The sequence below is a fragment of the Rhizorhabdus argentea genome, from assembly GCF_037861105.1.
Taxonomy (GTDB): Bacteria; Pseudomonadota; Alphaproteobacteria; order Sphingomonadales; family Sphingomonadaceae; genus Rhizorhabdus; species Rhizorhabdus argentea.
In genome coordinates this window covers 113245-169034 of sequence record NZ_JBANFK010000005.1, presented here as the reverse complement: position 1 = coordinate 169034, position 55790 = coordinate 113245, and the positions used below count along the sequence as shown (strand labels likewise).

Genomic DNA, 55790 nt, shown 5'->3' with positions numbered 1-55790 from the left:
TCGCGGGTGCGGGCGCACCCTGCGGTCAGGCCCAATATGGCGAGCGCGCCGAGCAGAGCGGCCGTTCGCGACAGGGTCCGGGGCATCAACTTCTCCTTGAAACACGCAGTGGCGGCGCCGACCCTTGCGGCGCGCCCGATCCGCCTCAATATGCGCGGGAGCTACCCAGTGGCAAGATGGGCTCGCGCAAGATAGAGGGCGGGGCTTGATGCCCGCTGAACAGGCCGAGGAACAAGACGTGAATTTCCTGAAGACATTGTTCGGTATCGGAGCGGACCCCCGCGAGGGGCTGATCCCGCTCTACAACTCCGTTGTCGCCGAGGCGCGCCAGCCGGTCTGGTATGCCGAGATGGGCGTGCCCGATACGCTGGACGGCCGCTTCGACATGGTGTCGGCGATATTGTCGCTGGTGCTGCTACGGATCGAGGCCGAGGGCGACGCCGGCCGCGGCGCGAGCGCGCGGCTTACCGAAGTGTTCATCGACGATATGGACGGGCAGCTGCGTGAGATCGGTATCGGTGACGTCATCGTCGGCAAGCATGTCGGCAAGATGATGGCAGCCATGGGCGGACGGCTTTCGGCCTATCGGGAGGCGATCGGCGATCAGGCGGCGCTTGAGGCGGCGCTCGTCCGCAACCTGTGGCGCGGCGAGCCGGGCGCGGACGCGAAGCCGGCGCTGGTCGCCGCACGGATGCGGGCGATCGCCGGGCGGCTGGCGGCGCTGCGCTGGGACGATCTCCTCGCGAATGGTCTGCCGGGATGACGCCCGAATTCTCACGGCCGGTGCGGATCGACACGCTCGGCGAAGGCGGCCGGACGCTGACCGTGGAAGCCGATTCCGCCGAGCGCGAGGCACTGGCACGGCGCTTCGGGCTGATCTCGCTCGGCTCACTGTCGGCGGATGCGGCGCTGCGCCGCGAGGCGGACAGCATCTTCGTCGAGGGTCGCATCCGCGCCGCGGTGGAGCAGGCGTGCGTCGCGACCGGTGCGGCGGTCCCGGCGACGGTCGACGAACCGTTCAGCCTGCGCTTCGTGCCTGCAGGACAGGCGGCAGGCGAGGAGATCGAACTCGATGCGGAGGATGTCGACACGATCGACTATGATGGCGCCGCGGTCGACCTGGGCGAGGCTGTGGCGGAGACGCTGGCGCTGAGTCTCGATCCGTTTCCCCGCGCGCCGGGTGCCGATGCGGTGCTGAGGGAAGCCGGCGTGTTGTCGGAGGATGAAGTGGTGACGGGCCCATTCGCTGCGCTGCAGGCGCTGAAGGACAAGCTCAAATAGCAGTCAGCGTTTCCCCACCCACCGCAACAGGCCATAGCCGCAGACCGCGGACAGCAGCGAACCGCCCAGCACACCGATCCTGACCTCGTCGCCCAGCAGTGGATCGTCGAAGGCGAGCCCGCCGATGAACAGGCTCATCGTGAAGCCGATGCCGCAGAGCAGGGCGACGCCGTAGATCTGCACCCAGCTTGCACCCTCGGGCGGCGCAGCCAGCCCCAGCGCTGCGGCCAGCCGGACGCTGCCGAAGATGCCGATCTGCTTGCCGACGAACAGCCCGGCCGCGATGCCCATCGGCAGTGGCGCGAGCAGGTCTTCCAGGCCGATGCCGCGCAGCGACACGCCGGCGTTGGCAAAGCCGAACAGCGGCACGATCCCGAACGCCACCCAGGGATGGAGCGCCGCTTCGAGCCGCTCGAGCGGGGAGCGCTCGTCCTCGCCCTCGCCTAGGGGGATGGCCAGTGCGGCCAGCACGCCGGCAATGGTCGCATGCACCCCCGACAGCAGCACCGCCAGCCACAGCGCGGCGGCGAGCAGCAGATAAGGCCAGAGCGCCGTGACGCCGAGCCGCCCGAGCGCGAACATCGCGGCGAGCAACAGCACGGCGGTCAGCAGCGCAGGGCCGCTGATCGCGGGTGTGTAGGCGAGCGCTATGATCGCGACCGCCCCCATGTCATCGACGATGGCGACGGTCGTCAGGAACAGCTTGAGCGAGGTCGGCGCCCGCGATCCGAGCAGCGCGAGCACGCCGATGGCGAAGGCGATGTCGGTTGCGGTCGGGATCGCCCAGCCGCGCGCGAGCCCAGCGGTCCCGCCGGTCCACAGCGTGTAGAGCAGCGCCGGCATCGCCATCCCCGCCGCGGCGGCGATGAAGGGCAGCGTGCGATCGGACCAGCGCGCCAGATGGCCGCGGAGGAACTCGCGCTTGATCTCCAGACCGACCAGCAGGAAGAACAGCGCCATGAGCGCATCGTTGATCCAGTGGAGCAGGCTGAGCGGCCCGATTTCGACATGTAGTATATTGAAATAAGTGGCTGAGTATGTGCTGTTCGCCGCCACCATGGCTGCTGCTGCCGCCACGATCAGGACAAGGCCGCCTGCCGCCTCGGTGCCGAGGAAGGCGCTAACTGCAGATAGCGGTCGACGCATCATGCAGCATTAACAGCACGTCCTGAAATTAGAACCCCTGGATCAGGCGGCGATGTCCCGCGGGCCGCCCGCGCGACCGCGTAGGCTATGCTGCACATGTTCGACCGCAAGGTTGAGGCGCGTCGAGTGCTGTGCGACGCCGCCTGCGGTCGCCTTCACAGCGTCGGCTGCTGCAAAGCCTTCGCGCGCCGCATCGTCGGCCAGGGCTGACAGCGTGACCAGATCCGCCGCCACGCGCATGACGGTTGCGAAGCTGGCATCGATCGCCTCGACCGAGCTGCGCTGCTGTTCGGCCGCACGGACTATCTGCCCGGACGCTGCGACCGCCGGCTCCAGGACCGAACATAGCTGCATGGTGATTCTTTCCGATTCCTGGGTCGTCGATCGCACGGCCGCGACTTGAGTGCTGACCGCGGTCAGCATCTCGCCGGTTCGGGCGGCCAGGCTGCGCACCTCGTCGGCCACAACCGCGAAACCCAGTCCGGCCGTCCCGGCGCGAGCTGCTTCGATCGCGGCGTTTAGCGCGAGCAGATTGCTCTGCTTGGTGAGTGCGCTGATCGAGTCGACTATGCCGCCTATGTGATCGACCGCCGCTTTGAGGTCAGACATGCGAAGCACCGCTGTCTTCGCCTCGTCACGCGCCCTGATCACGGCATCGGCCGCGACAGCCATATGCGACGATAGATCGGCGGCCGAGCGCGTGATCGCCGTGGCTTCAGGCGCGATCTTGTCGAGATGGATGCGCGTTAGGTGGCTTGCCTGGGCGACATCCCCGGCCGAGCGACTCGACATCTCTGCGGTTCGGCGAACAATGTCCGCGGTCGAACCCAAGGCGTCTGCCGCCGAAGACAGCGCCGATGCCGTCGTGCCGATTTCGTTTTCAAGGCGATCGGCGACGGCCGTGAGCGCCTTCTCCTCGGCACTGTCGGCAAGCGCCCGATTCTGCTCGGCAAGCCGGTTCAGAATTCTATTCTCCTCCTTCGCGCCGGCGACCGCGATCTCCAGTTCGCGCTGTCGGCTCTGCTCCGCTTCCATATGCTGTGCCGTCGCTTCGGCAGCCAGCCGTGCGCTTTCCAGCGCGGCGCTCTGGGCCTGCGCGCGCGCGATTACCGTTGCCCAGCTCTGCCGCAGCACCATCCACAGTCCGCCGCCTGCGGCCACTACGAGAATCGCCAGCAGAGGCCACGCGATCTGGCGCAGCTGACTGCCGGGCTTGAGAGGATTCCAGACCAGCGTGCCGATCGGCGCGCCCAGGCTGGATAAAAGCGGCGCGCCAGCATGGCCGGGGCCGGCGAGGCGAAGCCCCGAGAAACCATATTCCTTGCTCAGCACGCCGATCATGCGACGATCGAGCTTCTTTATGATTATCAGGAAGTGCAGCGGCGGCGTTTTCACCCCCGGGCTGCTTGGAATAATCGATGCCGCGCCGAGCAGCGCAGGTACCCCGTCAACCTGTGTCAGGATCACCTTGCGGCGATCCTGCCCTGGCATTCGGCGCAGGTCGTCGATGAGGCGATCCATGGCACCATCTACGGTGTGTGCGGCATTGCCCCGCGTACGGTGATTACCGGCCGATGCGTAGATCGTCGCACCGGCGGCGTTGCGCACCAGGACATACTCATAGCCTTGCATCTCGAAAAGATAGGGACCGATGTTGGCGTCGGCCCAGGCGAAGTCATGTCGCTCTACCAGATTGTGGACGATGTCATCCCATACGGCGTAGTCGCCGAGATTGCGCCGCATGAATTCGGCGCGGCTGGCGATCGCCGTGGACGCCAGTCGCTGCTCATTCGTGAAGCTGAGCCTGTCTTGTGCGAACGTCAGCCAATACAAGAGGGAAAAGACGCAGATCAGAAGCGTGATCACGAGGGCGATCAGGGGCGCAGCCAATTTGGTCCAGAAATTTCCTGCTATACTGTCCATCTAAATCCGCCCTGTTCGAGGGGGATCTATCACCCAGAAGTTTCAGAACAGTAACGAGTGGTAGAGTTCCGGGCGATCGTCGGCCCTAAGGCACCAGCACCGTATCCTTCGCCTGATCGAGCAGGTCGGGATAGTCGAGCGTAAAATGCAGTCCGCGGCTTTCCTTGCGGTGGAGCGCGGAGCGTACGATCAGGTCGGCGACATCCACCAGGTTGCGAAGTTCGATCAGGTCCGGCGTGACGCGGAAATTGCCATAATAGTCGGCGACTTCCCGGCGAAGCAGCGCCACCCTGTGCGCCGCCCGCTCCAGCCGCTTGGTGGTGCGGACGATGCCGACATAATCCCACATGAAGCGCCGTATCTCGCGCCAGTTGTGCTGGACGATCACCTCTTCGTCCGAATCGGTGACGCGGCTTTCGTCCCAGGGCCGGATCGGCGGAGGCTCGGGCATCTCGTCGAAATGGCGCTTGATATGCTCGGCCGCGGCGTCGCCGAACACGAAACATTCGAGCAGCGAATTGGATGCCAGGCGGTTTGCGCCGTGCAGGCCGGACTGGGTCACTTCTCCGGCCGCATAGAGGCCGGGCAGATCGGTGCGGCCCTTGAGGTCGATGACCACGCCGCCGCAGGTATAATGCGCCGCGGGCACGATCGGGATGGGTTGGGTGGTGATGTCGATGCCGAGGGACAGCAGCTTGGCGTGGATCGTCGGGAAATGGCCGGTGACGAAATCGGCGGGCTTGTGGCTGATGTCGAGATGGACATAGTCGAGGCCGAGCCGCTTGATCTCATGGTCGATTGCGCGGGCGACGATGTCGCGCGGCGCCAGCTCGGCGCGTTTGTCGAAGCGGGGCATGAAGCGGCGGCCTGTGGTGGGCAGCTTCAATTGCCCGCCCTCGCCGCGCATCGCTTCGGTAATCAGGAAATTCTTGACGTCGAGATTGTACAGGCAGGTCGGGTGGAACTGCATGAACTCCATGTTGGATACGCGGCAGCCCGCGCGCCACGCCATCGCGATGCCGTCGCCGGTGGCACCGCGCGGCGAGGTCGAGAACAGATAGGCCCGGCTTGCGCCGCCGGTGGCCAGGATCGTGGCGCGGCCGGTAAAGGTCTCGATCGTGCCGGTCTGCCGGTCGACCGCGTAGACGCCCCAGACATGGCCGTCCCCGGAATAGCGCTCGCCATGCCGGCTGGTGATCAGGTCGATGGCAGCGCGGTCGGGGAAGAGGGTGATGTTCGGGTGCGCTTCGGCCGCCTTCTCGAGCGCGAGCTGGACAGCCTGGCCGGTCGCGTCGTCGACATGGACGATCCGCCGGTGGCTGTGGCCGCCCTCGCGGGTCAGGTGCCAGCGGTCGTCCTGGTTGCCACCGGGATTGAAGGGCACGCCCAGCTTCGCCAGCTTCTCGATTGCCACCGGCGCATTTTCCACGACGAACTCGACCGCAGTGCGGTTGTTGAGCCCCGCGCCGGCAACCATCGTGTCTTCGATGTGCGATTCGAACGTGTCGCCCGGCTCCAGCACCGCGGCGATGCCGCCCTGCGCCCAGGCGGTCGAACCATCGGAGATGCCCGCCTTCGCGAGCACCCCGACCTTGAAGCGATCGGCAAGGTTGAGCGCTGCGGTCAATCCCGCAGCGCCCGAGCCGATCACTACGATATCGAAATTATAGGCGGTCATTGCCCGCGCCAGAATCCTGAAGGGTGGCGGCGTTGTTCTGGCGAGTGAGATTCAGGAAAACATCCTCCAGATCGGCTTCCTGGGTCGACACGTCGACGATGCCGAGCCCTTCCCGCTGTACCGCCGCCAGCACTTCGCCCGCGTTCACCTTGTCCTTGGAATAGGTTATGACGAGAGTTCGGTTGCCCTGCAACTCGACCTTTTCGAAGCACACCGCGTCGGGCGCACGATCGAGATCGCGATCGACGGTCACGGATACCGCCTTCTCCTGCGCCATGCCGACCAGTTCGCGGGTCGTCTGGTTGGCGATGACGCGGCCATGGTTGATGATCGCGATGCGATCGCACAGCTCCTCGGCTTCCTCGAGATAATGGGTGGTCAGCACGACGGTGACGCCGCCGGCATTGAGCTCGCGCACATATTCCCACAGCTGCTGGCGCAGTTCGACGTCGACGCCCGCGGTGGGTTCGTCGAGGATCAGCACCGGCGGCGAATGCACCATCGCCTTGGCGACGAGCAGCCGGCGCTTCATGCCGCCCGACAGCGAGCGGGCATAGGCATCGGCCTTGTCGTGAAGATGCACGGCGCGCAGCAGCGCGTCCGTCTGCCGCCTCGCCTTGGGCACGCCATAGAAGCCCGCCTGGTTGTCGAGAGTTTCGCGCGGGGTGAAGAAGGGATCGAACACGATCTCCTGCGGCACGATCCCGATCGACGCCTTGGCATTGCGCGGGTCCCTGTCGATGTCGAAGCCCCAGATGTCGACATGGCCGGCGGTCTTGTTGACCAGCCCGGCGAGGATGTTGATCGTCGTCGATTTGCCCGCGCCATTGGGCCCGAGCAGCCCAAAGATCTGCCCGCGCGGAATGTCCAGGTCGACATCGAACAGCGCCTGCTTGCCGCCCTTATAGACCTTGGACAGGCCCCGGATGCTGATCGCCGCGTCGTTCATGGCGCGCGGCATAGCGGCTGCGGAGCGCGCGTGCAAAGGGGAAGGCTTCACATCCTGGGCGGGACCGGCAGGCAGTCGAGCCCCGCCCCTGCAGCGGCGGCACAGAGCGAAATCGCCTCCGTCCGATCGCGGAGCGGCCCGACGCGAATGCGGACCAGCGGACTGCCCTGCACCGCTTCATATCGTGGTTCGAAATCGCCGGTGCGCTTCATCCGCTTGCGGATCCTGTCCCAGGCGTCATGCGCTGCGCGGTCACCCGAATAGGCGCCGAGCTGGATGCGCCAGGGCGGACCCGCCGGGGCGGGCTGGCTGGCAACCGGAACCGCTTCGCGCGCTTGTGGATGGTCCTCCTTGGCCGAGGCGCCGAGCTCCATCCGATATCCGGCATAGGCGCTATAGAAGTCGGTAAAGGGCTTCATCAGCCGTTCCAGCGCGGCGGGTGCGAAGGCGGTAAGGCCATCGGGTGGCAGCGCGGCAGCTTCGGCAGAAACATCCGCAGCTGCCGCGCAAAAGCGTGCCTGCACGGGCGGCTGGGCGAAAAAGTTATAGATCTGGGTGATGTGAGCGTCGGTCGCGCCGACGCTGCCGAAGCGTCCGCCCTCGGCGCGATACGCGTCGGCGAGTGTCTTGCGCTGGCGGCCGAGCAACCGGTTGTAGTTGCCGGCGATGCCCTGCTTGCCCGTCCGGTCGCAGGTGAGCGCCGCGACGTTCAGCGCCGAGCGCAGATGCCACGCTGCCTCGATCGGCGAGAGGTTCGAATTGATCGTGCGATAGCCGCCCTTGCCGTCCTTCGGCGGGAGTTGAAGATTGTCGGTCGCACCCGATGGCGGCTGGGGCCGGGAGGCGGATGAAATTGAGGGTGGGCGTGTTGCAGGCGTAGGCTTGACGGTCTTCTTGCCGCACCCGCTCAGCAGCAATGCGACCGCGCCGGTTGCGGCCCAGCAGCCCCAGCCTATCGATCGCACATCCTGTCCTCCCACGGCCATTATGTGGGGTTGCACGCTGGCTGTCAGGAGTCGTTGCGTTCACTCGAGTCCATTGCAGGCTGGACCGAATTCGTCCGCTGCCAACGTGCGCGCTCCAGCGCGACGCCGGCCAGGTTCTGCGCACGCCGAGTGTGGCGCAGCCGCACGCGATCGAAGCTGCCCATAGCCTTCCGGAAGAGTTGGAGGCATGCGCTTGCCTCCGACGAGGGCGCGGCCTGGTCGCCCCTTGCCTGGCGGATCACCGACAGCGAGTCGCCGATGACGATGATGTCGCGCAGGCCATGTCTGGCCGCGACCTCCAGCGCGTGGAGCAGCGCCAGCCACTCGGCCTGTTCATTGCCGCCCTCGCCCAGGCCGCGCCGGATGTCCGCCACCCCGCGCAGAACGACTGCGCTCTCCATCGGGCCGGGATTGGGGCGGCAGCCGCCGTCGAACCAGAGCTTCACCGGATGGCTGTGCTTTTCGTTCACGCGCGCTTCACTTGCCTGCTACCATCGTTGCCGACATGACAGCACATCGCCCCCTCGCACGCCATGGCCTCGCGCTCGCCGCGCTGCTGGTCGCGTCGGCCGCCGGCGCTCAGGAGACGGTGGTGGCGCTTACCCCGGAAGCCAAGGCGAAGATCCTCGATGCCGCTGCGGCGCGGCCGTCGAGTTCGCTGGGGGCGCCGGCGATCAACGGGCTGGACCGGCAGATCCATGGCGAGGTCGGCATGATGATCGGCACCAATGGCGCGCGCGGCCTGTTCGGGTCGGCCATCGCGCCGATCGGCGATAGCGGCACGGTCGCTGTCGCATTCGAAAATAGCCGCTTCGGCCGGCTGCGCTAGATTGCGCCCGCCCGACGCGCTTGCTAATCGGCGGGCATGAGCACGCAGCCCGACGCCCCCGAGACCATATATGTCGATTCGAGCCGCGTCGTCTGCGACGGCGCCAGCGACATTCCCGGCGGCGGCGCGCTCGGCCATCCGCGCGTGTTCCTCGAGATCGATCCCGACGAGGGCTATGTCGACTGCGGCTATTGCGACCGCCGCTTCGTGCTGAAGGACGGCGCGGGCGGGGGCGGCCACCACTGAGGCGGAGCCCAACCGCCAGAGCCGTCATGCTGAACTTGTTTCAGCATCCACTTCCGCACGAGGGTGCTCCCCCGTCGCCCGGCGGATCCTCAAACAAGTTCAGGATGACGACGGAAGAGTCGGCAGGCCCAGAGCAATAATCGCTATTGGGGTTCCGCGCCGAACCCTTATATCGGGCGCATGACCATTCTCTCCGCAGACCCCCGCCACTTCCTCTATCGCGACACGCTCGATCCCGATGCGGCGCTGCGGCTCACCGCGCAGACCCTCAAGGGCTGCGACGACGGGGAGCTCTATCTCCAATATATGATCTCGGAGAGCTTCGGCTTCGACGACGGCCGGCTCAAGACCGCCGACTACAACACCCAGGCCGGCTTCGGCCTGCGCGGCGTGTCGGGCGAGACCACGGCCTTCGCCCACGCCAACGAGCTGAGCGAAGCCGCGATCGTCCGCGCCGGCGAGACGATGACGCTGCTCGATCCCGCCAAGGGCAGCCGCGCCGCGCCGCCGCGCCGCACCAACAGCCGGCTCTACACCGGTGACGATCCGCTGGGTCTGATCCCCTTCGCCAGGAAGGTCACCCTCTGCCAGGAGGTCGACGCCGCCGCCCGCGCCCGCGATCCGCGCGTCCAGCAGGTGTCGGTCGGCCTGTCCGGCTCGTGGAGCGTGGTCGAGATCGTCCGCCCCGACGGCTTCACCGCCTTCGACGTGCGGCCGCTGGTCCGCCTCAACGTGTCGATCGTGGTCGAGCAGAATGGCCGGCGCGAGACTGGCTTCTTCGGTCTTGGCGGCCGCTATCTCTATGACCGGCTGTTCGAGCCCGTGACCTGGAACCGTGCGATAGACGAGGCGCTCCACCAGGCGATCGTCAACCTCGACGCAGTGGCGGCGCCGGCCGGCGAGATGACGGTGGTGTGCGGCCCCGGCTGGCCTGGCGTGCTGCTCCACGAGGCGATCGGCCATGGCCTCGAAGGCGACTTCAATCGCAAGGGCACCTCGGCCTTCTCCGGACGGATCGGCGAGCGGGTCGCCTCGCCGGGCGTCACCGTCGTCGACGACGGCTCGATCGCCGACCGCCGCGGTTCGCTGACGATCGACGACGAGGGCACGCCGACCCAGTTGAACGTCCTGATCGAGGACGGCATCCTCAAGGGCTATATCCACGATCGGCTGAATGCCCGGCTGATGGGCGTCGACCCGACCGGCAACGGCCGCCGCGAAAGCTATGCCCATGCGCCGATGCCGCGGATGACCAATACTTTCATGTACGGCGGCAACGACGATCCCGGCGAGATCATCGCGCGCGCCGGCAATGGCATCTATGCCAAGAGCTTCGGCGGCGGTCAGGTCGACATCACCTCGGGCAAGTTCGTCTTCTCCTGCACCGAGGCGTACAAGATCGAGAATGGCAAGCTGACCGTCCCGATCAAGGGCGCGACCCTGATCGGTGACGGCCCATCGGTGCTCACCAAGGTCACGGCCATCGGCAACGACATGGCGCTCGACGAAGGCGTCGGCATCTGCGGCAAGGGCGGCCAGTCCGTACCGGCCGGCGTCGGTCAGCCGACCGTGATGATCTCCGCCCTGACCGTCGGCGGCACGGCGGCGTAATATGCGGTCCACTTACGTGGACATGCGGTACCGGCCCGCTCCCCCGCCCAACCTCCCGATATATTACGCTGGATCGGGAGGTTGGGCGGGGGAGCGGGCCGGTACCGCCCTTTCGCCTTTGCTGAAACAGAAGCCATAATCATGGGCATCGCGGTCGCGCTGGGAGGTGGGGCCGCGCTCGGTTGGGCGCACATCGGCGTCCTGCGCGAGTTGAAGGACCAGGGCATAGCGGTGCGCGCCGCGGCGGGTACTTCGATCGGCGCGCTCGCGGCGGTCTGCTTCGCGGCCGGCAAGCTCGACGCGCTCGAAAGGATTGCCCGCTCGACCAACTGGCTGCGCGTCCTGTCCTATCTCGATCTCCACATGCGTCCCGGCGCGATGCTGGGCGGCCGCGGCATCCTGCGCGATCTCGAACTCCACCTCGGCCGGCTGCAGTTCCAGGAATTGTGGATACCGTCCGCGGCGGTTGCGACGGACCTCGTGACGGGAAAGCCGCTGATCATCGATCGCGGGCCGGTCAATCCGGCGATCATGGCCTCGATCGCCATTCCGGGCCTTTTCCGGCCGGTGCAATATGACGGGCATGTGCTGGTCGACGGCGGCGTCGTGATGCCGGTGCCGGTCGCCGCTGCGCGCAAGATCGCTCCGAGCCTGCCGGTGCTTTCGGTCAACCTGCAGGGCGATTATCACGGCCGTCGCGTCACCGCCGCGATACGCGCCCAGCCGAAGCGCAGCCATCCCTCCCTGGCGGTGGTGCGCGCCTCGACGATGCTGCTGATGGCCGAACTGGCGCGCCATTCGCTGGCGCTCGATCCGCCCGATCTGGGGCTGACCCTGCCGGTCGGCCATGTCGAGATCCATGATTTCACCCGAGCCGATGAACTTATCGCGATCGGCCGCCGTTCGGTGGTGGAGCAGATCGAGGAAATCCGAGCGCTGGCGGCGCGCGCTTCCGTGACGAGGGCCCCGCAATGACCGATAGTGCAGAGGGCACCGCCCTGATTCACGATTTCTGGTTCGGCGAGATCGGTCCCGGTCGCTGGTGGGTACGTTCGCCCGATACCGACGCCGCGATCATCGAACGTTTCCGCGGCCTCTGGGAGGAATGGCGCAGCCGCACGCCGGAGAGCTTCCTCGGATCCGCGCGCGAGGCCGTGGCCGGCGTCATCCTGTTCGATCAGTTTCCCCGCAACATGTTCCGCGGCCATGCCGATGCGTTCTCGACCGATCCGCTCGCGCTCGCTATCGCCAGGGGGGCGCTCGACCGCGAGCTGGACAAGGCGATGAGCGCGGATGAGCTCAGCTTCCTCTACATGCCGCTCCAGCACAGCGAGGCGATGGCCGATCAGGAGCGCTCGCTGCTCCTGTTCACCGCGCTCGGCAACGCCAATTCGCTGGATTTCGCCCGCAAGCATCATGACATGATCGCGCGCTATGGCCGCTTCCCGGCGCGCAATGCGGCGTTGGGCCGTGCCGATCGCCCGGGCGAGGATGAAGCGATCGAACTGAGCAAGGGCTGGTAGGCCGGCGGGCCTGTTCATGAGGCATTGCGGCGGGAAAGCGCTGCCCAAAAAAAGGGCATGGCTTAACTTTTAATCAAAGCGCCCCGAGTCGTTTGCACCGCTTTGCCGCACCCGCAGGAATCCAACCTGTGAATCCAAGCGCAGGTCCCCTGGCACGATTGTTGCAAAGCACAATCGGGCTAAATAGGGAGGCAGAATGAAACTCGTCATTGCCATCATCAAGCCGTTCAAGCTGGACGAGGTGCGCGAAGCACTGTCCTCGCTGGGCGTGCAGGGCATGACCGTTACCGAGGTCAAGGGCTTCGGGCGGCAGAAAGGCCAGACGGAAATCTACCGCGGCGCCGAATACAGCACCAATATGGTTCCGAAGATCAAGGTCGAGGTGGCCACCACCGATGACCTGGCGGGCCGGGTCGTCGAGGCGATCCAGCAGTCCGCAAACACCGGCGCCATTGGCGACGGCAAGATCTTCGTCCTCGACGTCGCGCAGGCGGTGCGGATCCGCACCGGCGAAACCGACGACGTGGCGCTTTGATAGAAGGGGGACACATGAAGCTTCACAACAAGCTGGCGGTCGGTCTCGGCACTTTCGCCGTCACCGCGCTCACCGCCATGCCTGCCTGGGCACAGGCAGGCCCGATCAAGGCTCCGACCGTCGAACAGATGGCCGGCATGGTCAACAAGGGTGACACCACCTGGATGCTGATTTCCTCGGCACTCGTGCTGATGATGTCGGTTCCCGCGCTCGCACTGTTCTATGGCGGTCTCGTCCGCACCAAGAACATGCTCTCCGTGCTCATGCAGGTGCTGATGATCGTGTCGATCGCAGCGCTCGTCTGGGTTGGCTGGGGCTATTCGATGGCCTTCACCTCGGGCGGCGAAAACCACTATTTCGGTGGCTTCTCGAAGGCCTTCCTGGCCGGCGTGAACGCGTCGACCTATGCGGCGACCTTCTCGAACAACGTCTACATCCCGGAATATGCGTTCGTCTGTTTCCAGATGACCTTCGCCTGCATCACGCCGGCGCTGATCGTCGGTGCATTCGCCGAGCGCGTGAAGTTCTGGCCGCTGATGCTGTTCATGATCCTGTGGCTCACCATCGTCTATTTCCCGATGGCGCACATGGTCTGGTACTGGGCGGGCCCCGACTTCCTGCCTGATACGCCAACCGATTACGGCATGATCTGGGGCTGGGGCGGTCTGGACTTCGCCGGCGGCACCGTGGTGCACATCAACGCGGGTATCGCTGGCCTTGCCGGCGCCCTCGTCCTGGGCAAGCGCACCGGCTACAAGAAAGAGCCGATGCCGCCGCACTCGCTGACCATGACCATGATCGGCGCTTCGCTGCTGTGGGTGGGCTGGTTCGGCTTCAACGCCGGTTCCAACCTCGAAGCCAACGGCGTGACCGCGGTTGCCTTCATCAACACCTTCGTCGCTACCGCTGCTGCGGCCGTGGCGTGGGCGGTGATCGAGCAGATCATCCACGGCAAGCCTTCGCTGCTGGGTGCTGCATCGGGTGCCGTCGCCGGCCTGGTCGCGATCACTCCGGCATCGGGCTTCGCCGCACCGGTCACCTCGATCGCGCTCGGCGTCGTCGTCTCGGCGGTCTGCTTCTTCTTCGTCACCACGGTGAAGAACAAGCTCGGCTATGACGACTCGCTCGATGTGTTCGGCGTCCATTGCATCGGCGGTATCGTCGGCGCTCTCGGCACGGCGATCGTCGCGGATCCGGCTCTGGGTGGCCAGGGCTGGTTCGACTACACGGTCTTCCCGGCGGTTCCGGGCGCCTACGACATGGCGGGTCAGTTCATCACCCAGCTCAAGGCGGTCGGCGTTACGCTGCTGCTCTCGGGCGGCGTGTCGGCGATCCTCTTCTTCCTCATCGACAAGACCATCGGGCTGCGCCCCTCGGTCGAAGTCGAGCTGGAAGGTCTCGATATCGCCGAGCACGGCGAGCGGGCCTACAACTACTGATCGAACTGGGGCCATCCTCCGGGATGGCCCCTCCAGGCGTTCCTCCTGCGAACGCACTCGGGCCGGTGGGGCAACCCTCCGGCCCTTTTTTTGTTGTGTCGGATCAGTGCATCGGGTTCCGTTGCGCCTCTGAAAGCGTATTGCCCCGATCATGATCACCGTCGCCAGCTACAACATCCGCAAGGGCCTCGGCACCGACCGCAGGCGCAGGCCCGACCGTATCCTTGATGTGCTGCACGAGGTGCATGCCGATATCGTCGCACTGCAGGAGGCCGATCGCCGCTTCGGGGCGAAGCAGAGCGCCTTGCCGACCGAACTGATCAAGCAGGGTGAATATAAGGCCGTGCCGTTCGATATCCGGCCGGGCGGGATCGGCTGGCACGGCAATGCGATCCTGGTGCGCAACGCCGTCGAGATCGGCGATTACCACCCGATCGAACTGCCCATGCTGGAGCCGCGCGGCGCCGTGATGGCGGAGCTGAACATCGGCGGCAACGATCTGCGCGTGGTCGGCATGCATCTCGATCTGTCGGGTCTGTGGCGGCGGCGCCAGGTCCGCGCGATCATCGATCATATCCGCCGCCGCAAGCGCAAGATGCCGACCGTGATGATGGGCGACCTCAACGAATGGTCGCTCCAAGGCGGCTGTATCCGCGAGTTCGCCGCGGACCACCATATCGCGCCGACCGGCCGCAGCTATCACAGCCGCCGCCCGGTCGGTTGCCTGGACCGGATCATCCTGACCCGCGACCTGCACCTGGTGGCGTGCGGCGTGCATGTCAGCGAGCGGGCGCGGCTGGCGTCGGATCACCTGCCGGTATGGGCACGGTTGAAGCATCAGTAAGACGGCGAAGTCTTCTCCCGAAACAGGGCGGCTTATGAGCTTCGCCCACTGGCGCTCCTCAAACCGCGCCGCTACATCGCCGAAACATGGCAAAGCTCAAGATCGCTTCCTGGAACATCAACTCGGTTCGCGCGCGCATCGATATCGTGCGCCAGTTCCTGCTCGAACAGCAGATCGATATCCTGTGCCTGCAGGAGACCAAGGTCCGCGACGACACATTCCCGTTCCAGATGTTTCGCGACCTCGGCTATTCGCATTTCGAGATCAACGGCCAGCCGATGCACCATGGCGTCGCGATCATCTCGAAGCTGCCGCTCCACGAGCATGGCCGTCACGATTGGCAGGACAATGGCGAGGCGCGGCACGTCGGCGTCCGCCTCGATTGCGGCATCCGGCTCGAAAATGTCTATGTGCCGGCGGGCGGTGACGTTCCCGATCGCGAGCTCAATCCGAAGTTCGGGCAGAAGCTCGATTTTCTCAGCCGGATGATCCGCTGGTCGGAGGAACTGGAGGATCCGACGCTGCTGGTCGGCGACTTCAACATCGCTCCGCTGGAATGCGATGTGTGGAGTCATAAGCAGCTGCTAGACGTGGTCAGCCACACCCCGATCGAGGTCGAGACGCTCAACCGCCTCCAGGCCAGCCACGACTGGGTCGATCTCGGCCGCCGCTTCGTGCCGCCGCCGGCGCGGCTCTACACCTGGTGGAGCTATCGCGCGCAGGATTGGGCGGCCTCGGATCGCGGTCGCCGGCTCGATCATATGTGGGCGAGCCCTGAGGTCGCGAAGCTCGCCACCGATCATTATATCTGCGAGCCTTGCCGCTCCTGGATCAAGCCGTCCGATCATATCCCGCTCATCACCGAGCTCGACGTGTGAGCGCGGCCCGGTCCGCGGCGCGTGCGATCGATGCGCTCAGGCGAGGCTGGCCGGTCGCCGTGACGGCCGACGGCCACCGACTGGTGGTGCTCGCGGTCGAGACCGCCAACGATGTGACCCTTGCCGAGTTCGATGCCGATAGCCCCGCCGACGTGCTGTTGTCGGCGACGCGCGCGGCGACGCTGCACCTCGCCAACCAGCGCGAGGCGGCGAGCCCGGCAAGCCCGGCGCTGGTCGAGCGTGTGCCCTGGCTCGACTTGCCGACCGCGACCGCTCTCGCCGATCCCGTCCAGGATCTGGCGACCCCGCTGAAAGGGCCGTTCCGCGCCAAGCCGGTGGCGGTGCCCGCCGCTGCGAGCGCGGCGCTCCGGCTGGCGCGGCTGGCCGGACTGCTCCCTGCGCTGTTCGTCCGTCTCGACGGCCCGGCCGAGGCCGAGATCGAGGCGGGAGCGCTCGACGATTATGAGGATCCGGCCCACCTGATCATCGCCTCGCAGGCGCGATTGCCGGTGACTGTGACCGACAAGGCCGAGATCGTGGCGTTCCGCCATGTCGCCGACGCGGCCGAGCATGTCGCGCTGATCATCGGCACGCCCGATGGAACGCCGCCGCTGGTGCGGCTCCACAGCGAGTGCCTGACCGGCGACGTGCTTGGCTCGCTCAAATGCGACTGCGGACCGCAGCTGGCAGGCGCGCTCCACGCGATGACCCACGCCAGCTGGGGCATCCTGATCTACCTGCGCCAGGAAGGGCGCGGCATCGGGCTGATCAACAAGCTCAGGGCCTATGCGCTGCAGGACCAGGGGTTCGATACGGTCGATGCCAATCTCCGGCTCGGCTTCGGCGTCGACGAGCGCGATTTCCGCGTCGCGGCGCGGATGCTGGCGCTGCTCGGGCAGCTCAAGGTGCGGCTGCTGACGAACAATCCGCTCAAGGTGTCGGGGCTGGAAGAGGCCGGTGTGTCGGTGGTGGAGCGTGTGCCGCACAGGATGGGGGAGAACCCCCACAACACCGCCTATCTCGCCACCAAGCGCGACCGAACCGGCCACGCGCTGTGAGCGTGGTCCGCGTCGATGGCGCGGCGCTGACGCTGACCGGCCCTGATGGCGCAATGACGAGCTGCACGATCGGCCGCAGCGGGGCATGCCCGGCCGCCGACAAGCGCGAGGGCGATGGCAAAACGCCGCTCGGGACATGGCCAATTCGGGCCGTGCTGTTTCGGCCCGGCCGCGCGGCGCCCCCGGTGGGAATGCTGCTGCCGTGGCGCTGGGTGCGCGAAGACGACGGCTGGTCCGATGGAGTCGGCGATCCCGAATATAACCGCCCGGTGCGCCACCCGCATGGCTTCTCGGCCGAGCGGCTGGCGCGCGAGGACGGGCTCTACGATGTCATCGTGGTGCTGGGCCACAACGACGATCCGCCAGTCGCTGGGCGCGGCAGCGCGATCTTCCTGCATTGCGGCGAGGGTCAGCCCACCGAGGGCTGCGTCGCGATCGAGAAAACGGCGCTGCTGGGGCTGATCGCACAGCTCGCCCCCGGGGACGTGATCGAGATCGCCTGACCGGAAGCGATCGGATCAGAAACCGTCAATATTTACCCCTCGCCCCGGCGGATCGCTCAGACATCGTTTTCTTGATCGAGGGCATGCTCTCCCTCCTGCGTCTCCCCAGCGCAGGCTGGGGTCCATGTCTTTCGCCATTTTCGAGGCCATCGAGAAGGAGAGAGACATGGATGCCAGCCTTCAGCCTTTGGCTGAAGTTATCCTGGAGCGCCTGCTTGCAGGCAGTCGAAGGGCTGGCATGACGATAGAGACATCCCCAATAGCAGTGGGCCTCCGCCGGGATGACGGATTAAATACTACTTGGGCGCCTTCACCGCCGTGACTTCCAGTTCCACCAGGAACTGCGGCGCGACCAGATTGGCCACCTGGAAGGTCGAGCGTGACACCGTGTTTGGATTGCTCGCCGAGCCGAAAAACTCCTTGAAGCCGGCGTTGAAGCCCATGAAGTCGATCTTGCCGAGCTTCGGGTCGGCGGCGAGGAAAGCCTGCATCTTGACGACGTCGCCGATCGTGTAGCCCTTGCTCTCGAGCAGTTCCTTGATCTTCTTCAAGATGCTCAGCGTCTGGGTCCTGGTATCGCCGAAATCCTCCATCGTCTCTTTCTTGGCGGGGTCGATGGGATCCGCGAGTTGGCCCGACAGGTAGAATGTTTCATACCCTGCGGGAACGATCACGCCCTTCAGGATGAAGCCCGGCTTGCCATCGGGACCGGGGCTGTTGACCCGGTCGATCGGCGCGGGCTTGGCGAAGGCGGGTGCACCGATAGCGGCTATCAGCGCCGTCGCCGCGAGCATCATGGTCTTCATCGCAGTCTCCCTTGGTCTGTATCAATGCGCGGAAATGATCTTCTTGTCGTCGGCCTTGGGCGCCTCGCCGCTGCGCAACTGGGCGACCTCGGCAGCGGTGACCGGCGTCGCCTTGTTGCCCCAGCTGGTCCGCACATGGGTCAGGGCAGCAGCGATCTGCGCATCGGTCAGATCGGCCTTGAAGGTGGGCATGCCGCCCCGGCCCTCCAGCACGACATGGATCGGCGCCGCCGGGGAGCCGAGCACGAAAGCGTCGCCGGCCAGCGCCGGAAAGGCGCCCTCGATGCCCTTGCCGTCTTCCTGATGGCATGCGGCGCAATTGTCGCTGAAGGTCTGCGCCGGATCGAGCGCGGCGGCAGGGGGCGCCGCGACCGTCGGCTCGTGGGTGGTCTGGGCGATGGCGGCCGCTGCGATGGCGGCGGTGAACAGTGGCACGCAAAGCAAATAACGCATCGACATCATCCCTTCATCGCCCGGGCGTGCAGCCGCTCGACTTGCTGCCACGCGCTTTCGAACGCGCCCGCCTGCCAGCCGCCGATATAGCTCATATGCTCGCCGGCGAGGTAGATGCGGCCATCCGGCTCGGTCAGCACCGGATAGGCGGTGGCCCGCGCCTCGTCGCTCCACATGCCCCAGCCGCCCAGATTATATTTCACCCGATGCCAGGCAACCGAGAAGCTGGTTTCGTAGCTCTCCTTATAGGCCGGGAAGATCTTCTGGCCGTAATCCACCGCCATCGCAGCGCGTTCCGCGGGGGATTTCGCCGAAACCTTCGCGGCGTTCGGGCCGAAATTATAGTAGCCCAGCAGCACGCCCTTCTGCCCTTGCCAATCGGTCGAGGGCAGCGCGATATTGTTGATATCCGGGTTGTCGCAGAAGACATGCCCGCCATAGATCGAATGATCCTCTTCCCAGAAGCGCCGCTTCATCTGCAGGCCGATCTTGCCGACCGGTGCATAGGCGCACTTCGCCATCGCATCCTTGAAGGCGGGGGACAGGCCGTTGTCGATCGTCTTCAGCACCGACAGCGGAATGGTGCAGATGCACCAGTCGGCGCTGATCGTCTCGGGCTGGCCGTCGCGGATCACATCGACGGTGACGCCCTTCGGCGACTGGCGGATGCGCTGGACCTCGGTCGAGAAGCGGATCATGCCCTCGGGCAGGTTGCGGGCGATCGCCTTGGGGATCTGTTCCATGCCCTGCACCGGCTGGAACATGGTGCGCTGCTGGTCCCACTCGGAGACGCCGTGGAGGATGTGCGCCAGGCCGCTGTCGAGCAGGTCGTTGAGCTTGTACGGAACCGACGGCTTGCCGGGTCCCGGATCGACGCCTGCGCCCGGATCGATGATGAAGCCGCGGCCAGGGGTACCGGTGTAGTTCAGGTCCTTCTTCGACAGATAGCCGAACTCGACCAGGAACTCGATGAACTGCTCCTTGTCCTCCGCGCTGAGCTGGCTGTCGAGCGCACCCTGCTTCGAGAGCTTGGCGAGGATCTCCGAGCTGTAGCCGAGCATGTCGGCCGCCACTTCGCGCTTGCGGATCGGCTTGCCGGCCAGCGGGCCCTTGCCCTTTTCGAAATACAGGAAGCTGGCGTCGTTATCATTGTTGAACAGCTCGAGCGGAACGCCGAATTTGCGCGTGTAGTGCAGCGTCGAGTGGTGGTGGTAGGGGATCCGCCAGGGGCCATGATTGATATACTGGCCCTCGTCGAAATCGCAGGTCTGCGGTGCGCCGCCCAGTTCGGTCAGGGTGAAGCCCTTGCGCGCCGTCTGGGCACGGCCCCCGGGGAAGCTGCGCGCCTCGACGACGGTAACGTCATAGCCCGCCTGGGTAAGCTCATAGGCGGAGGCCAGCCCGGCATTGCCGGCGCCAAGCACGATGACTTTCTTCTTCCGCGGGGTGCCGCTCAGTCTCGGCGGTGCCGCCATCGCCGATCCGATGCCGAAGCCGAGGGCATCCATGCCCGCCAGCAGCATCGCGGTTCCGCCCATCTTGCCGAGTTTCTCGAGAAAATATCGCCGGGTCAGGCCGCTCATTGCAACCCCCATCTCCTGTTCACCCATCACACAGCCTTTATCTAAGCGCCTGTAAGATCATCTATCGGTAGGAGGCGCCGGGAGCGACCGATTTCGCGCCCGGCGCCTCGGTGTCGCAAATCCTAGAAGTCGAAGTTCACGCGGACATAATAATAGCCGCCGTTGATGCCGTAGGGGCTGAAGGAGAGCGGGGCATCATATACCGCACCGCCATCGACGATCGTCCCATCGGACAGCACCTGGATCTTCGGCGCCTTCTTGTTGAACAGGTTGTTCGCGCCCACGCTCAGTTCGAAGGCCTGGGTCAGCTTATAGTTGAGCTCCACGTCGGTGATGGCCGCCGTCTTGATCCTCTGGCGATAGAAGGTGCCGCCGTCGGGGCTCACATCCTGCGAACTCTTGCCGAACAGGGTTTCACGAACCGTCGCCGAGAAGTCGCCCAGGGTCCAGAAGGCGCTGGCGACGACCTTCACCGATGGCGAGGCATTCTCGATGTTGCTGATCGTGGTCTGGTCGAACAGCGCGATCGGGCTGGTCACGCCGGCCGTGTCGGTCAGCACGGGGCCAAGGCCGACTTTGGTGATCTTCGTCTTGTTGTAGTTCGCCGAGAGCGTCCAGTTCACCTTGCCATAGTCATCGAAGTTGCTGGTGTAGCTGGCGGTCAGGTCGACGCCGCGGGTGCGGGTATCGGCGCCGTTGGTGAACAGGCTGATGCCGGTCTGGGTCACGGTGTTGTCGAGGATGTTGCCGTTGGCTACCACGGCGTCACGCACCGCCGTGAAGTTCCGTGCGCCGCCACTGCTGAAGATCGCGCCGGTGCCGAGGATGCGGTTCTTGATCTTCACCTGGTAGGCATCGAGCGTGATCGTCACCGCGGGCGCCGGGCGGATCACCGTGCCGACGCTGAAGTTCGTCGACTTCTCGGGCTCCAGATTCTGGAAACCGACCAGCTTGGCCGCCGCCGAGTTGGCGGGCAGCTGCACGAACGCCGTGGTCGGTCCGACATTGGTTGCCGAATAGAAGCTTTCCGCCAGCGTCGGCGCGCGGAAGCCGGTCGAAACCGTGCCGCGCAGCGCCAGCGCATCCGAGAAATCGTAGCGGCTGGTGCCCTTGAAGATCACCTTGGTGCCGAAATCCGAATAATGCTCGTAGCGAACCGCACCGTCGGCCTTCCAGCCGTCGATCGGCGTGATCGCGATGTCGAGATAGGCCGACTCCGCCTTGCGGGTATTCGATCCGGCATCCGACGGACGGAAGCCGGGATAGGAGGATGCGCCGGCCTTGTAGTAGGAGCTCGGATCGCCCGCGCCGATCGTGTAGCGGTTCCAGCGATATTCGGCGCCGAATGCGATGTTCATCGGCGCGGCCATGCCGACTTCCATTTCCTTGGTGAAATCCGCGGTCGTCGTCCATTCCTCCGACGTGAAGGAGCCGTCGTAGAAGCCGATCGGGCTGGCGTGGGTGTCGATGAACAGGTCGGGGTTGACCGAGTCGACCGTGTAGATCTGGTTCTTGTCCTGGCCGTAGGTGCTGCTCAGGTCGTAGTGGAAGCTGCCCAGATCGCCACGGATGCCGCCGGTGATCGCATAATCGTCCTCACGAATCTTCTCGCGCGGGTTGAAGCCGCTGGGCGCGAAGATCAGCGCGCCCGGCGTGGTCAGCGTTGCTGAGGTGCCGAGTACCGGCCCGGCGACGACGCGCGTCGGCGGGCGGAGGTTCTCATAAGCGCTGGCGATGCGCTTGCTGTAGGAGCCGAAGCCATAGACTTCGAAGTCACCGAAATCATAGCCGCTGTTATATTGCAGGTTGGTCAGGTGCGAGCGGGCGTCGCCGTTGATGCGGTTGACATAAGGCAGTCCGGGGATCGTCGCATCGGCGGCGCGGATCGCCGCGCTCAACGCCGGATCGCTCGAGTAGCTGGTCAGCAGATTGCCGCTCTGATCGACCACGCGGGCGTCGAGACCGCCGAGCTGCGAGAAATCATGGAAGCGGTGGAACAGGGTTGCGTTGAAATAGCCGTCCTCACCGAGCTTGGTGCCGAAATGCAGCGTTCCGGCATAGGTCTCCCCGCCGACATCATAGGTCTTGCCATAGGTGCCGTAGCCGCTGACCCCTTCATCGTCGTCCTTGAGGATGATGTTGATGACGCCGGCGATCGCGTCCGAGCCATATTGCGCGGCGGCGCCGTCCTCGAGGACCTCGATGCGGGCGATCGATGAAGGCGAGATGAGATCGAGGTCGGGTGCCGCTGCGCCCTGGTAGGGGCCGCCGAGGACGGCGAGATTTGCCGTGCCGTGTCGGCGCTTGCCGTTGATAAGCACCAATGTGTGGTTCGGGCTCAGGCCGCGCAGGCGGGCGGACAGCGTCAGGTTGGCGGTATCGCCGCCATATGCCTGGGCAGTGAAGGACGGGACGAGCTGGGTCAGCACCTGGTTCAGGTTGGGCTGGCCGACATGCTCGATGGCTTCCTGGCTCACCAGCTTGATCGGCGTCGCGCTCTCCGCGGCGGTGATGCCGCCCGAGCGGGTGCCGGTAACGATGATCGTCGCGCCCTCGGCGTCCGGATCCTCGGGAGGACTGCTTTGCGCCGTCGCGGCGGACGCTGCCATCCCGGCCAATGCGATAACAGTCCAGGAAACGGTTCTGATTTTCTTCATGTGGCGCCCCTAAAAGATTTACCGTCGATCTTTCAGGGCATCGACCCATAATTAGCAGTATCTCGTGAACAGGTCGGGTACATGTAAGAACAAGGCGCAACAACAGTCACGTTCTGTCGCAAACGACAGGTTCTACTATGTAATTAGACTTTAATCTGACACCAAGTCTGCCTTCTGTGCATAGACTACGATCTAATACTGAGTCGGCAATGGCCCAATTCTTACACTAATGTTAAATGCTGCGATGTGTGACTTTTCTGCAACGCCTCCTGAAGCCGGCTCGGGCAGAAATGCCCGGATATCTGCTAAAGACGGATGAAGAACGAGAACCCGCCATGCGCAAAAAAATTTCCTGTTAGGAAATTGCGTCAGGGCTATGGCCCTCAACGGAGCGACCCGCCTCGCTCGTCAGCTGGCCTCGGCGATGCGCTCCCGGCATGCACTGGCGATGCCCCGCAGTTCGCCGAGCGTCTGGTCGAGCGCCTCGCGCTGCGCCTCGAGCGCCTCCACCCGCTCGCTCACCCGCGCCAGCAGCCGGCGCGTCTGTTCGAGATGCCGGCTGTCGACATCGTAGAGGTCGAGAAATTCCTTGATCTGTCGCAGGCTGAAGCCGAGCCGCTTGCCCCGCAGGATCAGCTGGAGCCGCCCCACCTCGCGCCGCGAGTAAACACGCATCGTGCCGACCCGCTGGGGTTCGAGCAGGCCCTTGTCCTCGTAGAAGCGGATTGTCCGCGTGGTTATGCCCAGCTCGGTCGCGACATCCTGGATGGCGCGAAGCGGTTGGCCGCCGCCGCCGGATAAATCCCGCTGCGCCACCGTCAGCCTGCCGTTCGGACGCCTGCGGCCCTGGCGGCTTCCTCGGCCACCAGTTCCTTCTTGGACAGCTTGCCGATCAGCGTCTTCGGTAGACTCTGGCGGATTTCGATTTCGCGCGGCATTTCGATCTTCGAAAGGCGTGTCGTGAGGAAATCGTGCAGGGCCTCGCTCGTCTCCTGCTGGCCGGGGCGCAGCACGACGAATGCCTTGGGCGCCTGGCCGCGATATTCGTCGGGCACGCCGATCGCCACCGCCTCGAGCACCGCGGGATGCTCGTAGAGGGCTTCCTCGATCATCCGGGGATAGACGTTATAGCCGCCGCAGATGATCACGTCCTTGATCCGGTCGACCAGGAACAGATAGCCGTCGGCGTCCAGATAGCCGACATCGCCGGTGCGGATCGCGCCGTCGACGAACACCTTCGCGGTCTCCTCGGGCTTGTTCCAATAGCCCTTCATCACTTGCGGCCCGCGCGCGCAGATCTCGCCGCGCTCGCCCGTCGGCATCAGCCGGTGGGGATCGTCCAGGCTGCGGATCTCGATCGTCGTACCGGGGAAGGCGATGCCGGCGCTGTTGTCCTTGACGATGCCGTCGGCGGGATTGCAGGTGAGGATCGGCGACGTCTCCGACAGGCCATAGCCCTCGACGACGCGCGCGCCGGTCAGCCGTTCGAACTCGGCGCGGACGTCGAACGGCAGCGGCGCGCCGCCCGAGACGCAATAGTCCAGGTCTTCGAAATGGATCGGCCGCTCGGCCGCCGCCTTGTTGATCGCGGTCAGCATGGTGGGCACGGCCAGCAGCTTGGTGGGGCGGGTCCGTTTCACCGTCTTCAGGAACTGCTTCAACTCGAAGCGCGGCAGCAGGATCATCTCGGCGGCGGTGTCGACGCCGAAGTTGAGCACGGTCGTCAGCGCAAAGACATGGAACATCGGCAGCACGCCCATGATCCGGTCCTGTCGCTCGGTGCCGTCGTGGACGTGGAGGATCATCTGGCGGCTGTTCGCGGTCAGGTTGGCGTGAGTCAGCATCGCCCCCTTGGGCACGCCGGTGGTGCCGCCGGTATATTGGAGCACGGCGACATCGTCGGTCGCGACCGGCACCGGGCGGAACGGGCCGCGCCCTGCGGCCAGCGTGGCGAAGGCGATATGGCGGGCATCGTCCGGCCAGCGCGCGATGTCGCGGCGTTTGAACAGCCGGTAGGCGATCGACAGCAGTGGCGGCATGACATCCGCCATCGGGCAGACGATGATCTTCTCCACGCCGCAATCGGCGGCAATGGCCGCGACCTTCGCGTGTATGGCGGTGACGTCCGGCACCGCCATCATCGTCGTGCCGGAGTCGCGGATCTGGTGGCGCAGCTCATGTTCGACATAGAGCGGGTTGAAGTTGACGATCGTCGCGCCGCACCGCAGCGCCGCAAAGTAGAGCACGACGAAATAGGGCGTGTTGGGCAGGCACAGGCCGAACCGCACGCCCGGGGCGACGCCCATCGCCTGCAGGCTGGCGGCGACATGATCGATCTGCGCGCCGATCTCGGAATAGGTCCAGCGGCGGCCCAGGAAGTCGATCGCGGTTCGCGCGCCATGATCGCGCACCGCGGCGTCGATCATCTCCGTCAGCAAACGTGGGGGGATCGGCGGGGACGCTGGCACGCCCCCGCCGATCGAGGGTGCGGCACCGCGATCGGGGGGAGGGGGATCTATCGCGGTGTCGCCGGTGGACAATGTCCGATCCTCCCTAGAAGCTCATGCGCCCGCCCAGCGCGAGGATGATCGCGTGAGCGCCGTGGAGCTGGCCGTTGGTCAGGATCGGGGTCTGTACGGGCGTGCCGGCATAGGCGGCGGTAACACGGTCGATCGACGCATTCTTGAAATCGACATAGCTCGCCGCCGCATCGAGCGTGATCGATTCGGTGATCGCGTAGGAGGTGCCGAGCGCGAAGTTGATGCGGCTGGCGTCGGGCACGCGCGCGTCGCGGAAGCCGTCGCGCGTCGGGGTCTGGTCCCACTGTACGCCGGTGCGCATCGTCCAGGCCGGGGTTACCGCATAGTCGACGCCGCCTGCGACGCTCCAGCTATTCCTGTAAGTCTGCGGGAGGGCGGCGTTGAGCGGGGCCCCAAGCCGGATCGCGTCGAACTTCTTCCAGCCGGCGCGGACCACCTGGCCGTTGAGCGTCAGCGCGTCGCTGACGTGGACGCGCGCGCTGGCGATCGCCTGCCATGGCGTACGGAACTTCGCCTTGATGTTGCTGATCGTGCCGTTCGATCCAGCAAGCGGGCCGAGCAGCCCCGCCGTCGTGACATTGCCATTCAGGACATGCTTGACCGACGATTTATAGGCGAAGCCGAGGTCGATCATCTTGCTCGGATGCACCTGCACGCCGACCGTGTAGCCGAAGTCCCAGCCCTTGCCGCGCAGCGTCTGGTGCCCGTCGGGCAGCAGCGGCGACAGGTTCGGCAGCGAGTTCGACAGCGATGCCTTGCTGTGCTCGGCATTGATCGCGATGCCGACGCCGAACATCGGCGAGGGCGCGAAGGCGATCGAAGGCTGGATGTCGAAGGTGGTCAGCCGGGTCTTGTCGGCGGTGTAGCGCGCCCAGCTGGTGCCGCTATAATTGGTCATGAAGCTGAACGGCGCGGTGATGGCGAGGCCGACCGCGAATTGGTCGTTCAGCTTCCACGATGCCGCCCCGGAGGGCAGCACCCCCTTCTTGAGCGGATTGACCGAAACCTGCTCGCCGCCGACCGGCGCCGGCGCCTGGCCCGGGCGGACGATCAGCGTCCCGTTGTTGCGGACATCGCCCTTGGGCAGGATCGCCGCGGCGCCGGCATAGACGGTGCTGGTCGCGTTCCCCGCGCCGGCGGCGGGGTTCCACCACAAAGATGCGGCGCCCTGGTCGGCGGCTTCGCCGGAAAAGGCGCGGCCGGCGGCGCGCACCGACTGTTCCTGCAGATAGAAGGCCGACGCATGGGCGGCGCCGGCGCTCACCAGCGCGGCGGTCGATGCTGCACCGGCCAGGGCGATACGGCGAACGGAAAACATGGTCATCAGGAATAGTTCCTCTCTCGTCTCGGTGCGTCTCAGCGCACGCGGGTCCAGGTCTGGTTCTTGCACAGCGGCACGAATATGCAGCCCCTCAGCTTCAATGTGTTCGCGTCCACCGGGGTGATCCGCGCGTCATAGATCTTGCCGTCTTCGGCATTGTAGATGGTGCCATCGTCCCAGACGCCGTCCTCGAAGCTGAAGCCGCCCAGGATCTGCAGACCCTTGAGGGCACGGCCGCGGAGCTTCTTGTCCTTGTTGTTGACGTCCTTCATCGCGGGATTGGCGGCGATGCCGTCAGACGTCATCAGCTTCCCGCACAGTGATGTGCCGCAGCGGGCAATCTCGACGATGCCGTTGCGCGTCTCGGTTTTCCACCGGCCGACCACCGCGTCCGGGCTCGCACCCGTCGCCATGGCCAGCGCCATAAGCATGATAGTCATTGCCCTGCTCATCCTCGTGCGAGCCGCCCGATGCTGCGATCGGGTCGTGCCTCGTGGTGCAACATAGTTTGCACAAAAATATGTTGACGTATAGGGTAATCTTCATACCCTTAAGGCAATTCACCTGCGGCTGTTGCAGAAAAGCCGCGCCAAGGAGATGGAGTCCGATGCCAAGTGCCGTGATCGCAGGCTATGCGCGCTCGCCTTTCCACCTTGCCGGCAAGGGCGATCTCGCCCGCGTCCGGCCTGACGATCTCGCCGCGCAGGTGATTCGCGCGCTGATCGAGCGAAGCGGGATCAAGGCCGAGGACATAGAGGACATCGTTCTGGGCTGCGCCTTCCCGGAGGGTGAACAGGGGCTCAACGTCGCACGGCTGATCGGGTTGCTCGCCGATCTTCCGATCAAGGTCGGCGGCATGACGGTCAACCGCTTCTGCGGCTCGTCGATGAGCGCCGTTCATATTGCTGCGGGCCAGATCGCGATCGGCGCGGGCGAGGCGTTCATCTGCGCGGGCGTGGAGAGCATGAGCCGGGTGCCGATGATGGGCTATAACCCGCTGCCCAGTCCCGAACTCGCGAAGAAGCGGCCGGGCGCCTATATCGGCATGGGCGACACCGCCGAGAATGTCGCAACCCAGTTCCAGATCCCGCGTGCTGCCCAGGAGGCTTTCGCGGTGGAGAGCCAGCGAAAGGCCGCTGCCGCGCGCGATGGCGGCAGGCTCTCGGACGAGATCGTTCCGATCAGGACGAAGAAGGGCCTGGTCGATCTGGACGGCGTCCTTCGTCCCGATACCACCGCCGAGGCGCTTGCCGTCTTGAAGCCTGCGTTCGACCAGAATGGCACCGTCACCGCCGGCACCTCGTCGCCGCTGACCGACGGCGCGGCGGCGGTGCTGGTGACGAGCGAGGATTATGCGAAGGCCCACGGCCTGACCATCCTGGCGCGGATCAGGAGCGTCGCGGTGTCAGGCTGCGAGCCCGAGATCATGGGTATCGGTCCGGTGTCGGCATCGCGCAAGGCGCTCGATCGGGCGGGCGTCGCGGTCGGCGATCTCGACGTCGTCGAACTGAATGAAGCCTTCGCCAGCCAGGCGCTGGCCTGCAGCAACGAACTCGGCCTCGACCCGGCGACCATCAACCTCGACGGCGGGGCGATCGCCATAGGTCATCCGCTCGGCGCCACCGGCGCGCGGATCGTCGGCAAGGCGGCGTCGCTGCTGAAGCGCGAGGGCGGCAGATATGCGCTGGCGACCCAGTGCATTGGCGGCGGGCAGGGCATCGCCACTATTCTCGAGGCGGTGTGACCATGGAGCCGATCCGGAAAGTCTGCGTCATCGGCGCCGGCACGATGGGCGCGGGGATCGCCGCGCAGGTCGCGAACGCTGGCGTCCCGGTGCTGCTGCTCGACATCGTGCCCAAGGATGGTGGCGATCGTAGCGCGATCGCCGAGGGTGCGGTGGCAAAGATGCTCAAGACCGATCCCGCACCGTTCATGTCGAAGGCGGCCGCGCGACTGGTCGAGACCGGCAATATCGAGGATGACCTCGCCAAGGTCGCCGAGTGCGACTGGATCGTCGAGGCGGTGATCGAGCGGCTCGACATCAAGCAGGGCCTCTACGCCAAGCTCGAGCAGGTGCGCAAAGCCGGCACCGCGATCTCGTCGAACACCTCGACGATCCCGCTCGCGCAGCTGATCGATGGCCGGTCCGAGGCGTTCGCCGCTGATTTCATGATCACCCATTTCTTCAACCCGCCGCGCTATATGCGGCTGCTCGAACTGGTCACCGGTCCGAAGACCGACATGGCGACTGCGGCCAAGGTCGCGGATTTCATCGATCGCCGGCTGGGCAAGAGCATCGTGCGCACCCACGACACGCCCGGCTTTATCGCCAACCGGATCGGCACCTACTGGTTGCAGGTCGCGATCAACGCGGCGATGGATCTGGGGCTGAGCGTCGAGGAAGCCGATGCGATCGGCGGCCAGCCGATGGGCGTTCCCAAGACGGGCATCTTCGGTCTGGTCGATCTGGTCGGCATCGATCTGATGCCGCTGCTCCAGAAGAGCATGAGCGCGACCTTGCCGGCCGGCGATGCCTTCCATGCCAGCGTCCGGCCGATGCCGCTGATCGAGAAGATGATCGCAGACGGCTATACCGGCCGCAAGGGCAAGGGCGGCTTCTATCGGATCAACCGCGAGGCCGGGAAGCGCAAGGAGGCGATCGATCTCGCCACCGGCCAGTACCGCCCGGCGATCAAGGCCAGCGTGCCGCGCGCCAGCCTTGCCGAACTCGTCGCCACGCCCGGCCCGACCGGAGACTTCGCCTGGGCTGTGCTTGGCCAGGTGCTGAGCTATGCGGCGAGCCTCGCCGGCACGATCGCCGATGATATCCTCGCGATCGATGCGGCGATGAAGCTCGGCTATAACTGGAAATATGGGCCGTTCGAGCTGATCGACCAGCTCGGCGCGGCGGCCTTCGCGAAGCGCCTCGCCGACGAGGGCAAGCCGGTGCCCCCGATCCTCGCGCTGGCCGGCGAGCGCAGCTTCTACCGGGTCGAGGGCGGCAAGCGCCAATATCTCGGCCTCGATGGCGACTATCACGATGTCGTGCGCGCGGACGGCGTGCTGATGCTCGAGGATATCAAGCGTGCGTCGAAGCCGATCCTGAAAAACGGTTCGGCGGCGCTGTGGGATATCGGCGACGGGGTCGCCTGCTTCGAGTTCAGCTCGAAGATGAATGCGCTGGATGGCGACACGCTCAAGCTGCTCGGCGAATCCGTTGCGCACGTAGCAGCGTCGATGAAGGCGCTGGTGGTCTATAACGAGGGCAGCAACTTCTCGGCAGGCGCCAATCTCGGCCTGGCGCTGTTCGCGCTGAACATCGCCGCCTGGGGTGAAATCGACAAGCTCGTCGTCGGAGGGCAGCAGGCCTACAAGGCGCTGAAATATGCGCCCTTCCCCGTGGTGTCGGCGCCGGCCGGCATGGCGCTCGGCGGCGGCTGCGAGATTTTGCTCCATTCCGACGCGATCCAGGCGCATGCCGAAAGCTATATCGGCCTGGTCGAATGCGGCGTCGGCATCGTTCCCGGCTGGGGCGGTTGTGGCGAGATGATCGATCGCTGGGTCAAGGCCGGCGTCCTGCCCAAGGGGCCGATGCCCGCCGTCGCCAAAACCTTCGAGATCGTCTCGACCGCCACCGTCTCCAAGTCGGCCGCGGAGGCGAAGGAGTTCCTGTTTCTGCGCCCGGCCGACGGCATCACCATGAACCGCGACCGGCTGCTCGCCGATGCGAAGGCGAAGGCGCTGGCGATGGTCGAAGAGTACAAGCCGCCGAAGCCGCCCGAATTCCACCTGCCGGGCGAGAGCGGCCGGGTCGGGCTCGGCATGGCCGCGGAGGGTTTCCACAAGCGCGGTCTCGCCACAGATTACGACATGGTGGTCTCGGACGCACTGGCGACCGTTCTGACCGGTGGCGATGCGGACTTGGTCGACGTGGTCAGCGAGGAGCAGATGCTGGGACTTGAACGCGCCGTCTTCATGGCGCGCGTGCACGATCCTCGCACGATCGCGCGGATCGAGACGATGCTCGAAACCGGCAAGCCGCTGCGGAACTGAACATTCCTCCCCGTGCCGGGGAGGAGCAAGACGGAGAAGACAGGTGCAAGTCTATGAGGTTCCGCTGCGCGACATGCGCTTCGTCCTCCACGAGCTGTTCGACGATGCCGACGGCTTTGGCGGCATCCCCGCGCATGCCGAGTTCACGCCCGATCTGATCGACGCCGTCATCGACGAGGCGGCCAGGCTCGCGCAGGACGTATTGCTTCCGCTCAACGCCAGCGGCGACCTCGAGGGCTGCACTTGGGAAAATGGCGTCGTGCGCACGCCGGCGGGCTTCAAGGAAGCCTATGCGCAGTTCCGCGACGGCGGCTGGTGCGCGCTGGCGAACGATCCGAAATGGGGCGGCCAGGGCCTGCCCGAGACCGTCAACAAGCTGGTCGAGGAAATGATCAGCGCGGCGAATGTCTCTTTCGGTCTCTATCCCGGCCTGACCCATGGCGGCACCACCGCGCTGAAGAGCCATGCCACGCCGGAGCTGCAGGAGCGCTTCCTGCCCAACATGGTGGCCGGCGTCTGGTCGGGTACGATGTGCCTGACCGAGCCGCATTGCGGCACCGATCTGGGCTTGCTGCGCACCAAGGCCGTGCCGCAGGACGACGGCAGCTATAAGGTGACCGGCAACAAGATCTTCATCTCGGCGGGCGATCATGACCTGACCGAGAACATCATCCACCTCGTGCTCGCGCGCCCGCCCGACGCGCCGAAGGGCGTGAAGGGGATCAGCCTGTTCGTCGTTCCCAAATATCTGCCGAAGCCGGACGGCTCGGTCGGCCCGTCGAATGGCGTGTCGTGCACCGGCATCGAGCACAAGATGGGGATCAAGGCTTCGGCGACCTGCCAGATGAGCTTCGACGATTCCACCGGCTGGCTGGTCGGCGAACCCAATCAGGGTCTCGCCGCGATGTTCACGATGATGAATACCGAGCGCGTCTCGGTCGGCGTCCAGGGATTGGGCATCGGCACCGCCGCCTATCAGAGCGCCGTCGCCTATGCGAAGGATCGCGTGCAGGGCCGTGCGCTATCCGGCCCCAAGCGCCCCGATCTCGCCGCCGATCCGATCATCGTCCATCCCGATGTCCGCCGCATGCTGATGACGATGCGCGCCTATAGCGAGGGCGGCCGCGCGCTGAGCATCTGGATCGCCCGCGCGCTCGACGCCGAGCGCCATTCGCCCGATCCCGAGGTGCGCCAGCGCGCCGAGGACCTGACCGCGCTGATGACCCCGGTGGTCAAGGCGCTTCTCACCGATTTCGGCCATGAGGCGGCGCAGCTCGGTGTCCAGGTCTATGGCGGTCATGGCTACATCCGCGAGCATGGCGTCGAGCAATATGCCCGCGATGCCCGCATCGCGATGATCTACGAGGGCACCAACGGTGTGCAGGCGCTCGATCTGGTCGGCCGCAAATTGCCCGCGCATGGCGGCCGCTATCTGCGCGCCTTCTTCCATCCGGTGTCCGAGTTCATCGAGCAGCACAAGGCGGTGCCCGGCATGGAGAAGATGATCGACGGCCTTGAGAAGGCTTTCGGCGCGCTCCAGCTGGCGACCGCGACGATCGCGCAGAAGGGCATGGCCGATCCCGAGGAGGCCGGCGCCGCATCGACCGACTATCTCCGCCTGCTCGGCCTCGTAGCCATCGCCTATCTGTTTGCGCGATCGGCCAAGGTCGCCGGCATGAAGACGATGATGGGCCAGGATCCGGATGGCTTCTACGCCGCCAAGCTGGTGACCGTGCGCTTCTTCTACGAACGCATCCTGCCGCAGGCGGCGGGGCTGTTCTCCGCGATAAAAGCGGGCAAGCGCTCGATGATGGATATGCCCGAAGCGGCATTCTGAGGTGTAACCGCTCGGATTGCCCAGCTAGGGCACGCTGTGATTAGATTAACCCGCTCATCCTGAGTAAGGGCTGAGCTTGTCGAAGCCCGCATCGAAGGATGTCCTTCGATGCGCCATTTCGACTTCGTTGTATGGCTACTCTGGATGAGCGGAGCTAACGCTGAAAGCACCTCAGCCCGGCTTGCGTCCGCCGCCGCCGCCGAACGGCTTCGGACTGTAGCGCTTGGGACCACCAGGCCCACCAGGCCCTCGCGGACCGCCGCGCGGCGGTCCATTCGGGCGGAGCTGCGCGCGCGGGGGCGGGCCGCGGCGGTCGCGGAGCTGCGCTGGCGGCGGGGTCGGCGTGTCGCCAGCCGCTTCGATCACCACGCCGTCCTCCTCGCCCGCAGTGCGCTTGAGCGCATCGAGGAACTTGCCGGCCATCGCGCGTGGTATTTCGAAGCGGGTCTCGGTCTGGAAGATCCGGATCGCGCCGACGTCGCGCTTGGTGATGTGTCCGCGGCGGCACAGCAGCGGCAGCAGCCAGCGCGGATCGGCGTTGGCGCCACGGCCGACATTCATGCGGAACCAGACGGTGTCTTCGAAGCCGGGGCGCGGACCCTGCTCGCGCTGTACCTGGTCGCGGTCGCCGCCGCGGGCGGCGGGAGAAGCGTCGATCAGGTCCTCGGGCGCCGGAAGGCTCTGGCGCTGGGTGCGCACGAAGGCGGCGGCGATCTCCTCGGCGCTGCGCGTCTCGAGCAGCTTGCGGGCGACTTCCAGATCCTCCTCGGAAACCTCGCCGACGGCGAGGCTCTCGAGCAGCCGTTCCTGGTCGCGCGCATAGATGTCGTCGGGCGTCGGGACCGGATCCCAGGTGACGTTGACGTTGGCGGCGCGCAGCAGCCGCTCGGCATGACGGCGGCGCTGATAGGGCGTGATGAGGACGCAGGTGCCCTTGCGGCCCGCGCGTCCGGTGCGGCCAGAACGGTGCTGGAGCGTCTCGGGATCGATCGGCAGCTCGGCATGGATCACCAGTTCGAGGCCGGGAAGATCGATGCCGCGCGCCGCGACGTCGGTGGCTACGCAGATGCGGGCGCGGCGATCGCGCAGCGCCTGCAGTGCATGGTTGCGTTCGTTCTGGCTCAACTCGCCCGACAGCGTCACCGCCGAGAAGCCGCGCTCGGTGAGCGTCGCCGACAGGCGGCGGACATTCTCGCGCGTCGCGCAGAACACCAGCGCGCCCTTGGCTTCGTGGAAGCGCAGCACGTTGACGACGGCATGCTGGATGTCGGCGGGCGCCACGGCCATCGCGCGATAATCGATATCGGCGTGGCTCTCACGCGCACTGGTCGTCTCGATGCGCAGGGCATCGCGCTGGTAGCGCTTGGCGAGCAGCGCGATCGGCTTCGGCATCGTCGCCGAGAACAGCAGCGTGCGGCGCTCGGGCGGGGTGAGGTCGAGGATCTCCTCGAGGTCCTCGCGGAAGCCAAGGTCGAGCATCTCGTCGGCCTCGTCGAGAATCACCGCGCGCAGCGAGCCGGGCTGGAGCGTGCCGCGCTCGAGATGGTCCTTGAGGCGGCCTGGCGTACCGACGACGATATGGCAGCCATAAGACAGGGCGCGCTGTTCGACGCGGACGTTCATGCCGCCGACGCAGCTGGCGACGCGCGCGCCGAGCTTGGCGTAGAGCCATTGCAACTCGCGTTGGACCTGCAGCGCGAGCTCGCGGGTCGGGGCGATGATCAGCGCCAGCGGCTCGCCGGGCCGGGGCAGCGTCTCGGCGCCCTGCAACAGCGTTTCGGCGATCGCCAGGCCATAGGCGACGGTCTTGCCCGAACCCGTCTGTGCGGAAACGAGCAGGTCACGGCCGCTTGCCTCCGGTGTGATCACCTGGGCCTGAACGGGCGTCGGCTCGGTGTAGCCACGCTCGGTGATTGCCTCGGCGACCGGCCGGGGCAGGGTAGAAAAGGGCATCTGATATCCGATTGCAAAGGTGCCGGCGCCTCTCGCGCGCGGCCATGTTGAAGGCGCTATAGGCAAAGACTCCGCAAAAGACCAGTGGCGGTCGGCGCGATCAAATCGCTTCGCCCGCCGCCCGCCCGCTGGCCCACGCCCATTGGAAATTATAGCCGCCCAGCCAGCCGGTCACATCGACCGCCTCGCCGATGAAATGAAGGCCGGGCACGCGCTTCGCCGCCAGGCTGCGCTGGTCGAGGCCATCGGTCGAAACGCCGCCGATCGTCACCTCGGCCTTGGCGAAGCCCTCGGAGCCGTTGGGCGTGAAGGCCCAGCCGTTGAGACGCGCGCCAGCTGCGGCCAGCGCCGCATCCTTGTGGGTGACGAGCGGGCCGGACAGACCGAGCCGATCGGCGAGCACGTCCGCCAGCCGGTCAGGAAAGCGCTCGCGCAATATCGTGCGCGGTTCGGCATTGGGCCGGGCGCGCTTGGCGTCGGTCAGCAGCGCGCGGGCGTCGCTGCCGGGGAGCAGGTCGAGCGACAGGCTCTCGCCGTGCCGCCAGTAGCTGCTGATCTGGAGGATCGCCGGGCCGGACAGGCCGCGATGGGTGAACAAGGCCGCCTCGCGGAAGCTGGCCTTGCCGAGGTTGGCGACGACGTCGAGCGACACGCCCGACAGGCTTTCGAACAGCCGATCCTCTGTGCCGAGCGTCAGCGGCACCAGCGCGGGCCGCGGTTCCACCACCTTGAGGCCGAACTGGCGGGCGATGTCGTAGGCGAAGCCGCTGGCGCCCATCTTCGGAATCGACGGCCCGCCGGTCGCGATCACCAGCGCATGCGACTGCTCGGTCCCCTGCGGCGTCTCGACCCGGAATAGGTCATCGGCCTTCGAAAGGCCGGTCACGCGCGCCAGCAGCCGGATCTCGACGCCGCCCCGGACGCACTCGTCTTCCAGCATGGCGACGATCTGCTTCGCCGATCCGTCGCAGAACAGCTGGCCGAGCGTCTTCTCGTGCCAGGCGATGCCGTGCGCATCGATCAGCGCGATGAAATCGGCCGGGGTGTAGCGGCCGAGCGCCGACTTCGCGAAATGCGGGTTGGCGGACAAATAACGGTCGGCCATGCCGCCATCGAGATTGGTGAAGTTGCACCGCCCTCCGCCCGAAATCAGGATCTTGGCGCCGGTCCGGTCGAGATGGTCGAGCAACAGCACGCGCCTGCCGCGCTGGCCTGCGGTCAGCGCGCACATCAGCCCGGCGGCGCCGGCGCCGAGGATGATGAGGTCGTAGGGCATGCAAACTCCAACAAGCCCCTCCCGTGAAAGAGAGGGGGAGAAAAGGGGGGCGCCGCCCTTGGGAATACCGGCCGCACCTGCTATCGGCCCCCCCGATCATGAGCAAGCCCAACCGCCCCGACCGCCGCACCTTTGCGATCATCTCGCACCCCGATGCCGGCAAGACCACGCTGACCGAGAAGCTGCTCTACTTCGGCGGCGCGATCCATCTCGCCGGCGAGGTCAAGGCGCGCGGGCAGACCCGGCGGGCGCGATCGGACTGGATGAAGATCGAGCAGCAGCGCGGAATCTCCGTCACCTCGTCGGTGATGACCTTCGAGCGCGACGGCATCACCTTCAACCTGCTCGACACGCCGGGCCACGAGGATTTCTCCGAGGACACCTATCGCACGCTGACCGCCGTCGACTCGGCGGTGATGGTGATCGATGCCGCCAAGGGCATCGAGCCGCAGACCCGCAAGCTGTTCGAGGTGTGCCGGCTGCGCTCGGTGCCGATCATCACCTTCGTCAACAAGGTCGATCGCGAAGGCCGCCCGACCTTCGAGCTTCTCGACGAGATCGCCGACGCGCTGGCGCTCGACGTGTCGCCGATGAGCTGGCCGGCCGGTATGGGCGGCACCTTCGAGGGAATCTACGATCTCGCCCGCGACCGGCTCTATCGTCCTGCCTCGGACGCGACCGGCGCCTATGAGGGCGACGCGATCTCGGTCGCGGGGATCAACGATTCGCAGCTCGAGGATCTGCTGTCCGAGCAGTGCCTCGCCCAGCTGCGCGAGGAGGTCGAGCTGGCCGGGGTCGGCTATGCGCCGTTCGATGAGACCGCCTATCTCAATGGCGACCTGACGCCGGTCTATTTCGGATCGGCGCTCAAGGATTTCGGCGTCGAGCAGCTGATCGACGCGCTCGCCAATTTCGCACCGTCGCCGCGGCCCCAGCCGGGCGAGCCCCGCGACGTCGATCCGGGCGAGCCCAATGTCGCCGGCTTCGTGTTCAAGGTGCAGGCCAATATGAACCCGCAGCATCGCGATCGGGTCGCGTTCATGCGGCTCTGCTCGGGCCGGTTCCGGCGCGGCATGAAGCTGAACCAGGTCGGCACCGGCAAGACTATCGCGGTGCATAGCCCGATCCTGTTCTTCGCCCAGAATCGCGAACTCGCGGAAGAAGCCTTCCCCGGCGACATCATCGGCATCCCCAATCACGGAACCCTGCGGGTCGGCGACACGCTGACCGAGGGCGAGATGATCCGCTTCACCGGCATTCCCAATTTTGCGCCGGAAATCCTGCGCCGGGTGAAGCTGGTCGATCCGACCAAGACCAAGCAGCTGCGCAACGCGCTCAACGACATGGCCGAGGAAGGGATCATGCAGGTCTTCCATCCGTCGATCGGATCGCAGTGGATCGTCGGCGTGGTCGGCCAGCTCCAGCTCGAGGTGATGATCTCGCGCCTTCAGGCCGAATATAAGGTCGCGGCCGGCTTCGAGCCGTCGCCCTGGGACACCGCCCGCTGGATCGCCGCCGATGACGAGAAGGCGCTCGATGATTTCAAGGGGCTGCACCGCGCGGCGATGGCCGAGGATCGCGATGGCGCGCCGGTGTTCATGGCCAAGGATCAGTGGGAACTGAACTATATCCAGGGGCGCTTCCCCGCCCTGCGCTTCTCCGCGACCCGGGACAGGCGGTAGAGCGACGGAAAGAAACGCCGACACACACGTTCTCCCCTCGTTACGACCGAGAGGAGTGTCTGTGCGCAGCGTAAAATCCATCATCCTCGCCGCCGCTTTGCTGCCAGCCATGGCGAGCGCGGCGGCTCCCGATCCCGCCGTGCTCGGCGCCCAGGTGGTGCTCGACCGGCTCGGTTTCAGCCCCGGCGTGATCGACGGTGCCAAGGGGCTGAGCTTCGCCAAGGCACTGAAGGGCTATCAGGAGGCGAAGGGCCTCACCGTCACCGGCCAGCTCGACGATGCGACGGTCAAGAGCTTCGACGCCTATCGGGCGATGCCGACCGTGATCGATGCGAAGCTCAGCGACCAGATCCTCGAAGGTCCGTTCGTCGGACCGATCCCCGCCAGCGAGGCGCAGCAGGCGCTGATGCCGTCGCTGGGCTATTCCGACGCGATGGAGAAGCTGGCGGAGCGCTATCACACCACCAAGGCGACGCTGATCGCGCTCAATTCGCCGCAGACCCAGCTGGTGCCCGGCGCCACCATCAAGGTCCCCAACGTCGTTCCACCGGCGCAGGACTATGCCGCCGATCTCAAGCCGGACTGGCGCAAGACGCTGTGGACCCTGAATGTCGGCTCGCAGCAGCCGGAGGTGGCGAAGGTGGTGGTCGACAAGTCGGACGGCGTGCTGCGCGCCCTCGACAGCGCGGGCAAGCTCGTCGCGCAGTTCCCGGCGACGATGGGCAGCAGCCATGATCCCCTGCCGATCGGCACCTGGAAGATCCAGGGCCGCTCCTACAACCCGGTTTTCCACTTCAACCCCAAGCTGTTCTGGGATGCCGACAGCAAGGACCAGAAGGCGGTGCTGCCGGCGGGCCCGAACGGTCCGGTCGGGGTGGTGTGGATCGATCTCGACAAGCAGCATTATGGCATCCACGGCACGCCCAATCCCGAGAATGTCGGCAAGACCGAAAGCCATGGCTGCATCCGCCTGACCAACTGGGATGCGGCGCGGCTGGCGATGATGGTGAAGCCGGGCACGCCCGCGATCTTCCAGAACTGACCGGAGGCGAGCGGATGATTCGCGGGATAGCCTCGATAATGCTGCTGGTCGCCGCCGGCTATGTCGTCTGGGTCGTCCTCCTCAACCTGCCGGGCGAGAAAGGCGAGGCCCCTGCGACCAAAGCCGAACCGGAGCGCCCGGCAGCGCCGCTTGCCATGGCCTCGCCCGGTGCTCTCGTGATCCCGGTCGCGGGCGTAGGGGCCGACCAGCTCTCCGACACGTTCGACGATGCCCGGGGCGAGGGCCGCGTCCACGACGCCATCGACATCATGGCGCCCCGCGGCACGCCCGTCATCGCGGCGGCGGCGGGCACGGTCGAAAAGATCTTCGACAGCAAGCTCGGTGGGCTGACCGTCTATGTACGGCGCCCGGGCGGCCAGTGGGTCGATTACTACGCCCATCTCGACGCCTATGCGCCCGGTCTGGCGGAGGGGCAGAAGGTGAGGCCGGGCCAGATCATCGGTGCGGTGGGTTCGACCGGCGACGCGAGCGCCGAGGCGCCGCACCTCCATTATGCGATCAACGCGATGGCGCCAGGTGAGGCCTGGTATCAGGGCCGCCCGATCAACCCCTATCCACAGTTGCAAAAGCCCTCTCCCTCCAGGGGAGAGGGAGGGGCCCGCCGCGTAGCGGTGGGAGGGTGAGGGCACGCTGATTGTACCAGCGGAGGGGTGACATTCGTCCGCGCCGTGCCAATATCCCGCGCATGACGTCATTGCGCCGCCTTCTCGCCCTCCTCGCCTTCACCTTCGCCTTGATCGCCGTTCCGGCCCAGGCCGCCGACAAGCTGGTAGTCGCGTTTGGCGATAGCCTGATGGCGGGTTACCAGCTGCCACCGGGCCAGGGCTTCGCGCCTCAGCTCGAAGCCGCGTTGCGGCGGCAGGGGATCGCAGCAAGCGTGCACAATGCCGGCGTTTCCGGCGACACCACCGCGCAGGGGCGGGCGCGGCTCAACTGGGTGCTCGCCGCGCTGAAGGCCAAGCCCGACCTCGTGATCGTCGAACTCGGCGCCAACGATATGCTGCGCGGTCTCGATCCCGGCCAGGCCGAGGCGAATCTCGACGCGCTGCTCGCGGAACTGACCAGGCGCCGCATCAAGGTCCTGCTGGCCGGGATGGTGGCGGCGCCCAATCTCGGTCCGGACTATGCCCGCCGCTTCGATGCGCTCTATCCGCGCCTCGCAAGGAAATATCATGTCCCGCTCTACCCCTTTTTCCTGCAGGGCATCATCGGCGACCGTTCGCTGCATATCGGCGACGCGATCCACCCCAACAAGGCCGGGGTTTCGGTGATCGTCAGCGGCATATTGCCGCGGGTTAAGCCTCTGCTGACACAGCGGTAATCAGAGCCGTTGCAGCCGATCTGATCAGGCCCTAAGCTCGCCTCCGAAACGGATCGAGGGGAGGCTTCGATGATATGGTCGGCATCCTCTTCGGCGCGGGGAGCGATAGGGCAACCGAGGGGCGACATCGGCGATGACGCGCGCGAAGCCTTCCTCGATCGGCTGCGCGAAGGCGTCGCGTCCGCCGCCCAAGGCGAAGGCGAGTTCTTCCTGGACCTTGCTGGCGTGGATCATATGTCCGCGGGCGCGCTGATGGCGTTGACGATCGCCCGCAAGGAGGCGATCACCAGCAACGTGAAGATCGTCCTCGCCCGGCCGACACCCGCCATTCGCGAGGTGCTCGAAATCAGTCGCTACCAGCTGATCTTCGATATCGTCGACCATCTCGATCCCAACGGCGGCTGAGGGGACAGCTCGATGCTCGTGCGCTTCTGGGGAACGAGGGGTTCCCTGCCGGTCGCTCCCCGCGCTCGCGCGATCGAGGACAAGATCGTCGCCGTATTGATGCGCGCCTCGGGCAGGTCCTTCGCCGACGAGGCGGCCGCCCGCGCTTTCGTCAATGACGAGCTGAGCTTCGCCGAAGCACATACCTATGGCGGCGCCACCACCTGCCTGGAAATCGAGGGCGCCGACGACAGCTTCTTCATCCTCGACATGGGCTCTGGCCTGCGCGAGCTGGGCAACGACGCGTTCCGTCGCGTGGCGGCCGGCCGCTCGCGCACTTATAATTTCTTCCTGTCCCACCTCCACTGGGACCATATCATGGGCTTTCCCTTCTTCGGGCCGGCCTTCGATCCCGGCGCGACGATCGTGATCCATTCCGGCCATGCCGACGCCGAACAGGCGCTGCGCCGCCAGCAGGAGGAGATCAGCTTCCCGGTCGCCTTCGACTGGCTGCGCGCGAAGATCGAGTTCAAGGTGCTGACGCCCGGCGAAACCTATCATGTCGACGGCATCGACGTGGAACTGATGCCGCAGGACCACAGCCATGTCTCCTACGCCTGGCGATTCCGCCGCGACGGCAGGACGATGGTCTTCTCCACCGATGCCGAGCATCGCATGGAGGACATCGAGGACAAGAAGGCCTTCGAAACCTTCTTCGACAAGGCCGACCTGGTGATCTGCGACACGATGTATTCGCTTGCCGAGAGCATCACCCTCAAGGCGGACTGGGGCCATTCGAGCAACGTCATGGCGGTCAACCTGTGCCACGGCGCCGGCGCCGGAAAGCTCGTGCTGTTCCACCATGAACCGACCAGCACCGACGCGGACATCGACCGCCTCTACGACGAGACGATCCGCTACGAGGCGCTCAGCCGCCGTGACGGCAGGCCGCTCGAGATCGTCTGCTCCTATGACAGCCTGGAGCTGGAGGTGTGACGCCGCGAGGCGTCGTGACCCTGCTCAGCCGCGCGGCTCCTCGTCCTTCACGAAGTCGAACTTGCCGATATAGTCGGTCTTGCCGATCGGCATGCCTTGTGCTCGCAGCAGCGCATAGGCGATCGTCATATGAAAATAGAAGTTGGGCCGGGACATCGACGTCAGAAACTCTTCGGCAGTGAAGTCGGCATGATGGGAGCCGAACGCGAAACGCACGTTGCGGCCGAGCAATATGTCGATTTCGGCCGGGCTGATCGCGTCGATCGCCGCGCGGGTAGACCGGAGCTGTTCGCGTAACGCCGCGAAGCTCTCGCCCGGCGGTGTCCTGTCGGGTGAGAAGCTGCCGCGCTTGACCCCTTCGATCGCCCCGATCGAGTGCACCGACGCCGATTTCACCTGATAGGCGAAATCGAGCATGTCGGGTGCCAGCCGCGCGCCGAGGATATCCTTTTCGGCGATGCCCTGATCGGCCGCCCAGGCTTCCGCCTTGTCGAGCAGGGCATCGAGATTGCCGAGCATGCGCTGGTAAGGCGGTATGACCGCGGCGTAGAGGGAAAAGGTCAAGGCGTCTCTCCGGGATGGTGGGTCGACAGGCAGGCTATTCGTCGCGGGCGGCTTTGACTATAGCCGCGGCCCATGCACGGCTGGATCATCATCGACAAACCGCTCGGGCCCGGCTCCACCCAGATGGTGTCCGCGGTCAAGCGCGCGCTCCGGATCGGCGGCTATGGCAAATATAAGGTCGGGCATGGCGGGACGCTCGATCCGCTGGCGAGCGGCGTGCTGCCGATCGCGCTGGGCGAGGCGACCAAGCTGTCGGGGCGGATGCTTGACGCCGACAAGGGCTATGCCTTCACCATCGGCTTCGGTGTCGAAACCGACACGCTCGATGCCGAGGGCAAGGCGGTCGCCACCTCCGACCTGCGCCCGACCCTTGCCGAGGTCGAATCCGTGCTGGCCCGCTTCACCGGGCCGCTCGATCAGGTGCCGCCGGCCTATTCCGCCATCAAGATCGATGGCGAGCGCGCCTATGATCGCGCGCGGGCGGGGGAGACGTTCGAGATCCAGACACGCGCGGTGACGGTCTATGCGCTGGCTGTGGAAGCGGAAGAAGGCGGGAACGACCAGAAGCGGGTGTTGGACGAAATCACCCTCTCTTGCTCGGTCTCCAAGGGCACCTACATAAGGAGCCTGGCCCGCGACATCGCGCGCGCGCTTGGTACCGTCGGCCATGTCACCATGCTCCGCCGCACCAAGGCCGGGCCGTTCACGCTGGATTCCGCGATTTCGCTGGACAAGCTGGACGAATTCGCTAAGGCGCACCGGCTTGAAAAAGCACTTTTGCCGATGACGGCAGGGCTGGACGACATCCCGGCTCTCTCCGTCACCCCCGATCAGGCAAGGGCACTCCGCGAGGGGCGCCGATTGATCGGGATCGCCGCACCCACCGGCCTCAACCTTGCGATCGAAGGCGATGTGCCTGTCGCGCTGGTCGAAGCCGAAGCCAATGGTTCCGGGTTTGAGATCCGGGTGGTGCGCGGCTTCAACCTGATGTCGAAGGAAGACGCATGACTGTTACCGCCGAGCGTAAGACCGCGATCATTGCCGACAACGCCCGTTCCGATGGCGACACCGGCAGCCCCGAAGTCCAGGTCGCGATCCTGACCGAGCGCATCACCAACCTGACCGAGCATTTCAAGATCCACGCGAAGGACAATCACTCGCGCCGCGGTCTGCTGATGCTGGTCAACAAGCGTCGCAGCCTTCTCGATTATCTCAAGAAGGAAGACGCGTCCCGCTACGCAGCGCTGATCGCAAAGCTCGGCCTGCGCAAGTAAGAGTTCCAGGACGGCCCCCTCACCGGGGCCGTTCGTCATTTCCGGCCTGGTGCAATTCGGTACCGGGCAGGAGGGCGGGCACAAGCTCCCGCCACGGCAGGCCGAAGGACGGCCTGCACCACGCGATGGCAACCGGCAACGATGCCCAGCCATCCGCATAGGCCCCGGCCGCATAGGGCGTCCGGAGACAAGGAAATCAGATGTTCGATACCAAGAAAGTTGAAATCCAGTGGGGCGGCCAGACCCTCACACTGGAAACGGGCCGCGTTGCCCGCCAGGCCGACGGCGCGGTGCTCGCGACGCTCGGCGAGACCGTCGTCCTCTGCGCCGTCACGGCGGCGCGCAGTGTCAAGGAAGGGCAGGACTTCTTCCCGCTGACCGTCCATTATCAGGAGAAGTATTTCTCGTCGGGTCGTATCCCCGGCGGCTTCTTCAAGCGCGAGCGCGGCGCGACCGAGAAGGAGACGCTGGTCTCCCGCCTGATCGACCGCCCGATCCGCCCGCTCTTCCCCGAGGGCTTCTACAACGAGATCAACGTCATCGCTCACGTGCTGAGCTATGACGGCCAGAACGAGCCCGATATCCTGGCGATGATCGCCGCGTCGGCCGCTCTGACAATCTCGGGCGTTCCCTTCATGGGCCCGATTGGCGGCGCGCGCGTCGGCTATATCGACGGCGAATATATCCTCAACCCGACCGACGAACAGGTTGCAGCGGGCGAGCTCGAGCTCGTCGTCGCCGGTACCCAGGACGCGGTGATGATGGTCGAATCCGAAGCCAAGGAGCTTTCGGAAGAGGTCATGCTCGGCGCCGTGATGTTCGCGCATCGCGCCTGCCAGGATGTCGTCGGTGCGATCATCAAGCTCGCCGAGAAGGCTGCCAAGGATCCGTGGGAGATGGCCCCGCAGGCCGATCTGTCCGCCGCCAAGACCAAGCTCAAGAAGCTGGTCGGCAAGGATATCGAAGCCGCCTACAAGCTGACCAACAAGTCGGCTCGCTCGGGCGCGCTCAACGAGGCGCGCGCCAAGGCGAAGGCTGCTTTCGCCGATGCCGCGCCGCAGGACCAGATGGCTGCCAACAAGCTCGTCAAGAAGCTCGAGGCCGAAATTGTCCGCACCGCGATCCTCAAGGAAGGCCGCCGCATCGACGGCCGCGACACCAAGACGGTCCGCCCGATCGTCGCCGAGGCACATTTCCTGCCCCGCGCGCATGGTTCGGCGCTGTTCACCCGCGGCGAAACGCAGAGCATCTCCACCTGCACCTTGGGCACCAAGGAATCGGAGCAGATGATCGATGGCCTGACCGGCCTGCGCTACGAGCACTTCATGCTGCACTACAACTTCCCGCCCTATTCGGTCGGTGAAGTCGGCCGCTTCGGTGCGCCGGGCCGTCGTGAAATCGGTCATGGCAAGTTGGCATGGCGTGCGCTGCATGCGGTGCTGCCGACCAAGGAGGAGTTCCCCTACACGATCCGCCTCACCTCCGACATCACCGAGTCGAACGGCTCGTCGTCGATGGCGACGGTGTGCGGCGGTTCGCTCGCACTGATGGATGCCGGCGTGCCGATCAAGCGTCCGGTGTCGGGCATCGCCATGGGCCTGATCCTCGAAGGCAAGAACTTCGCGGTCATCAGCGACATCCTCGGCGACGAGGATCATCTCGGCGACATGGACTTCAAGGTTGCAGGCACGTCGCAGGGCATCACCAGCCTTCAGATGGACATCAAGATCGCCGGCATCACCGAGGAGATCATGAAGGTCGCGCTGAGCCAGGCCAGCGAAGGCCGTGCCCATATCCTCGAGGAAATGGCCAAGGCGCTCGATCACACCCGCAGCGAACTGTCGGCGCACGCGCCGCGGATCGAGACGATGTCGGTTCCCAAGGACAAGATCCGCGACATCATCGGCACCGGCGGCAAGATCATCCGCGAGATCGTCGCCACCACCGGCGCGAAGGTCGACATCGACGATGACGGCACCGTCAAGATCTCGTCGTCCGATCCCGCGCAGATCGAAGCCGCACGCAACTGGATCTACGGCATCGTCGCCGAGCCGGAAGTGGGCAAGGTCTATGTCGGCAAGGTCGTCAATCTGGTCGATTTCGGAGCATTCGTGAACTTCATGGGCGGCAAGGACGGTCTCGTCCACGTCTCGGAGATCAAGAATGAGCGGGTCGAGAAGGTTGCCGATGCGCTGACCGAAGGCCAGGAAGTCAAGGTCAAGGTGCTCGAGATCGACCAGCGCGGCAAGGTTCGCCTGTCGATGCGCGTCGTCGACCAGGAGACTGGCGAGGAACTGCCCGACACGCGTCCGCCCCGCGAGGAGCGTCCGCGCGGCGAGCGTAGCGATCGTGGCGATCGCGGTCCGCGCCGTGACGGCGGCGATCGTGGTCCGCGCCGTGATGGTGATCGTGGTCCCCGCCGCGACGGCGGAGATCGTGGTCCCCGCGGCGAAGGCCGTGGCGATCGCGGTCCGCGCCGCGAGCGCACCGAAGGCGGTAACGACGAGGGTCCTGCACCCGATTTCGCGCCGGCCTTCCTGACCCGCGACGACGACTAAAAGCTCCGTCATCCTGCGCTTTGCGCTGCGATGAACTGGAACATGGAAGAAGGGGGAGCAGCAATGCTTCCCCTTTTTTCGTTGCAGGCCAGGCGTTTGCATCGGCTACATTGCCGCTATGATATCCTCCGAGCTCGCCCCCTATGCCATCGCCGCACCGATCGTCGCGGTGGCGCTGTTCGTCCGCTTCCGGCGTATCGGCAGGGCCCAGCGGCTGCGGCTGTCGACGCTGTGGATCATCCCGACCATCTTCATCCTGCTCGCCGGTGCGGTGATCGTGCAGTTCCCGCCCTCGGGCTGGGGCTGGCTGTGGGTGACCATCGCGCTTGTGCTGGGGAGCGCGATCGGCTGGCAGCGCGGGCGGCTGGTGGAGATCGCCGTCGACCCCGAGACGGGCCTGCTGAACCAGCGCAGCTCGCGAGGCGCGTTGCTGTTCCTCGGCCTGCTGATGCTGCTGCGTTGGGGCCTGCGCGCCCTGGTGGAGGCCAGCGACGCGCGTTGGCATCTCGGGGCGATGCTGGTGAGCAGCATCTTCATCGCCTTCGCCGCCGGTGTGCTGAGCGCCTATCGTGTCGAGATATATCTGCGCGCGCGAGGATTGTTACGGTCCGGTTAAGCAATCGCCATGTTAATCCGTTAGGCGTATACGACCTTGTGCAACGCAGCGAGATGTCTGGTCGGGCCATTCGGGGGCAATGATGGCGAGTTCAGGCGTAAAGATGTTGGAACGGCTACCGCTTGGCCGAGATCGGCCTTTGTCGATCTATGCGTGCGCGCTCGCGATGTGCCTGCTGTCGTTCCTGGTGCGCTGGCTGGCAACCCCGCTCATGCCCAGCGGCTATCCCTTTGTCAGCTTCTTCCCGGCGGTTATCCTGTCGACATTCCTGTTCGGCGTCCGTGCGGGGGCCTTGGCCGGGATCATCAGCGGCGTCGCCGGCTGGTATTGCTTCATTCCGCCCTCCTTCTCGGTGAAATGGTCGGGCGCGGTGGCTTTCGCGCTGGTCTTCTACACTGGCGTGGCGGCGATCAACATCGTCATGATCCATTGGTTGCAGTGCATCAATGAACGGCTAGCGGAGGAGCGCGAGCGCAACCGCCGGCTTGCCGAGCGTGGCGAGCTGCTGTTTCGCGAGCTCCAGCACCGGGTATCGAACAACCTGCAGGTCATCAGCGGATTATTGTCTCTGCAGATGCGGGGCGTGTCCGACGCGGCCGCGCGGCTGGCCCTCGACGAGGCGTCGCGGCGGCTCGCGCTGATCGGCCGGATTCATCGCCAGCTCTATAGCCCGCACGGGCAGGAGCTCCGCCTTGCCGCCTTTCTCGAGCAGCTTGGCGCGGACCTGATCGACGCCAGCGGCAGGTTCGGCATCGACTATCGGGTGGAGGCCGTCGACGACGTCGCACTGGCGGCCGACGCGGCGGTGCCGATGGCGCTGATCATCGCCGAGGCCGTCACCAACGCGATCGAGCATGGTTTCCCGGCGGGTGAGGGCGGCCATATCCTGATCCGGGTGACCCGCGTCGACGGCGCGGTCGAGATCAGCGTGAGCGACGACGGCGCAGGCTTGCCGGCGGATTTCGACCTGGCGAAGTCGGACAGCCTCGGGCTGAAGCTCGCGCAGATGCTGGCCAGGCAGATGGGGGGCAGTTTCCGGCTGACCGGCGGGGATGGCACCGCCGCGGTGCTGCGGATTCCTTAGAGCAGGCGGTGTTTAGATTGACTCACCCGCTCATCCTGAGGAGCCACTGAGCTGGCGAAGGGGCGTCTCGAAGGACATCCTTCGATGCGGTTCGACTGCGCTCAGCCCTTACTCTGGATGAGCGGCTCAATCTAATCGAAGGTGCGCCAAGGCCCTGTTCTCCAGTACGGTCGCGCAACCCTGCACCTTCAGATATGCGCCCCGCGCCGCCAGCCCATCTGTTCGGTGTAATGGCGCCGGCACAGTGCGACATAGCGCTCGTTGCCGCCGACTTCGATCTGTGCGCCCTCCTTGACGGCGAAGCCTTCATCGTCGACGCGCAGGTTCATCGTCGCCTTGCGGCCACAGGCGCAGATCGCCTTCAACTCGATCAGGTTATCGGCAATCGCCAGCAGCGCCGCGCTGCCGGGGAACAGCTGGGCCTGGAAGTCGGAGCGCAGGCCATAAGCGAGCACGGGTATCTCGAGTTCGTCGCACACCGCCGCGAGCTGGAACACCTGCGCGCGGGTCAGCCATTGGGCCTCGTCGACCAGCACGCAATGCACCGCCGCCTCGGCCAGTTCGATCGCGACTTCCTCGAACAGATCCGTATCGGAGTCGATCGCCGTGGCATGCGACGCCAGCCCGATGCGCGATGTGATCTTGCCGGGCTCGAATCGGTCGTCGAACGCCGCCGTGAACAGCAGCGTCCGCATGCCGCGTTCGCGATAGTTGAAATCGGCCTGGAGCAGCGTCGTCGACTTGCCCGCGTTCATCGCGGCATAATAGAAATAGAGCTTCGCCATCGCTGGCCCGTCCCCCCACATAGGCTGAGTCGGACGCTACAATATTGCCAGCGCACAATCACATCTTTCTGGCGGCGGCGATCGTCTTCCCCCAGTAGCTGTGGCGATGAATATGCTTCCCGAGGGTACGCCGCGCGTCCGCTTCCGCTGGTCGCGCTACCACGCAATGGTGATTGCGGTGCCGGCCGACAAGGCGACGCGCGATCGGATCATCTCCGGTATCGGGGCGCTGGTCGGCATCATTGCCACCGGTCTGCTGGTCCGCAGCCTCACCGGTGTCGGCGCCCATATGCCGTTGCTGATCGCGCCGATCGGCGCGGCGGCGGTGTTGCTGTTCGCGGTGCCGGCGAGCCCGATGGCGCAGCCCTGGCCCGTGATCGCCGGCAATGTCGTTTCCGCCATCGTCGGTGTCAGCGTGGCACAGCTCGCGGCCGATCCGATGGTCTCGGCGGGCCTCGCCGTGGGTTGTGCGATCGTGGCGATGGCGCTGCTGCGCTGCCTCCATCCGCCGGGCGGCGCGGTTGCCCTCACCGCCGTGCTCGGTGGCCCCGCCATCCAGGCCAGCGGCTATGATTTCGTCATAGCGCCCGTCGCCGTCGACACCGTCCTGCTGCTGGCGATGGCCTGGGGCTTTCATCGCTTCTCCGGCCATAGCTATCCCCACATCGCCAAGCCGATCGCGGAGCCGGACGCGGCTGATTTCTCGCGCGAGGATCTGGCCAAGGCGGTTGCCGACTATCCGGACATCCTCGATGTGGCGATGGAGGATCTCGAGGAATTGCTGCGGGCCGCCGAGCATAACGCTCTCGCGCGGCGCGCGCGGCGCGGCTAGGCCTCGCCGTCGCCTTTGCTCAGGTCACGGGCGATGGCGGGTTTACGCAACAGAGTGTCGATGTGGCTGCCCTCGTCGAAGCTCTCGTCGGCGAGGAATTTGAGCTTGGCGGCATATTTCGTGTTCACCCGCCGGGCGACCTCGCTCTGCAGATAGGCGGTGTTGGTGCGCAGCGCCTTGATCACGGCGTCCTCGTCCGCGCCGAGCAGCGGTTTCACGAACACCGTGGCGTGCTTCAGGTCGGGCGACATGCGCACCTCGGTCACCGACACCATGTGGCTCGCCAATGTTTCGTCATGCACGTCGCCGCGCATCAATATGTCCGACAGGGCATGGCGCACCTGCTCGCCGACGCGGAGCAGGCGGACGGACTTACCTTCGGCGGTTTCGTTACGGCGCATTCTGCCTCCAAGACCCTCTCCCTTAGGGGAGAGGGAGGGGCCCATTGCGAAGCAATGGGAGGGTGAGGGCACGCCTTGCGGCAACGTCGTGCCCTCACCCAACTGCGACTAGGCGCGTCCCGCGCCAAGTCTCGTATCCTTCTCCCCACATGGGAGAGGGAAAGCCTTACAAAGTGCGCTCGCGCTCCTCGACCTCAAACGTTTCGACGATGTCGCCGGGCTTGATGTCGGTCGTGGATTCCAGCGTGATACCGCATTCGAGGCCGGCGCGGACCTCGGGAACGTCATCCTTGAACCGGCGCAGCGATGCGATCTGGCCGTTGTAGATGATGACGTCGTCGCGCAGGATGCGGGCGCGCAGCTTCTGGCGGATATAGCCGTCGACCACGAGCAGACCGGCGGCCTTGCCGTGCTTGCCCGCCGAGAACACCTCGCGGATTTCGGCGCGGCCGACGACATGCTCGAGATATTCGGGGCCAAGCTGGCCCGCCATTGCGGCGCGGATCTCATCGAGCAGATCGTAGATCACATCATAATATTTGAGGGCGACCCCATCGCGCGTGGCGATTTCCCGCGCCTTGGAATTGGCGCGGACGTTGAAGCCGATGATTGGTGCCTTCGAGGCCGCGGCCAGGCTGACGTCGCTCTCGGTGATGCCGCCGACGCCGGCGTGCAGGATGCGCACCTGGATGAGATCGGTCGAGATCTTGTTGAGCGAACCGACGATCGCCTCGACCGAGCCCTGGGCATCGGCCTTGACGACGACCGGATATTGCTGCGCCTGCTTGTCGCGCAATGCCGAGAACATCGATTCGAGGCTTGCCGGAGCCGAAGTGGTCCGCTTCGCCTGAATGACGCCCGCACGATAAGCGGCGACCTCGCGGGCGCGCGCCTCGTTCTCAACGACCGACAGCTGGTCGCCGGCGCTCGGCACGCCCGACAGGCCGAGGATCTCGACCGGCTGGGATGGGCCCGCCTGTTTGACGTTGCGGCCCTTGTCGTCGATCAGGGCACGGACCTTGCCGCTCTCGGCGCCGACGACGAAGATGTCGCCGACCTTGAGCGTGCCGCGGCTGACGAGCACGGTCGCCACCGGGCCACGGCCCTTGTCGAGCGTGGCTTCGACCACGGTGCCTTCGGCATCGCGATCCGGGTTGGCCTTGAGTTCGAGCAGTTCGGCCTGCAGTTCGATCTTCTCGATCAATTCGTCGAGGCCGGTCTTCTTGAGCGCCGAAACCTCGACCTCCTGGACGTCGCCGCCCATCGATTCCACCTGAACGTCATGCTGGAGCAGCGCCTCGCGAACCTTCTGCGGGTTCGAGCCGGGCTTATCCATCTTGTTGATCGCGATGATCATCGGCACGCCCGCGGCGCGGGTGTGGCTGATCGCCTCGATCGTCTGCGGACGCAGGCCATCGTCGCCGGCGACGACGATCACCACGATGTCGGTGATGTTGGCGCCGCGCGCCCGCATGTCGCTGAACGCTTCGTGGCCGGGCGTATCGAGGAAGGTGATCTTCGCCCCGCTCTGCACCTGCACCTGGTAGGCGCCGATGTGCTGGGTGATGCCGCCGGCCTCGCCCGATGCGACGTCGGTGCCGCGCAGGGCATCGAGCAGGCTGGTCTTGCCGTGATCGACATGGCCCATGATCGTCACCACCGGCGGACGCGGCAGCAGCGACTCCTCGGCATCGACGTCATGCGCCGTGACCAGGTCGACGTCGCTGTCGGACACGCGCTTGATGTTGTGGCCGAACTCGGTGACGAGCAGTTCCGCGGTGTCCTGGTCGATCGTCTGGTTGACGGTGACGGGCATGCCCATCTTGAACAGCGACTTGACCAGGTCGGCGCCGCGCTCGGCCATACGGTTGGCCAGCTCTCCAACGGTGATCGTCTCGGGAACCGCGACGTCGCGAACCTGCTTCTGCTGGACCGAGCCCGACTGATGGGCGCGGCGATCCTTTTCGCGGGCGCGCTTCAGCGCGGCGAGCGAGCGCGCGCGCGCGCCGCTGTCGTCGTCTAGCGCCTTGGTGACGGTCAGCTTGCCGGACTGGCGGCGATCGTCGCCCTTGCGGTCACGCTGTAGCGGGCGGCTGGGTTCGGGGCGCTTGGGGCTGGGAACGGGCGTGAACCGGCGCGGCGGTGGTACGCCGTCGCTGCGCTTCTCGGCTTCCGGTGCAGGCGCGGCTTCGGCCACGGCGGGTGCCTCGGCGACAGCGGCAGGCGCGGGCTCGGGAGCGGCGCTGGGCGGCGTCGCCGGCTGGGCAGGAGCGCGTTCGGCCTCTTCTTCGGCGCGGCGCTTTTCCTCGGCGCGGCGCTTCTCATCCTCGCTCGCTTCCGTCTTCAGCCGCTCCTCGCGGCGACGCGCTTCCTCAAGCGCGGTCATGCGCGCCTCATCGGCCTCGCGCAGCAGACGCTCCTGCTGTTCGCGACGCTCCAGCGGCGTCATCGGGCGCATCTGTGCGGGCTGGGGGGCGGGGCGGGGTGCGACTGCCGCCGGCGCTGGCGCGGGCTGGGCAGGCGCCGCCTGTGCGGCGGGGGCGGGTGCAGGCGTCGGTTCGTCGATCACCTGGGGCTCGGCTTCGCCCGGGCGTCCGCCGAGCACACGGCGGCGCTTGACCTCGACGACCACGGTGTTCGAACGGCCATGGCTGAAGCTCTGCTTCACCTGGCCCGTCTCGACCGTACGCTTGAGGCCCAGCGGCGCGCGCATTCCCAGCTTCGGCTTGTCGTTATCACTCATCTGGTAACCGAACCCTTCACTTCACGAATTTGTAGCGCCGATGGACCCTGCGGATCGACTCCGCAAGGCTGAAGCGCTCTCAGAACGTCCTATGAAGCCGCACCAGCGGCCCAAAGCGTCAGCGACGCGCACGGCAGATGCCGGCACGGTCAGCCCGATATGTACCACATTGTCCCGGCCCAACGCCATCGACAATATGGTGCGTTCGGCCGGGATTACTACCCCGCGGAGGTCCGATCCTTCGGCGTCCCGGCCCATCCGCAGGGCCTGGTCCAGCTTGCGGTTGCCGTCCTCCGAGGCATCGGCGGCGTGCAGCAGGAGATGCAGCTGGCCACGCCGGGCGGCGTCGCCGATCCGGTCGGACCCGGTGAGCAGGGCGCCCGCGCGTGCCTCCAGGCCGAGCCGATCGAGCGCAGCCCGGCGCAAGCCGTCCTCGATACGTTCGGGAAGGTCGACGGGGATGGTGAACGAGCCGTCCTTGAACGCCCGAGCGAGCGCCCCCTTGAACTTGCCCTTGGCCATCGCGGCTTCGAGTGCTGCGCGGTCGACGCCGATCCAGGCGCCACGTCCGCCGGCCCTGGCGCGAAGATCGGGCATGACGGTGCCGTCTGGCCCGAGTGCGAGGCGGATCAGATTGCCGCGCGCATCATGCTCTCCTGTCAGGATGCACTTGCGCTCTGGAACATGCTTTTGCGGCCGCGGAGGCCGATCCTCCGAGCCCTGGTCCGATGCTAGCGGAACGTCCCGATGATCATCGTGTGCCATTCGCGGGAGCGACCTCCTGCACGGCAGTGGCGGCGGGGCGGTCGGCGATCAGCAGCCCGCCCGCGCCATAATTCTCGGTCGAGATTTCGATGATGTTCACCTGCACCGCGCTCGCCGGCTTGCCGAGATGCGCGCCCAGCGACCGCGTCACGTCAGCGACGATGGCGGCCTTCTGTTCGCGCGTGGCGGAGCCGGCGATGCGGATGTCGACGAACGGCATGGGTGTCAGGCCTCGTCGGCGAACCAGTGAGCGCGGGCGGCCATGATGATCTCATTGCCCTGGTCCTCGCTCAGGCCATATTCGCCGAGCACGCCCGCCTTGTTCTCCTCGCGCTCCGCACGCTCGGGGCGATCGGGCTTGTCGCTGCTCGGCCGGCGGCGCTGCTCGGCGCGCTTCTTCTGGATCAGCTCGTCGGTGGCAAGGTCGGCGAGATCGTCGAGCGTCTTGATGCCGGCCTTGCCGAGCGTGACCAGCATCGCCTCGGTCAGGTAGGGCAGTTCGGCCAGCGCGTCCTCGACGCCCAGCGCGCGGCGCTCCTCGCGGGCGGCGCTTTCGCGACGCTCGAGCGCTTCCTGCGCGCGGTTCTGCAGCTCGGCGCCGAGCTCTTCGTCGAAGCCCTCGATCGAGGCCAGTTCATCGAGATCGACATAGGCGACCTCTTCGAGCGCGCCGAAGCCTTCGGCCACCAGCAGCTGGGCGAGCGTCTCGTCGACGTCGAGCTCGTTCTGGAACATCTCGCTGTTCTGGAGGAACTCCTTCTGGCGCTTCTCGCTGGCATCGGCTTCGGTCAGGATGTCGATCGCCTTGCCGGTCAGCTGGCTCGCGAGGCGGACATTCTGGCCGCGACGGCCGATCGCCAGGCTGAGCTGGTCGTCGGGGACCACGACCTCGATGCGCTCTTCTTCCTCGTCGATGACGACGCGGGCGACCTGGGCGGGCTGCAGCGCGTTGACGACGAAGGTCGCGGTGTCGGGCGACCAGGGGATGATGTCGATCTTCTCGCCCTGCATTTCCTGGACGACCGCCTGGACGCGGCTGCCCTTCATGCCGACGCAGGCGCCGACCGGATCGATCGAGCTGTCATGGCTGATCACGCCGATCTTGGCGCGGCTGCCCGGATCGCGGGCGGCGGCCTTGATCTCGATGATGCCGTCGTAGATTTCCGGCACTTCTTGCGCGAACAGCTTCTTCATGAAGTCGGGATGCGCGCGGCTGAGGAAGATCTGCGGCCCGCGGTTCTCGCGGCGCACGTTGAGGATCAGGCTGCGCACGCGATCGCCGACGCGGACGACTTCGCGCGGGATCTGCTGGTCGCGGCGGATGACGCCCTCGGCGCGGCCCAGGTCCACGACGACATGGCCGAACTCGACGCGCTTGACGACGCCGGTGATGATCTCGCCAGCGCGGTCCTTGAACTCGTCATATTGGCGCTCGCGCTCGGCATCGCGGACCTTCTGGAAGATCACCTGCTTGGCCGCCTGCGCTGCGATGCGGCCGAACTCGATCGGAGGCAGCGGATCGACGATATAGTCGCCGACGACGGCGCCCTTCTGAAGCTTCTGCGCCTCGGCCACCGAGACCTGCTTGAAATAGTCGTCGACCTCCTCGACCACTTCGACGACGCGCCACAGCCGCATGTCGCCGGTCTTGCCGTCGATCTTGGCGCGGATGTCGTTCTCTGCGCCATAGCGGGCGCGGGCCGCGCGCTGGATCGCGTCCTCCATCGCTTCGATGACGATCTCGCGATCGATCAGCTTTTCGCGGGCGACGGCATCGGCGATGGCGAGCAGTTCGGCGCGATTGGCAGTGATGGCGGTGGCCATGACGGACTTATCCTTCCAGTTGAGTCTTGTCGGCGCCGTTTGGCGGCGCATCTTCGATCACCTCGTCGACACCCTCGATCGAGAGCGGCGCGGTGGCCTTGATGAGAGCATCGGTCAGGATCAGCTTCGCACTGGCGATCTGCGCCAGCGGGACCGTTACCTCACCGAGCTTGTTTACACCGAGCGTCACCGAGTCGCCATCGCTGGCAATGATGCGCCCATCGAACTGCTTGCGACCATCCAGTGGCTCCGCAAGCTTCACGCGCACGTCGAACCCGGCCCAGTCGATCCAGTCGCTGACGCGGGTCAGCGGCCGGTCGATACCGGGTGAGCTGACTTCGAGCCGATAGGCTTCCTCGATTGGGTCGAACTCGTCGAATTTTTCGGAGATACGCCGCGACAATGCCTCGCAATCGGCGATGTCGAGCTGGCGCGTGTCGGGCCGCTCGGCCATGACCTGCAGGGTCGGATCGCTCTTGCCGCCGAAGAACGCGACACGCACGAGCCCGAGCCCGAGCGCATTGCACTCCGGCTCGATCAACCTGGTCAGGGCGGCGATGTCCGCCATTCATTCTCCAGTACGATACATAGCAGTTGTTGCCCCGGAGGCTTCCGCCCCCGAGCCCGGCAAAGTTTCCAATGTCGAGAAGTAGCCGCGCTATAGGCGAAGCTGCGCCCCGGGGCAATATGCGATCAGCGCATCGACAGGAATCGGATGAATGTCGAAGACCTATCCTGGCCCGTCATCCCGACGGAAGTCGGGACCCATACACGCTGCATTGGAAGAAAAGGGACCGAACCGCGTGGTTCTATCCGTCTTCGTTGCGGTTATGGGTCCCGACTTTCGTCGGGGTGACGCGCTTTTGACCGACAAACCCCAAGGCCAAGCCAGGTCTTCGACGCTCACCCGATTGCCCTGCGCGCATCGGTCGCCCTTCAGACTTTGGTCGGATTCTGTCCGGCTATGCTGCGCCAGGCGCCGCGCTTAGC

The 55790-nt window shown here is 65.8% G+C and carries 53 protein-coding genes (1 of these 53 running past the window's edge); 28 read left to right on the top strand and 25 right to left on the bottom strand.

The window, feature by feature from the left end; all coding sequences use genetic code 11:
• Positions 1 to 86 carry the beginning of an outer membrane protein assembly factor BamE gene (locus AAC645_RS06800; RefSeq protein WP_340314784.1) on the bottom strand. 397 nt of this gene lie to the left of the window's left edge, so 86 of the gene's 483 nt are visible here — the first part of the coding sequence; it begins with the start codon at positions 84 to 86; its stop codon lies beyond the left edge, outside the window.
• Positions 87 to 208: 122 nt separating this feature from the next.
• Between AAC645_RS06800 and AAC645_RS06795 the strand changes: the two genes are divergently transcribed.
• Together AAC645_RS06795 and AAC645_RS06790 are read left to right on the top strand one after the other, a co-directional pair.
• Complete coding sequence (locus tag AAC645_RS06795) at positions 209 to 763, top strand: ubiquinol-cytochrome C chaperone family protein (protein WP_340314782.1); 555 nt, start codon at positions 209 to 211, stop codon at positions 761 to 763.
• Positions 760 to 1281, top strand: coding sequence for a YceD family protein (locus AAC645_RS06790; protein ID WP_340314781.1), 522 nt, complete (start codon positions 760 to 762; stop codon positions 1279 to 1281). Before AAC645_RS06795 ends, AAC645_RS06790 begins: the two co-directional genes overlap by 4 nt.
• 3 nt (positions 1282 to 1284) lie before the next feature.
• Here AAC645_RS06790 and nhaA read toward each other — a convergent pair whose 3' ends face one another.
• The 6 genes from nhaA to AAC645_RS06760 all read right to left on the bottom strand — a co-directional run bounded on the left by nhaA (position 1285) and on the right by AAC645_RS06760 (position 8433).
• Complete coding sequence (nhaA, locus tag AAC645_RS06785; RefSeq protein WP_340314780.1) at positions 1285 to 2430, bottom strand: Na+/H+ antiporter NhaA; 1146 nt, start codon at positions 2428 to 2430, stop codon at positions 1285 to 1287.
• Positions 2431 to 2469: 39 nt separating this feature from the next.
• The gene (locus tag AAC645_RS06780) at positions 2470 to 4350 is read right to left on the bottom strand and encodes a methyl-accepting chemotaxis protein (protein ID WP_340314779.1); all 1881 of its coding nucleotides are present in this window, start codon (positions 4348 to 4350) and stop codon (positions 2470 to 2472) included.
• Between the two features lie 85 nt (positions 4351 to 4435).
• Positions 4436 to 6028, bottom strand: coding sequence for an L-aspartate oxidase (gene nadB / locus AAC645_RS06775; protein ID WP_340314778.1), 1593 nt, complete (start codon positions 6026 to 6028; stop codon positions 4436 to 4438).
• Positions 6015 to 6977, bottom strand: coding sequence for an ABC transporter ATP-binding protein (locus tag AAC645_RS06770; RefSeq protein ID WP_340314776.1), 963 nt, complete (start codon positions 6975 to 6977; stop codon positions 6015 to 6017). The genes nadB and AAC645_RS06770 overlap by 14 nt, the downstream gene beginning before the upstream one ends.
• A 47-nt stretch (positions 6978 to 7024) precedes the next feature.
• Positions 7025 to 7942, bottom strand: coding sequence for an SPOR domain-containing protein (locus AAC645_RS06765; RefSeq protein WP_340314775.1), 918 nt, complete (start codon positions 7940 to 7942; stop codon positions 7025 to 7027).
• A gap of 44 nt (positions 7943 to 7986) precedes the next feature.
• Entirely contained in the window at positions 7987 to 8433 is a 447-nt protein-coding gene (locus tag AAC645_RS06760) for a reverse transcriptase-like protein (protein WP_340314774.1), read from the bottom strand.
• 35 nt (positions 8434 to 8468) lie between these two features.
• Here AAC645_RS06760 and AAC645_RS06755 point away from each other — a divergent pair, with 35 nt between their 5' ends.
• From AAC645_RS06755 to AAC645_RS06705, 11 genes are all read left to right on the top strand, one after another.
• Positions 8469 to 8792, top strand: coding sequence for a hypothetical protein (locus tag AAC645_RS06755; protein WP_340314773.1), 324 nt, complete (start codon positions 8469 to 8471; stop codon positions 8790 to 8792).
• Positions 8793 to 8828: 36 nt separating this feature from the next.
• Positions 8829 to 9038, top strand: coding sequence for a zinc-finger domain-containing protein (locus AAC645_RS06750; protein ID WP_340314771.1), 210 nt, complete (start codon positions 8829 to 8831; stop codon positions 9036 to 9038).
• Between the two features lie 180 nt (positions 9039 to 9218).
• On the top strand, positions 9219 to 10649 hold the full coding sequence (tldD, locus tag AAC645_RS06745; protein ID WP_340314770.1) for a metalloprotease TldD: 1431 nt from the start codon (positions 9219 to 9221) through the stop codon (positions 10647 to 10649).
• Positions 10650 to 10790: 141 nt separating this feature from the next.
• Positions 10791 to 11624 (top strand): patatin-like phospholipase family protein, encoded by an 834-nt coding sequence (locus AAC645_RS06740; protein ID WP_340314769.1) that lies wholly within the window; start codon positions 10791 to 10793, stop codon positions 11622 to 11624.
• A complete protein-coding gene (locus AAC645_RS06735) occupies positions 11621 to 12172 on the top strand; it encodes a DUF924 family protein (RefSeq protein WP_340314768.1) in 552 nt (183 codons plus the stop codon). The genes AAC645_RS06740 and AAC645_RS06735 overlap by 4 nt, the downstream gene beginning before the upstream one ends.
• Before the next feature lie 196 nt (positions 12173 to 12368).
• Entirely contained in the window at positions 12369 to 12707 is a 339-nt protein-coding gene (locus AAC645_RS06730; protein ID WP_340314767.1) for a P-II family nitrogen regulator, read from the top strand.
• 14 nt (positions 12708 to 12721) lie between these two features.
• On the top strand, positions 12722 to 14146 hold the full coding sequence (locus tag AAC645_RS06725) for an ammonium transporter (protein WP_340314765.1): 1425 nt from the start codon (positions 12722 to 12724) through the stop codon (positions 14144 to 14146).
• A 151-nt stretch (positions 14147 to 14297) separates the two neighbouring features.
• On the top strand, positions 14298 to 14990 hold the full coding sequence (locus AAC645_RS06720) for an endonuclease/exonuclease/phosphatase family protein (protein WP_340314764.1): 693 nt from the start codon (positions 14298 to 14300) through the stop codon (positions 14988 to 14990).
• Positions 14991 to 15076: 86 nt separating this feature from the next.
• Complete coding sequence (locus AAC645_RS06715; protein ID WP_340314763.1) at positions 15077 to 15868, top strand: exodeoxyribonuclease III; 792 nt, start codon at positions 15077 to 15079, stop codon at positions 15866 to 15868.
• The gene (gene ribA, locus AAC645_RS06710; RefSeq protein WP_340314762.1) at positions 15865 to 16926 is read left to right on the top strand and encodes a GTP cyclohydrolase II; all 1062 of its coding nucleotides are present in this window, start codon (positions 15865 to 15867) and stop codon (positions 16924 to 16926) included. Before AAC645_RS06715 ends, ribA begins: the two co-directional genes overlap by 4 nt.
• Positions 16923 to 17429, top strand: a complete 507-nt coding sequence (locus tag AAC645_RS06705; protein WP_340314761.1) for a L,D-transpeptidase family protein — start codon at positions 16923 to 16925, stop codon at positions 17427 to 17429. The genes ribA and AAC645_RS06705 overlap by 4 nt, the downstream gene beginning before the upstream one ends.
• A gap of 296 nt (positions 17430 to 17725) precedes the next feature.
• On the opposite strand, the gene AAC645_RS06700 is transcribed toward AAC645_RS06705, so the two are convergent.
• The 8 genes from AAC645_RS06700 to AAC645_RS06665 all read right to left on the bottom strand — a co-directional run bounded on the left by AAC645_RS06700 (position 17726) and on the right by AAC645_RS06665 (position 27229).
• Entirely contained in the window at positions 17726 to 18235 is a 510-nt protein-coding gene (locus AAC645_RS06700; RefSeq protein ID WP_340314760.1) for a RidA family protein, read from the bottom strand.
• A 21-nt stretch (positions 18236 to 18256) separates the two neighbouring features.
• Complete coding sequence (locus tag AAC645_RS06695; protein WP_340314759.1) at positions 18257 to 18688, bottom strand: c-type cytochrome; 432 nt, start codon at positions 18686 to 18688, stop codon at positions 18257 to 18259.
• A gap of 5 nt (positions 18689 to 18693) precedes the next feature.
• Positions 18694 to 20271, bottom strand: a complete 1578-nt coding sequence (locus tag AAC645_RS06690; RefSeq protein ID WP_340314757.1) for a flavin monoamine oxidase family protein — start codon at positions 20269 to 20271, stop codon at positions 18694 to 18696.
• A 122-nt stretch (positions 20272 to 20393) separates the two neighbouring features.
• The gene (locus AAC645_RS06685; RefSeq protein WP_340314755.1) at positions 20394 to 22928 is read right to left on the bottom strand and encodes a TonB-dependent receptor plug domain-containing protein; all 2535 of its coding nucleotides are present in this window, start codon (positions 22926 to 22928) and stop codon (positions 20394 to 20396) included.
• A 408-nt stretch (positions 22929 to 23336) separates the two neighbouring features.
• A complete protein-coding gene (locus AAC645_RS06680) occupies positions 23337 to 23744 on the bottom strand; it encodes a MerR family transcriptional regulator (RefSeq protein ID WP_340314753.1) in 408 nt (135 codons plus the stop codon).
• A gap of 2 nt (positions 23745 to 23746) precedes the next feature.
• Complete coding sequence (locus AAC645_RS06675; RefSeq protein ID WP_340314895.1) at positions 23747 to 25354, bottom strand: long-chain-fatty-acid--CoA ligase; 1608 nt, start codon at positions 25352 to 25354, stop codon at positions 23747 to 23749.
• A 127-nt stretch (positions 25355 to 25481) separates the two neighbouring features.
• Positions 25482 to 26792 (bottom strand): OmpP1/FadL family transporter, encoded by a 1311-nt coding sequence (locus AAC645_RS06670; protein ID WP_340314752.1) that lies wholly within the window; start codon positions 26790 to 26792, stop codon positions 25482 to 25484.
• 32 nt (positions 26793 to 26824) lie between these two features.
• The gene (locus AAC645_RS06665) at positions 26825 to 27229 is read right to left on the bottom strand and encodes a DUF2147 domain-containing protein (RefSeq protein WP_340314751.1); all 405 of its coding nucleotides are present in this window, start codon (positions 27227 to 27229) and stop codon (positions 26825 to 26827) included.
• 167 nt (positions 27230 to 27396) lie between these two features.
• On the opposite strand from AAC645_RS06665, the gene AAC645_RS06660 reads away from it, so the two are divergent.
• Genes AAC645_RS06660 through AAC645_RS06650 form a run of 3 tightly spaced genes read left to right on the top strand, consistent with a single transcriptional unit; the run spans position 27397 to position 32679 of the window.
• Positions 27397 to 28533 (top strand): thiolase family protein, encoded by a 1137-nt coding sequence (locus tag AAC645_RS06660; RefSeq protein ID WP_340314750.1) that lies wholly within the window; start codon positions 27397 to 27399, stop codon positions 28531 to 28533.
• A gap of 2 nt (positions 28534 to 28535) precedes the next feature.
• A complete protein-coding gene (locus AAC645_RS06655) occupies positions 28536 to 30842 on the top strand; it encodes a 3-hydroxyacyl-CoA dehydrogenase/enoyl-CoA hydratase family protein (RefSeq protein WP_340314749.1) in 2307 nt (768 codons plus the stop codon).
• A 43-nt stretch (positions 30843 to 30885) separates the two neighbouring features.
• A complete protein-coding gene (locus AAC645_RS06650; protein WP_340314747.1) occupies positions 30886 to 32679 on the top strand; it encodes an acyl-CoA dehydrogenase C-terminal domain-containing protein in 1794 nt (597 codons plus the stop codon).
• A gap of 171 nt (positions 32680 to 32850) precedes the next feature.
• Here AAC645_RS06650 and AAC645_RS06645 read toward each other — a convergent pair whose 3' ends face one another.
• Both AAC645_RS06645 and AAC645_RS06640 read right to left on the bottom strand, forming a co-directional pair.
• Positions 32851 to 34632, bottom strand: coding sequence for a DEAD/DEAH box helicase (locus tag AAC645_RS06645; RefSeq protein ID WP_340314745.1), 1782 nt, complete (start codon positions 34630 to 34632; stop codon positions 32851 to 32853).
• 100 nt (positions 34633 to 34732) lie between these two features.
• The gene (locus AAC645_RS06640; protein WP_340314744.1) at positions 34733 to 35908 is read right to left on the bottom strand and encodes a BaiN/RdsA family NAD(P)/FAD-dependent oxidoreductase; all 1176 of its coding nucleotides are present in this window, start codon (positions 35906 to 35908) and stop codon (positions 34733 to 34735) included.
• 98 nt (positions 35909 to 36006) lie between these two features.
• Between AAC645_RS06640 and AAC645_RS06635 the strand changes: the two genes are divergently transcribed.
• From AAC645_RS06635 to AAC645_RS06610, 6 genes are all read left to right on the top strand, one after another.
• A complete protein-coding gene (locus tag AAC645_RS06635; protein ID WP_340314743.1) occupies positions 36007 to 37590 on the top strand; it encodes a peptide chain release factor 3 in 1584 nt (527 codons plus the stop codon).
• A 109-nt stretch (positions 37591 to 37699) separates the two neighbouring features.
• Positions 37700 to 38632 (top strand): L,D-transpeptidase family protein, encoded by a 933-nt coding sequence (locus AAC645_RS06630; protein WP_422785804.1) that lies wholly within the window; start codon positions 37700 to 37702, stop codon positions 38630 to 38632.
• A gap of 14 nt (positions 38633 to 38646) precedes the next feature.
• A complete protein-coding gene (locus AAC645_RS06625; RefSeq protein ID WP_340314741.1) occupies positions 38647 to 39276 on the top strand; it encodes a M23 family metallopeptidase in 630 nt (209 codons plus the stop codon).
• 62 nt (positions 39277 to 39338) lie between these two features.
• On the top strand, positions 39339 to 39974 hold the full coding sequence (locus AAC645_RS06620; RefSeq protein ID WP_340314739.1) for an arylesterase: 636 nt from the start codon (positions 39339 to 39341) through the stop codon (positions 39972 to 39974).
• A 69-nt stretch (positions 39975 to 40043) separates the two neighbouring features.
• Complete coding sequence (locus AAC645_RS06615) at positions 40044 to 40379, top strand: STAS domain-containing protein (RefSeq protein ID WP_340314738.1); 336 nt, start codon at positions 40044 to 40046, stop codon at positions 40377 to 40379.
• A 12-nt stretch (positions 40380 to 40391) separates the two neighbouring features.
• A complete protein-coding gene (locus tag AAC645_RS06610; RefSeq protein WP_340314737.1) occupies positions 40392 to 41354 on the top strand; it encodes an MBL fold metallo-hydrolase in 963 nt (320 codons plus the stop codon).
• A 24-nt stretch (positions 41355 to 41378) separates the two neighbouring features.
• Here the strand turns inward: AAC645_RS06610 and AAC645_RS06605 are convergent, their stop codons facing one another.
• The gene (locus tag AAC645_RS06605; RefSeq protein WP_340314736.1) at positions 41379 to 41918 is read right to left on the bottom strand and encodes a DUF1993 domain-containing protein; all 540 of its coding nucleotides are present in this window, start codon (positions 41916 to 41918) and stop codon (positions 41379 to 41381) included.
• Positions 41919 to 41990: 72 nt separating this feature from the next.
• Between AAC645_RS06605 and truB the strand changes: the two genes are divergently transcribed.
• The 5 genes from truB to AAC645_RS06580 all read left to right on the top strand — a co-directional run bounded on the left by truB (position 41991) and on the right by AAC645_RS06580 (position 47450).
• Positions 41991 to 42926, top strand: a complete 936-nt coding sequence (gene truB, locus AAC645_RS06600) for a tRNA pseudouridine(55) synthase TruB (protein ID WP_340314735.1) — start codon at positions 41991 to 41993, stop codon at positions 42924 to 42926.
• The gene (gene rpsO, locus AAC645_RS06595; RefSeq protein ID WP_340314734.1) at positions 42923 to 43192 is read left to right on the top strand and encodes a 30S ribosomal protein S15; all 270 of its coding nucleotides are present in this window, start codon (positions 42923 to 42925) and stop codon (positions 43190 to 43192) included. The genes truB and rpsO overlap by 4 nt, the downstream gene beginning before the upstream one ends.
• A 200-nt stretch (positions 43193 to 43392) precedes the next feature.
• Positions 43393 to 45750 carry a polyribonucleotide nucleotidyltransferase gene (pnp, locus tag AAC645_RS06590; RefSeq protein WP_340314732.1) on the top strand — a complete coding sequence of 786 codons (2358 nt, stop codon included), beginning with the start codon at positions 43393 to 43395 and terminating at the stop codon, positions 45748 to 45750.
• Between the two features lie 118 nt (positions 45751 to 45868).
• Positions 45869 to 46366, top strand: a complete 498-nt coding sequence (locus AAC645_RS06585) for a CcdC protein domain-containing protein (RefSeq protein WP_340314731.1) — start codon at positions 45869 to 45871, stop codon at positions 46364 to 46366.
• 139 nt (positions 46367 to 46505) lie between these two features.
• A complete protein-coding gene (locus AAC645_RS06580) occupies positions 46506 to 47450 on the top strand; it encodes a sensor histidine kinase (RefSeq protein WP_340314730.1) in 945 nt (314 codons plus the stop codon).
• A 188-nt stretch (positions 47451 to 47638) separates the two neighbouring features.
• Here the strand turns inward: AAC645_RS06580 and AAC645_RS06575 are convergent, their stop codons facing one another.
• Positions 47639 to 48235 carry a thymidine kinase gene (locus tag AAC645_RS06575; RefSeq protein WP_340314728.1) on the bottom strand — a complete coding sequence of 199 codons (597 nt, stop codon included), beginning with the start codon at positions 48233 to 48235 and terminating at the stop codon, positions 47639 to 47641.
• A gap of 106 nt (positions 48236 to 48341) precedes the next feature.
• Between AAC645_RS06575 and AAC645_RS06570 the strand changes: the two genes are divergently transcribed.
• Entirely contained in the window at positions 48342 to 49067 is a 726-nt protein-coding gene (locus AAC645_RS06570; protein ID WP_340314727.1) for an HPP family protein, read from the top strand.
• Here AAC645_RS06570 and rbfA read toward each other — a convergent pair.
• The 6 genes from rbfA to rimP form a co-directional block, all read right to left on the bottom strand.
• Positions 49064 to 49468, bottom strand: coding sequence for a 30S ribosome-binding factor RbfA (gene rbfA, locus AAC645_RS06565; RefSeq protein WP_340314726.1), 405 nt, complete (start codon positions 49466 to 49468; stop codon positions 49064 to 49066). The two genes, AAC645_RS06570 and rbfA, sit on opposite strands and share 4 nt — an antisense overlap.
• Positions 49469 to 49634: 166 nt before the next feature.
• Positions 49635 to 52211 carry a translation initiation factor IF-2 gene (gene infB, locus AAC645_RS06560; RefSeq protein WP_340314725.1) on the bottom strand — a complete coding sequence of 859 codons (2577 nt, stop codon included), beginning with the start codon at positions 52209 to 52211 and terminating at the stop codon, positions 49635 to 49637.
• Between the two features lie 21 nt (positions 52212 to 52232).
• A complete protein-coding gene (locus AAC645_RS06555; RefSeq protein ID WP_340314724.1) occupies positions 52233 to 52976 on the bottom strand; it encodes a DUF448 domain-containing protein in 744 nt (247 codons plus the stop codon).
• Positions 52963 to 53196, bottom strand: coding sequence for a tautomerase family protein (locus AAC645_RS06550; RefSeq protein WP_340314723.1), 234 nt, complete (start codon positions 53194 to 53196; stop codon positions 52963 to 52965). Before AAC645_RS06550 ends, AAC645_RS06555 begins: the two co-directional genes overlap by 14 nt.
• Positions 53197 to 53201: 5 nt before the next feature.
• A complete protein-coding gene (nusA, locus tag AAC645_RS06545) occupies positions 53202 to 54800 on the bottom strand; it encodes a transcription termination factor NusA (RefSeq protein ID WP_340314722.1) in 1599 nt (532 codons plus the stop codon).
• A gap of 7 nt (positions 54801 to 54807) precedes the next feature.
• Entirely contained in the window at positions 54808 to 55368 is a 561-nt protein-coding gene (rimP, locus tag AAC645_RS06540) for a ribosome maturation protein RimP (protein ID WP_340314721.1), read from the bottom strand.
• Positions 55369 to 55790: the final 422 nt, after the last annotated feature.

What these genes read in the sequence shown, in the direction of transcription:
- AAC645_RS06630 (WP_422785804.1), top strand. Translation starts at nt 37,700, where the DNA reads ATGGCGAGCGCGGCGGCTCCCGATCCCGCCGTGCTCGGCGCCCAGGTG.
- AAC645_RS06675 (WP_340314895.1), bottom strand. Translation starts at nt 25,354, where the DNA reads ATGATCGACGCCGCGGTGCGCGATCATGGCGCGCGAACCGCGATCGAC.
- AAC645_RS06615 (WP_340314738.1), top strand. Translation starts at nt 40,044, where the DNA reads ATGATATGGTCGGCATCCTCTTCGGCGCGGGGAGCGATAGGGCAACCG.
- tldD (WP_340314770.1), top strand. Translation starts at nt 9,219, where the DNA reads ATGACCATTCTCTCCGCAGACCCCCGCCACTTCCTCTATCGCGACACG.
- AAC645_RS06750 (WP_340314771.1), top strand. Translation starts at nt 8,829, where the DNA reads ATGAGCACGCAGCCCGACGCCCCCGAGACCATATATGTCGATTCGAGC.
- AAC645_RS06715 (WP_340314763.1), top strand. Translation starts at nt 15,077, where the DNA reads ATGGCAAAGCTCAAGATCGCTTCCTGGAACATCAACTCGGTTCGCGCG.
- rimP (WP_340314721.1), bottom strand. Translation starts at nt 55,368, where the DNA reads ATGGCGGACATCGCCGCCCTGACCAGGTTGATCGAGCCGGAGTGCAAT.
- AAC645_RS06780 (WP_340314779.1), bottom strand. Translation starts at nt 4,350, where the DNA reads ATGGACAGTATAGCAGGAAATTTCTGGACCAAATTGGCTGCGCCCCTG.
- AAC645_RS06575 (WP_340314728.1), bottom strand. Translation starts at nt 48,235, where the DNA reads ATGGCGAAGCTCTATTTCTATTATGCCGCGATGAACGCGGGCAAGTCG.
- nusA (WP_340314722.1), bottom strand. Translation starts at nt 54,800, where the DNA reads ATGGCCACCGCCATCACTGCCAATCGCGCCGAACTGCTCGCCATCGCC.
- AAC645_RS06730 (WP_340314767.1), top strand. Translation starts at nt 12,369, where the DNA reads ATGAAACTCGTCATTGCCATCATCAAGCCGTTCAAGCTGGACGAGGTG.
- nhaA (WP_340314780.1), bottom strand. Translation starts at nt 2,430, where the DNA reads ATGATGCGTCGACCGCTATCTGCAGTTAGCGCCTTCCTCGGCACCGAG.
- rpsO (WP_340314734.1), top strand. Translation starts at nt 42,923, where the DNA reads ATGACTGTTACCGCCGAGCGTAAGACCGCGATCATTGCCGACAACGCC.
- AAC645_RS06690 (WP_340314757.1), bottom strand. Translation starts at nt 20,271, where the DNA reads ATGAGCGGCCTGACCCGGCGATATTTTCTCGAGAAACTCGGCAAGATG.
- AAC645_RS06655 (WP_340314749.1), top strand. Translation starts at nt 28,536, where the DNA reads ATGGAGCCGATCCGGAAAGTCTGCGTCATCGGCGCCGGCACGATGGGC.
- rbfA (WP_340314726.1), bottom strand. Translation starts at nt 49,468, where the DNA reads ATGCGCCGTAACGAAACCGCCGAAGGTAAGTCCGTCCGCCTGCTCCGC.
- AAC645_RS06700 (WP_340314760.1), bottom strand. Translation starts at nt 18,235, where the DNA reads ATGAAGACCATGATGCTCGCGGCGACGGCGCTGATAGCCGCTATCGGT.
- AAC645_RS06665 (WP_340314751.1), bottom strand. Translation starts at nt 27,229, where the DNA reads ATGACTATCATGCTTATGGCGCTGGCCATGGCGACGGGTGCGAGCCCG.
- AAC645_RS06720 (WP_340314764.1), top strand. Translation starts at nt 14,298, where the DNA reads ATGATCACCGTCGCCAGCTACAACATCCGCAAGGGCCTCGGCACCGAC.
- AAC645_RS06645 (WP_340314745.1), bottom strand. Translation starts at nt 34,632, where the DNA reads ATGCCCTTTTCTACCCTGCCCCGGCCGGTCGCCGAGGCAATCACCGAG.
- AAC645_RS06625 (WP_340314741.1), top strand. Translation starts at nt 38,647, where the DNA reads ATGATTCGCGGGATAGCCTCGATAATGCTGCTGGTCGCCGCCGGCTAT.
- AAC645_RS06795 (WP_340314782.1), top strand. Translation starts at nt 209, where the DNA reads ATGCCCGCTGAACAGGCCGAGGAACAAGACGTGAATTTCCTGAAGACA.
- AAC645_RS06620 (WP_340314739.1), top strand. Translation starts at nt 39,339, where the DNA reads ATGACGTCATTGCGCCGCCTTCTCGCCCTCCTCGCCTTCACCTTCGCC.
- pnp (WP_340314732.1), top strand. Translation starts at nt 43,393, where the DNA reads ATGTTCGATACCAAGAAAGTTGAAATCCAGTGGGGCGGCCAGACCCTC.
- AAC645_RS06570 (WP_340314727.1), top strand. Translation starts at nt 48,342, where the DNA reads ATGAATATGCTTCCCGAGGGTACGCCGCGCGTCCGCTTCCGCTGGTCG.
- truB (WP_340314735.1), top strand. Translation starts at nt 41,991, where the DNA reads ATGCACGGCTGGATCATCATCGACAAACCGCTCGGGCCCGGCTCCACC.
- AAC645_RS06790 (WP_340314781.1), top strand. Translation starts at nt 760, where the DNA reads ATGACGCCCGAATTCTCACGGCCGGTGCGGATCGACACGCTCGGCGAA.
- AAC645_RS06755 (WP_340314773.1), top strand. Translation starts at nt 8,469, where the DNA reads ATGACAGCACATCGCCCCCTCGCACGCCATGGCCTCGCGCTCGCCGCG.
- AAC645_RS06640 (WP_340314744.1), bottom strand. Translation starts at nt 35,908, where the DNA reads ATGCCCTACGACCTCATCATCCTCGGCGCCGGCGCCGCCGGGCTGATG.
- nadB (WP_340314778.1), bottom strand. Translation starts at nt 6,028, where the DNA reads ATGACCGCCTATAATTTCGATATCGTAGTGATCGGCTCGGGCGCTGCG.
- AAC645_RS06660 (WP_340314750.1), top strand. Translation starts at nt 27,397, where the DNA reads ATGCCAAGTGCCGTGATCGCAGGCTATGCGCGCTCGCCTTTCCACCTT.
- AAC645_RS06685 (WP_340314755.1), bottom strand. Translation starts at nt 22,928, where the DNA reads ATGAAGAAAATCAGAACCGTTTCCTGGACTGTTATCGCATTGGCCGGG.
- AAC645_RS06585 (WP_340314731.1), top strand. Translation starts at nt 45,869, where the DNA reads ATGATATCCTCCGAGCTCGCCCCCTATGCCATCGCCGCACCGATCGTC.
- AAC645_RS06725 (WP_340314765.1), top strand. Translation starts at nt 12,722, where the DNA reads ATGAAGCTTCACAACAAGCTGGCGGTCGGTCTCGGCACTTTCGCCGTC.
- AAC645_RS06695 (WP_340314759.1), bottom strand. Translation starts at nt 18,688, where the DNA reads ATGCGTTATTTGCTTTGCGTGCCACTGTTCACCGCCGCCATCGCAGCG.
- AAC645_RS06740 (WP_340314769.1), top strand. Translation starts at nt 10,791, where the DNA reads ATGGGCATCGCGGTCGCGCTGGGAGGTGGGGCCGCGCTCGGTTGGGCG.
- AAC645_RS06770 (WP_340314776.1), bottom strand. Translation starts at nt 6,977, where the DNA reads ATGAACGACGCGGCGATCAGCATCCGGGGCCTGTCCAAGGTCTATAAG.
- AAC645_RS06735 (WP_340314768.1), top strand. Translation starts at nt 11,621, where the DNA reads ATGACCGATAGTGCAGAGGGCACCGCCCTGATTCACGATTTCTGGTTC.
- AAC645_RS06670 (WP_340314752.1), bottom strand. Translation starts at nt 26,792, where the DNA reads ATGACCATGTTTTCCGTTCGCCGTATCGCCCTGGCCGGTGCAGCATCG.
- AAC645_RS06635 (WP_340314743.1), top strand. Translation starts at nt 36,007, where the DNA reads ATGAGCAAGCCCAACCGCCCCGACCGCCGCACCTTTGCGATCATCTCG.
- AAC645_RS06555 (WP_340314724.1), bottom strand. Translation starts at nt 52,976, where the DNA reads ATGGCACACGATGATCATCGGGACGTTCCGCTAGCATCGGACCAGGGC.
- AAC645_RS06610 (WP_340314737.1), top strand. Translation starts at nt 40,392, where the DNA reads ATGCTCGTGCGCTTCTGGGGAACGAGGGGTTCCCTGCCGGTCGCTCCC.
- AAC645_RS06550 (WP_340314723.1), bottom strand. Translation starts at nt 53,196, where the DNA reads ATGCCGTTCGTCGACATCCGCATCGCCGGCTCCGCCACGCGCGAACAG.
- infB (WP_340314725.1), bottom strand. Translation starts at nt 52,211, where the DNA reads ATGAGTGATAACGACAAGCCGAAGCTGGGAATGCGCGCGCCGCTGGGC.